The organism is Eubacterium sp. An3 (assembly GCF_002159465.1).
Classification (GTDB): Bacteria; Bacillota; Clostridia; order Lachnospirales; family Lachnospiraceae; genus Anaerobutyricum; species Anaerobutyricum stercoris.
Genome location: NZ_NFIR01000001.1, coordinates 460,384 through 511,194 on the forward strand (window position 1 = coordinate 460,384; position 50,811 = coordinate 511,194).

At 47.2% G+C, this 50,811-nt stretch carries 50 protein-coding genes and 1 riboswitch (1 of these 51 only partly in view); of the genes, 35 read left to right on the forward strand and 15 right to left on the reverse strand.

From position 1 onward, the window contains the following. A protein-coding gene (locus B5F87_RS02160) for a trypsin-like peptidase domain-containing protein (RefSeq protein WP_087275992.1) crosses the window boundary here: on the forward strand, window positions 1–1,550 show its 3' portion. 211 nt of this gene lie to the left of the window's left edge; the window shows 1,550 of its 1,761 coding nt (coding positions 212–1,761); its start codon lies beyond the left edge, outside the window; it ends in the stop codon at window positions 1,548–1,550. Between the two features lie 145 nt (window positions 1,551–1,695). On the opposite strand, the gene htpG is transcribed toward B5F87_RS02160, so the two are convergent. Together htpG and B5F87_RS02170 are read right to left on the reverse strand one after the other, a co-directional pair. Next, window positions 1,696–3,699, reverse strand: coding sequence for a molecular chaperone HtpG (gene htpG, locus B5F87_RS02165; RefSeq protein WP_087275995.1), 2,004 nt, complete (start codon window positions 3,697–3,699; stop codon window positions 1,696–1,698). A 233-nt stretch (window positions 3,700–3,932) separates the two neighbouring features. Further along, window positions 3,933–5,354 carry a sodium:alanine symporter family protein gene (locus tag B5F87_RS02170; protein ID WP_087276203.1) on the reverse strand — a complete coding sequence of 474 codons (1,422 nt, stop codon included), beginning with the start codon at window positions 5,352–5,354 and terminating at the stop codon, window positions 3,933–3,935. Between the two features lie 140 nt (window positions 5,355–5,494). Continuing rightward, a riboswitch (glycine riboswitch) is annotated at window positions 5,495–5,602 on the reverse strand. A gap of 43 nt (window positions 5,603–5,645) precedes the next feature. On the opposite strand from B5F87_RS02170, the gene B5F87_RS20890 reads away from it, so the two are divergent. From B5F87_RS20890 to guaA, 13 genes are all read left to right on the forward strand, one after another. After that, window positions 5,646–5,795 (forward strand): hypothetical protein, encoded by a 150-nt coding sequence (locus tag B5F87_RS20890; RefSeq protein ID WP_158096922.1) that lies wholly within the window; start codon window positions 5,646–5,648, stop codon window positions 5,793–5,795. 33 nt (window positions 5,796–5,828) lie between these two features. Continuing rightward, window positions 5,829–7,256: a type I glutamate--ammonia ligase gene (gene glnA, locus B5F87_RS02175; protein ID WP_087275998.1), complete on the forward strand. Its 1,428-nt coding sequence runs from the start codon at window positions 5,829–5,831 to the stop codon at window positions 7,254–7,256. Between the two features lie 329 nt (window positions 7,257–7,585). Next, the gene (locus tag B5F87_RS21645) at window positions 7,586–7,708 is read left to right on the forward strand and encodes a hypothetical protein (RefSeq protein WP_343215712.1); all 123 of its coding nucleotides are present in this window, start codon (window positions 7,586–7,588) and stop codon (window positions 7,706–7,708) included. Then, window positions 7,671–8,171, forward strand: coding sequence for a hypothetical protein (locus B5F87_RS02185; RefSeq protein ID WP_143405176.1), 501 nt, complete (start codon window positions 7,671–7,673; stop codon window positions 8,169–8,171). The genes B5F87_RS21645 and B5F87_RS02185 overlap by 38 nt, the downstream gene beginning before the upstream one ends. Further along, on the forward strand, window positions 8,078–9,100 hold the full coding sequence (locus tag B5F87_RS02190; protein ID WP_343215717.1) for an AAA family ATPase: 1,023 nt from the start codon (window positions 8,078–8,080) through the stop codon (window positions 9,098–9,100). The genes B5F87_RS02185 and B5F87_RS02190 overlap by 94 nt, the downstream gene beginning before the upstream one ends. Window positions 9,101–9,244: 144 nt before the next feature. Then, window positions 9,245–10,228 carry a virulence RhuM family protein gene (locus tag B5F87_RS02195; protein WP_087276009.1) on the forward strand — a complete coding sequence of 328 codons (984 nt, stop codon included), beginning with the start codon at window positions 9,245–9,247 and terminating at the stop codon, window positions 10,226–10,228. Window positions 10,229–10,317: 89 nt separating this feature from the next. Continuing rightward, entirely contained in the window at window positions 10,318–12,309 is a 1,992-nt protein-coding gene (uvrB, locus tag B5F87_RS02200) for an excinuclease ABC subunit UvrB (RefSeq protein WP_087276013.1), read from the forward strand. A 261-nt stretch (window positions 12,310–12,570) separates the two neighbouring features. Beyond that, window positions 12,571–15,402, forward strand: coding sequence for an excinuclease ABC subunit UvrA (gene uvrA, locus B5F87_RS02205; RefSeq protein ID WP_087276016.1), 2,832 nt, complete (start codon window positions 12,571–12,573; stop codon window positions 15,400–15,402). A gap of 265 nt (window positions 15,403–15,667) precedes the next feature. Further along, window positions 15,668–16,930 (forward strand): GTPase HflX, encoded by a 1,263-nt coding sequence (gene hflX / locus B5F87_RS02210; RefSeq protein WP_087276019.1) that lies wholly within the window; start codon window positions 15,668–15,670, stop codon window positions 16,928–16,930. Between the two features lie 67 nt (window positions 16,931–16,997). After that, entirely contained in the window at window positions 16,998–17,258 is a 261-nt protein-coding gene (locus B5F87_RS02215; RefSeq protein WP_087276022.1) for a YhdT family protein, read from the forward strand. After that, on the forward strand, window positions 17,248–18,735 hold the full coding sequence (gene panF, locus B5F87_RS02220; RefSeq protein WP_204246030.1) for a sodium/pantothenate symporter: 1,488 nt from the start codon (window positions 17,248–17,250) through the stop codon (window positions 18,733–18,735). The genes B5F87_RS02215 and panF overlap by 11 nt, the downstream gene beginning before the upstream one ends. A gap of 153 nt (window positions 18,736–18,888) precedes the next feature. Then, complete coding sequence (locus tag B5F87_RS02225) at window positions 18,889–20,490, forward strand: nitrite/sulfite reductase (protein ID WP_087276205.1); 1,602 nt, start codon at window positions 18,889–18,891, stop codon at window positions 20,488–20,490. Between the two features lie 123 nt (window positions 20,491–20,613). Next, window positions 20,614–22,158, forward strand: coding sequence for a glutamine-hydrolyzing GMP synthase (guaA, locus tag B5F87_RS02230; protein WP_087276027.1), 1,545 nt, complete (start codon window positions 20,614–20,616; stop codon window positions 22,156–22,158). Between the two features lie 77 nt (window positions 22,159–22,235). Here the strand turns inward: guaA and B5F87_RS02235 are convergent, their stop codons facing one another. The 3 genes from B5F87_RS02235 to B5F87_RS02250 form a co-directional block, all read right to left on the reverse strand. Further along, window positions 22,236–23,417, reverse strand: coding sequence for a site-specific integrase (locus B5F87_RS02235; RefSeq protein WP_015573092.1), 1,182 nt, complete (start codon window positions 23,415–23,417; stop codon window positions 22,236–22,238). Between the two features lie 37 nt (window positions 23,418–23,454). Beyond that, complete coding sequence (locus tag B5F87_RS02240; protein WP_015573093.1) at window positions 23,455–23,646, reverse strand: DUF3173 domain-containing protein; 192 nt, start codon at window positions 23,644–23,646, stop codon at window positions 23,455–23,457. 377 nt (window positions 23,647–24,023) lie between these two features. After that, window positions 24,024–24,341 carry a helix-turn-helix transcriptional regulator gene (locus B5F87_RS02250; protein ID WP_015573094.1) on the reverse strand — a complete coding sequence of 106 codons (318 nt, stop codon included), beginning with the start codon at window positions 24,339–24,341 and terminating at the stop codon, window positions 24,024–24,026. 197 nt (window positions 24,342–24,538) lie between these two features. On the opposite strand from B5F87_RS02250, the gene B5F87_RS02255 reads away from it, so the two are divergent. The 10 genes from B5F87_RS02255 (at window position 24,539) to B5F87_RS02305 (ending at window position 33,780) form a co-directional block, all read left to right on the forward strand. After that, entirely contained in the window at window positions 24,539–24,745 is a 207-nt protein-coding gene (locus B5F87_RS02255) for a hypothetical protein (protein WP_087162152.1), read from the forward strand. 430 nt (window positions 24,746–25,175) lie between these two features. After that, window positions 25,176–26,315: a transposase gene (locus B5F87_RS02265; protein ID WP_087162150.1), complete on the forward strand. Its 1,140-nt coding sequence runs from the start codon at window positions 25,176–25,178 to the stop codon at window positions 26,313–26,315. Window positions 26,316–26,325: 10 nt separating this feature from the next. Beyond that, the gene (locus tag B5F87_RS02270; protein ID WP_087162149.1) at window positions 26,326–27,369 is read left to right on the forward strand and encodes a lambda-exonuclease family protein; all 1,044 of its coding nucleotides are present in this window, start codon (window positions 26,326–26,328) and stop codon (window positions 27,367–27,369) included. Further along, a complete protein-coding gene (locus B5F87_RS02275; protein ID WP_087162148.1) occupies window positions 27,369–27,785 on the forward strand; it encodes a DUF4406 domain-containing protein in 417 nt (138 codons plus the stop codon). The genes B5F87_RS02270 and B5F87_RS02275 overlap by 1 nt, the downstream gene beginning before the upstream one ends. Then, on the forward strand, window positions 27,748–29,982 hold the full coding sequence (locus B5F87_RS02280) for an ATP-dependent RecD-like DNA helicase (RefSeq protein WP_087162147.1): 2,235 nt from the start codon (window positions 27,748–27,750) through the stop codon (window positions 29,980–29,982). The genes B5F87_RS02275 and B5F87_RS02280 overlap by 38 nt, the downstream gene beginning before the upstream one ends. Window positions 29,983–30,065: 83 nt before the next feature. Further along, window positions 30,066–30,998, forward strand: coding sequence for a hypothetical protein (locus B5F87_RS02285; protein ID WP_087162146.1), 933 nt, complete (start codon window positions 30,066–30,068; stop codon window positions 30,996–30,998). 61 nt (window positions 30,999–31,059) lie between these two features. Further along, window positions 31,060–32,274, forward strand: coding sequence for a CHC2 zinc finger domain-containing protein (locus B5F87_RS02290; RefSeq protein ID WP_204246031.1), 1,215 nt, complete (start codon window positions 31,060–31,062; stop codon window positions 32,272–32,274). Beyond that, window positions 32,271–33,038, forward strand: a complete 768-nt coding sequence (gene srtB, locus B5F87_RS02295) for a class B sortase (RefSeq protein WP_087162145.1) — start codon at window positions 32,271–32,273, stop codon at window positions 33,036–33,038. Before B5F87_RS02290 ends, srtB begins: the two co-directional genes overlap by 4 nt. After that, window positions 33,035–33,559 carry a hypothetical protein gene (locus B5F87_RS02300; protein WP_087276030.1) on the forward strand — a complete coding sequence of 175 codons (525 nt, stop codon included), beginning with the start codon at window positions 33,035–33,037 and terminating at the stop codon, window positions 33,557–33,559. Before srtB ends, B5F87_RS02300 begins: the two co-directional genes overlap by 4 nt. Before the next feature lie 23 nt (window positions 33,560–33,582). Beyond that, a complete protein-coding gene (locus B5F87_RS02305) occupies window positions 33,583–33,780 on the forward strand; it encodes a hypothetical protein (protein WP_015573104.1) in 198 nt (65 codons plus the stop codon). A gap of 449 nt (window positions 33,781–34,229) precedes the next feature. Here B5F87_RS02305 and B5F87_RS02310 read toward each other — a convergent pair whose 3' ends face one another. The 6 genes from B5F87_RS02310 to B5F87_RS02335 form a co-directional block, all read right to left on the reverse strand. After that, window positions 34,230–34,466, reverse strand: coding sequence for a helix-turn-helix domain-containing protein (locus B5F87_RS02310; protein ID WP_087276033.1), 237 nt, complete (start codon window positions 34,464–34,466; stop codon window positions 34,230–34,232). A 1-nt stretch (window position 34,467) separates the two neighbouring features. Next, a complete protein-coding gene (locus B5F87_RS02315; RefSeq protein ID WP_275532327.1) occupies window positions 34,468–34,911 on the reverse strand; it encodes a sigma-70 family RNA polymerase sigma factor in 444 nt (147 codons plus the stop codon). A 405-nt stretch (window positions 34,912–35,316) separates the two neighbouring features. Then, on the reverse strand, window positions 35,317–37,797 hold the full coding sequence (locus B5F87_RS02320; RefSeq protein ID WP_087276038.1) for an ABC transporter permease: 2,481 nt from the start codon (window positions 37,795–37,797) through the stop codon (window positions 35,317–35,319). Continuing rightward, window positions 37,794–38,468, reverse strand: a complete 675-nt coding sequence (locus B5F87_RS02325; RefSeq protein ID WP_087276040.1) for an ABC transporter ATP-binding protein — start codon at window positions 38,466–38,468, stop codon at window positions 37,794–37,796. The genes B5F87_RS02320 and B5F87_RS02325 overlap by 4 nt, the downstream gene beginning before the upstream one ends. A gap of 62 nt (window positions 38,469–38,530) precedes the next feature. After that, complete coding sequence (locus tag B5F87_RS02330; RefSeq protein WP_343215669.1) at window positions 38,531–39,640, reverse strand: HAMP domain-containing sensor histidine kinase; 1,110 nt, start codon at window positions 39,638–39,640, stop codon at window positions 38,531–38,533. Beyond that, window positions 39,628–40,299, reverse strand: coding sequence for a response regulator transcription factor (locus tag B5F87_RS02335; RefSeq protein ID WP_087276043.1), 672 nt, complete (start codon window positions 40,297–40,299; stop codon window positions 39,628–39,630). Before B5F87_RS02335 ends, B5F87_RS02330 begins: the two co-directional genes overlap by 13 nt. 360 nt (window positions 40,300–40,659) lie before the next feature. Here B5F87_RS02335 and B5F87_RS02340 point away from each other — a divergent pair, with 360 nt between their 5' ends. From B5F87_RS02340 to B5F87_RS21655, 3 genes are read left to right on the forward strand one after another with little or no spacing between them, the layout of a single operon-like run. Further along, the gene (locus tag B5F87_RS02340; protein WP_087276046.1) at window positions 40,660–40,917 is read left to right on the forward strand and encodes a hypothetical protein; all 258 of its coding nucleotides are present in this window, start codon (window positions 40,660–40,662) and stop codon (window positions 40,915–40,917) included. A 3-nt stretch (window positions 40,918–40,920) separates the two neighbouring features. After that, window positions 40,921–41,739, forward strand: a complete 819-nt coding sequence (locus tag B5F87_RS21650) for a recombinase family protein (RefSeq protein WP_343215670.1) — start codon at window positions 40,921–40,923, stop codon at window positions 41,737–41,739. Continuing rightward, the gene (locus B5F87_RS21655) at window positions 41,657–42,571 is read left to right on the forward strand and encodes a DUF4368 domain-containing protein (RefSeq protein WP_343215713.1); all 915 of its coding nucleotides are present in this window, start codon (window positions 41,657–41,659) and stop codon (window positions 42,569–42,571) included. Before B5F87_RS21650 ends, B5F87_RS21655 begins: the two co-directional genes overlap by 83 nt. A gap of 27 nt (window positions 42,572–42,598) precedes the next feature. Here B5F87_RS21655 and B5F87_RS02350 read toward each other — a convergent pair whose 3' ends face one another. Further along, complete coding sequence (locus B5F87_RS02350) at window positions 42,599–43,036, reverse strand: DUF3788 domain-containing protein (RefSeq protein ID WP_087276048.1); 438 nt, start codon at window positions 43,034–43,036, stop codon at window positions 42,599–42,601. A 170-nt stretch (window positions 43,037–43,206) separates the two neighbouring features. Between B5F87_RS02350 and B5F87_RS02355 the strand changes: the two genes are divergently transcribed. Further along, window positions 43,207–44,139, forward strand: coding sequence for a ParM/StbA family protein (locus B5F87_RS02355; RefSeq protein ID WP_087276051.1), 933 nt, complete (start codon window positions 43,207–43,209; stop codon window positions 44,137–44,139). Between the two features lie 4 nt (window positions 44,140–44,143). After that, window positions 44,144–44,545, forward strand: coding sequence for a hypothetical protein (locus B5F87_RS02360; protein WP_087276054.1), 402 nt, complete (start codon window positions 44,144–44,146; stop codon window positions 44,543–44,545). A gap of 131 nt (window positions 44,546–44,676) precedes the next feature. Here the strand turns inward: B5F87_RS02360 and B5F87_RS02365 are convergent, their stop codons facing one another. Further along, window positions 44,677–45,021 (reverse strand): helix-turn-helix transcriptional regulator, encoded by a 345-nt coding sequence (locus B5F87_RS02365; protein WP_087200826.1) that lies wholly within the window; start codon window positions 45,019–45,021, stop codon window positions 44,677–44,679. Window positions 45,022–45,432: 411 nt separating this feature from the next. Between B5F87_RS02365 and B5F87_RS02370 the strand changes: the two genes are divergently transcribed. Together B5F87_RS02370 and B5F87_RS02375 are read left to right on the forward strand one after the other, a co-directional pair. Then, the gene (locus B5F87_RS02370) at window positions 45,433–45,873 is read left to right on the forward strand and encodes a sigma factor-like helix-turn-helix DNA-binding protein (RefSeq protein WP_087276057.1); all 441 of its coding nucleotides are present in this window, start codon (window positions 45,433–45,435) and stop codon (window positions 45,871–45,873) included. A gap of 1 nt (window position 45,874) precedes the next feature. Next, complete coding sequence (locus B5F87_RS02375) at window positions 45,875–46,063, forward strand: helix-turn-helix domain-containing protein (protein ID WP_054353185.1); 189 nt, start codon at window positions 45,875–45,877, stop codon at window positions 46,061–46,063. A gap of 120 nt (window positions 46,064–46,183) precedes the next feature. Here the strand turns inward: B5F87_RS02375 and B5F87_RS20625 are convergent, their stop codons facing one another. Then, window positions 46,184–46,318 (reverse strand): AraC family transcriptional regulator, encoded by a 135-nt coding sequence (locus tag B5F87_RS20625; protein WP_343215678.1) that lies wholly within the window; start codon window positions 46,316–46,318, stop codon window positions 46,184–46,186. A gap of 128 nt (window positions 46,319–46,446) precedes the next feature. After that, window positions 46,447–46,746 carry a helix-turn-helix transcriptional regulator gene (locus tag B5F87_RS02380; protein ID WP_204245539.1) on the reverse strand — a complete coding sequence of 100 codons (300 nt, stop codon included), beginning with the start codon at window positions 46,744–46,746 and terminating at the stop codon, window positions 46,447–46,449. A 558-nt stretch (window positions 46,747–47,304) separates the two neighbouring features. Here B5F87_RS02380 and B5F87_RS21130 point away from each other — a divergent pair. From B5F87_RS21130 to B5F87_RS02395, 4 genes are all read left to right on the forward strand, one after another. Beyond that, window positions 47,305–47,715 carry an RNA-directed DNA polymerase gene (locus B5F87_RS21130; RefSeq protein ID WP_204246032.1) on the forward strand — a complete coding sequence of 137 codons (411 nt, stop codon included), beginning with the start codon at window positions 47,305–47,307 and terminating at the stop codon, window positions 47,713–47,715. Continuing rightward, the gene (locus B5F87_RS21135; RefSeq protein ID WP_242963799.1) at window positions 47,716–48,678 is read left to right on the forward strand and encodes a reverse transcriptase domain-containing protein; all 963 of its coding nucleotides are present in this window, start codon (window positions 47,716–47,718) and stop codon (window positions 48,676–48,678) included. A gap of 183 nt (window positions 48,679–48,861) precedes the next feature. Next, a complete protein-coding gene (locus tag B5F87_RS02390; RefSeq protein ID WP_087276060.1) occupies window positions 48,862–49,107 on the forward strand; it encodes a hypothetical protein in 246 nt (81 codons plus the stop codon). A 169-nt stretch (window positions 49,108–49,276) separates the two neighbouring features. Next, window positions 49,277–50,491, forward strand: coding sequence for an IS256 family transposase (locus B5F87_RS02395; RefSeq protein WP_087175595.1), 1,215 nt, complete (start codon window positions 49,277–49,279; stop codon window positions 50,489–50,491). Window positions 50,492–50,811 lie beyond the last annotated feature (320 nt).

A 50,811-nucleotide genomic window follows, 5' to 3' on the forward strand; every position in this document is an offset into this window, starting at 1 on the left:
CGTATCATTATGTGGGAGATCCTTACAGAGAGGAATCCGGTACTGCGTCCGAAGATGGAAGAAATCCAAGATACCGTTATCAGGGCCAGCAGAACGCACAGTATAATAATTCCTTTTCGGAGGGAAGCTGGCAGGGTGACGGAACTTCGGCGGACAGCCAGCAGGATGCACAATATAACGGCGGCGCTTATAATGAAAGTAGCCAGCAGTATTACAGCAGCATTCCGGATGAACCAGATAAAAAAAGAGGTGGGATGGGAATGAGAATAGCAAAAATTGCAGGAGCTGCTCTGTTGTTTGGTATAGTGGCAGGTGTAGGTTTTGCGGGAGTTTCCATTGCAAGAGACCGGCTGATTCCATCAGCGACAGAGAGAGTGCAGACAACAACAGTGCAGAACAATGGTTCCGATGACAGTTCCAGTTCTTCTGCATCTGCGCAGGATATTTCCAATGTGGTTGATGCGGTAATGCCTTCTGTGGTGTCCATTACCAGTACAACACAGGTTTCCAATTATTTCTTTGGAACTCAGGAATCTGAGGGCGCCGGTTCCGGATTTATTCTGGCAAAGACCGATGACGCACTGATGATTGCCACCAACAACCATGTGGTGGAAGGAGCCAATGCATTGACTGTCGGTTTCTCAGACGGAACGACAGCGGACGCCACCATTGTGGGAACGGATTCTGACGCCGACTTGGCAGTGATTTCCGTACAGGCCAGCGGGCTTTCCGAAGACACATTATCCACCATCAAGGTTGCGGTACTGGGAAGCTCTGATGACCTGAAAGTAGGAGAAACTGTGATCGCCATCGGAAATGCGCTGGGTTACGGACAGTCCGTGACAACGGGCGTTGTCAGCGCCAAGGACAGAGAGGTTTCCTTCACAGACGGAACCATGACTCTGCTGCAGACAGACGCAGCCATCAATCCTGGAAACAGCGGCGGCGTTCTTGTGAATCTGAACGGCGAGGTCGTAGGTATCAATAACGCGAAACTGGAAGATACTTCCGTAGAAGGTATGGGTTATGCGATTCCGATATCCACAGCGCAGGGAACCCTGGAGACTTTGATGAATTCCGGAAGCATACCGGAAGGAGAAGCCGCATATCTGGGTATTCTCGGAAGAACCATCGATTCTACTTATTCTGAGGCGCTGGGTATGCCGAGCGGCGTATATGTTTCACAGGTAGTGGAAGGTTCTCCGGCCGAAACAGCAGGAATTGCTGCCGGTGATGTTATTACCGGATTTGAGGGAAATACAGTTTCTACCATGGACGGACTGAAAGACAGGATTTCCGCACAGCAGGCCGGCACGGAAGTACAGATTACTCTTCAGCGTGCAAATCAGAATGGAACTTATGAGGAACAGACAGTGACGGTAACTCTTGGAAAAGAGAGTGATTATCAGGATGCTGAGACTGCCACGGAAGAATCTGCCGACACTACAGAGCAGGATTCCCAGCAGTATGGAACCGATCCGTACGAATATTATAACGGCGGAAACGGAAACGATTATTACAGCAGTCCGTATGATTACTTCTTTAACTAGACAGATTGTGAATAACCTTCTTGTATATACCAATAAATAAAAGAACCGCTGCTTTACAGATTATCGATTCTGCAGAGCAGCGGTTTTTTATTTGTGTGTTTTCAGATATAAGTTTTCAAAGTGTCTGATCGGTATAAGAACACATTTATTTGGTCAGGATACCAAGGATTTTGTTGGAGCGTGCCACGAACTTGGTCATTTCCTCCGGTTTCAGCGGATGGTTGGCAAGCTGTGCCAGGTCGTAAATCTGCTGGCAGATGAGTTCGGTGTTTTCGTTCTCTTCATTATTTAAGATGAACTGAACCAGTTCGTTGTTGGCGTTTAATATGAGAGTTTCGCCCTGTGCGCCAAGACCGGTCTCACTCTTGCTCATGCCGTACATTTCCATCATTTCCGCCATACGTCTTGTCTGCTCGGAAACAGTGATCATGGAAGATATCTCAGGGTTTTTCAGTTTTTCCACCTTGAGAATCAGGTTCTCCTGTCCGGTTGCTTTCTTGAATAACTCTGCCAGCTTCTCGGTGGTCTCTTTCATCTCATCCTCGGAAACTTCTTCTTTGAAGTTGTCGGTCAGATCGGAGTCGATACGCAGGAAGCGGACGTCCGGGTTCGCCTGTTCCAGATGAGTGATGAAAGTATTGTCGATCGGATGGGTCAGATAAACGGCATCCATGTTGTTTTCTTTGAACATGTTAATGTACTGGGACTGTGCCACATCATCAGTGATATAGAAGACTTTGTTTTCATAGGAGTCTTTGCCTGCTTCCAGATATTCCGGAAGAGTGATATATTTGCCTTCCATATTTTTAAAGATGATGTAGTCGCGCATCTTCTCGTTGAACTTCATGTCACGGATACAGCCGTATTTGATGAACGGGCTAATGTCATCCCAGTATTTCTCATAGGCTTCCCGATCTGTTTTGCACATGCCGGATAACTTCTCCGCTACCTTTTTCGTGATGTAGTTGGAGATCTTCTTTACAAACCCATCATTCTGCAGAGCGCTTCTGGATACGTTCAGCGGCAGATCCGGACAGTCGATGCATCCCTTCAGAAGAAGAAGGTATTCCGGAATGACTTCCTTGATGTTGTCGGCGATAAATACCTGGTTGTTGTATAATTTGATGGTTCCCTCAATGCTCTCATACTGAGAGTTGATCTTCGGGAAGTAGAGAATACCTTTTAAGTTGAACGGGTAATCCATGTTCAGATGAATCCAGAATAAAGGCTCTCTGTAGTCATGGAAGGTATCCCGGTAGAATTCTTTGTATTCTTCCTCAGTACAGTCATTCGGATGTTTGGTCCAGAGAGGATGTATGGTGTTGATCGGCTTCGGACCTTCGTCCTCTTCCTCTTCATCATCATCGTCCAGAGTGACTTCATGATCTTCGCTGTCTGCGCCTTCGCTGCCGTCATCGGTATCGTCGGCATTCTCTGTTGCTGCGTCCGCATCAGAGGCATCTTCTTTGGCGTCAACGTCCACCACATCCGGGATGTCTTCTTTCTCCGGTTCTTCTGCGTCTTCATTGGTGAAATAAATCTCCACCGGCATGAAGGAACAGTATTTCTCCAGAACCTCGCGAACACGGTATTCGTTGGAAAATTCATAGCTGTCTTCGTTGAGATAGAGGGTGATCTCCGTACCACGCTCTGTTCTCTCGCCGTCCTCCATGGAGAACTCTGTGCCGCCGTCACATTCCCAGTGAACCGGTCTGGCACCTTCTTTATAAGAAAGAGTATCGATGGTCACACGGTCGGCAACCATAAATGCGGAGTAGAAGCCCAGACCGAAATGACCGATAATCTGTTCTTCGTTGGTCTTGTCTTTGTATTGTGCCAGGAAGGCTTCCGCGCCGGAGAAGGCGATCTGGTTGATATATTCATCAACTTCGCTCTCGGTCATACCGATACCGTTATCAATGAATTTTATCGTCTTATCTTCCGGGCTGACAAGAACGTCTACTTTGTATTTGTTGCCTTCCGGCTCTTCATATTCGCCGATGACAGATAATTTTTTTAATTTGGTTACAGCGTCGCAGCCGTTGCTGACCAGCTCACGAATGAAGATATCGTGATCAGAGTACAGCCATTTTTTAATAATAGGAAAAATGTTTTCGCTGTTGATTGATAAACTTCCCTGCTTAGCCATAATAGCATCTCCTTTTTGATTTGGTAATAAATCCGCGCCGCAGCGGCGAGGAATTGTTGGAATACGGTTACTGGTCACGGTGTGAACAGTAACGGCATATGCTGCCCGACAAAGTGAAAAAGAGCGGGCTTTGGATAATATAGTAATACCAAAAAAAATGAATGTCAAGAAAAAATTAGCACTCATTTTTGATGAGTGCTAATAATATCAGACATATTTGTGGAGAAGTATCTTTACCTAAATGTATTTTTCTCTTTAAAGTTTTTAAAATATGCTTTGGTTTCTCTCGCCACAATACTGCTTAATGCCAGCAGAGCAATCAGGTTAGGAATCGCCATGAGGCCGTTAAAGATATCGGCGATGGTCCATACGGCGGACACGGTCATGTAAGGGCCGATGAAAACGCAGGCAATGTAAAGCCAGCGGAAGATCTTCACGGCTTTGGCGTTATTGTGAGTCAGGTAGTCAAGGCAGCGTTCACTGTAGTAGTCCCATCCGAGAATTGTGGTGAAGGCAAAGAATACCAGGCACAGCATTAATATAAAGGAAGAAACCTGTGCCGGGAACGGCAGGCCAACCTGGAAAGCTCTCGTTGTAACGTCAACGCCGTCCAGTCCCACATTCCAGGAACCGGTGATGACGATGGAAAGACCAGTCATGGTACAGATGATGATCGTGTCGATGACAGTACCCAGCATGGAGATAAGACCCTGCCGAACCGGTTCGTTGGACTTAGCAGCGGCGGCGGCGATCGGCGCGCTGCCGAGGCCGGATTCATTGGAGAAAATACCGCGGGCAATACCTTTCTGCATAGCGACGATCATGGCTCCCAGAGCACCGCCGGCAGCGGCGCGGAGACCGAAGGCTCCCTGTACAATCTCCACAATGGCGCCAGGGATTCTTTCATAGTTAAGAATGAGGATCAACAGAGCGGTTGCTACGTAAGCAATAGCCATAAATGGAACTATGACCTGTGATACGGTAGATATTCTCTGAATACCGCCGATGATAACAAAAGCGACAATGACGGTAAGAATAATGCCGGCGATCACTACTGCCCAGGAATAGTCCCTGCCAAACAATGAAACAGTATTTACGTTTCCCGGGTCAAAAAAGTTTTTGACCGCGCTGGTGATACCGTTGATCTGTGTGAAAGTACCGATGCCCATCAGACCGACGCAGAGTCCGAAAAAGGCAAAAATCTTAGCCAGCCAGCGCCACTGTTTTCCCATACCATTTTCAATGTAATAAAACGGTCCGCCGACCACATGTCCGTCCTCAGCGATAGTCCGGTACTTGATGGCCAGAAAACCTTCTGTATATTTTGTAGCCGTACCAACAATGGCGGCCATGACCATCCAGAACAGAGCGCCCGGTCCCCCGGCAACAATAGCGGTGGCGACGCCTACGATATTACCAGTGCCGATGGTGGCAGAAAGCGCCGTACAAAGGGCTGCAAAACTGGAAATCTCGCCGTCTCCGTCATGTTCTTCATTGGCGAACATGTATTTTACGGCGAGAATGAGTCTGCGGACCTGAAGCCCCCGCAGACGGATGGTCAGATAGATGCCTGTCGCCATGATCATAACGATCAGGGGTACGCCCCAGACCACATTATCAATGGACGTCAGCACATTGTTGATAGTTTCAAACATTTTTTCATACTTCCTTTCCTCTTTACTGTGTAATTCCGCCATCTTCAATTCAGCAAAAAAGGAGGCAGAAGAGTGTAAAGTAGGATGGGAAGAACAAAAAAAGAGCTGCAAAAAATCAGCTCTCCGAAGAAAAACATGCATTTACGTGTTCTGTCCTTTTGCCTGAGAGATTGGCAGAACTATCTGCCGTACACCTTCGGCGCTTCACCGTATGCCGAAGCCGGTGAAGACTCTCCAGAGTAATGCTGTATGTATAGCGAACGATAACAGACTATCATAAACGGAAGAGTAATGCAAGATGATTTTGCAGATATTTTAATTTTCATGGAGAATCGGGGAAAAAGCGGGGGACCAGAGGGCTATTTTGAAGTTTTTCAGTATAAAAATTCAAATAATAAATTAAATAAGAAAAATATCGTAAAAAAATTAACAATATGTTAGAATATACTTAATAAAATAATGTGGGAGGTTATTATGGAAAGAGTAGAAGAATTAAGAAAAATGTGCGCGGAGCAGGGTATCCGCATGATTGATTTTAAGATGACAGACCTGGATGGACGGTGGCGTCATATTACCATTCCGGTGGAGCGGTTCAACGAGGATATCTTTACCTACGGTATCGGATTCGACGGCTCCAACTATGGCTACGCTCCGGTGGAGAAGAGCGACATGGTATTCATCCCGGATCCATCCACCGCGGTCATCGACCCGTTCGTGGAGATACCGACCCTGACCATGTGCGGCAACGTATGCGTCATCGGCGAGGAGAACCGGCCGTTTGACCAGTACCCGAGAAATGTAAGTCTGCGCGCCATGGAGTACATGAAAGAACAGGGCGTCGCCGATGAGATGCTCATCGGACCGGAATTTGAATTTCATCTTTTTGACAACGTAAGCTACACGGTATCCCCGCAGAAGACTTCTTTTACCATTGACACGGCGCAGGCTGCCTGGAACAGCGGAAAGGAGAGTCTGTACAATAACGGCTTTCAGGTTCCTGCTGGCGGCGGTTATCACGTGGCGGCACCGCAGGACATCGCCTATAATCTGAGAAGCCAGATGTGCATCCTCCTGGAAAACTGGGGCGTGGACGTAAAATACCACCATCACGAGGTGGGCGGCTCCGGTCAGATGGAGATCGAGGTGGAACTGGGCGACATGGTGGACATGGCGGACAAGACCATGATCATCAAATATGTCATCCGCAACGCAGCCGTTAAGGCAGGCAAAACCGCCACCTTCATGCCAAAGCCGATTCACCATGAGGCCGGTAACGGCATGCACGTTCACATGCTCCTGAAAAAAGACGGAAAACCGGTCTTTTACGACAAGGACGGATACTCGGGCTTAAGTCAGACCGCCCACTACTTCATCGGCGGCCTGCTGAAGCACATCGCGTCCCTGTGCGCTTTCACCAACCCGTCCACCAACTCCTTCAAACGTCTGGTGCCAGGCTTTGAGGCTCCTGTGACGGTGGGCTACGCCACCTCCAACCGAAGCGCAGTCATCCGTATTCCGGCCTACGCCAAATCCCCGGAGACCAAGCGTTTTGAACTGCGCAACCCGGACGCCACCGCCAACCCGTATTACGCCTACGCGGCCATCCTCATGGCAGGCATCGACGGCGTCATCAACAAAATCGACCCGTCCGCCTGCGGCTGGGGACCTTACGACTTCAACCTCTACGACCTGTCCGACGAGGAAAAGGCCAAAGTAGAATCCCTGCCGAAGACTCTCGAGGAAGCCCTCGACGCTCTGGAAGCCGACCACGACTACCTGACCGCCGGCGGCGTCTTCCCGGAACGCCTCATCGAGATCTGGCTTGACCGCAAACGCCAGGAAGCCCTGGAGCTGTCCCAGATACCGAACCCGGCAGAATTTAAGAAGTATTATGATCTGTAATATTGCCTGACACGAGCCGGATGTCCTGCATCCGGCTCAAAATTTACGCCTCAAAAAGAACAGATGTTCTAAAAAATGTATACATTTGGGGGAGGGTGTGGTATACTAAAAAAAATTTCAACTACAATCAGGGAGTGCGATAGCAGGTATTCAGGTTATTTCTATAGAAGCGGGTTATAAGGAAACTTTCAGGATAAAGCGGGGGTGGCAAGTTGATGTCTTATGACTTTTATCATGCATTTTCACCGACAGAATTTCAAAATTTTGCAAGAGATATCATACAAATAAAAGAACACATTATTCTGGAGTCTTTTGCAGAAGGCCGAGATATGGGAATCGACGGGCGATATGTGGCCAAAGATGGATATACAATCATCTTTCAGGCAAAGAAAAAAAAATGCTGGCGACAGTATCATGAAGATAATGCGCACAGAGAGAACAAAACAGGATAAACTCCTGGCAAAGGGGAAAAGGGTAGATCGGTACATTCTGGCGATAGCAGATAACATTACTGTGAGGAAAAAAGATGAGATATATCAGCTGATGTCTCCGTATATTGTTAGTACAGACGATATATTGATGAAAGAGGATTTGAATAATCTGCTCAGCCAAAAAGAATACCGGGAAGTGGAAGATAAATATTATCAATTGTGGATTCCCAGCGCCAATATATTGCGCAAACAATTATTTCGAATGGTAAACAGTGCGCTGGTGCAAAAATCAATTACCTGTTATGAAGAGATATTAAAAAGAGAGAGGTTTTTGTTGAAACGTCCGTTTTTAAAGATGCAGTCATGCAGCTGCGAAAGAACAGGGTTATTATTATTTCCGGAGAGCCGGGTGTCGGTAAAACCACTTTGGCACAGCAGCTTTCCTTATACTATTATGTCAAATATCACTTTCAGGCGTTTTTAAGTGTGTCGTCCGTGGACGAACTATATATTGCCCTGGAGATCGAAGGGAAAAAAGTTATATTCTATGATGATTTTTGGGGAAGCAATGGTTTTGACAAATTTGGAAGCGGAAAGCAGGCAGGAGAATTAGTAACATTTATTGATCGTATTCGCAGACATAAAGATTGTCTGCTTGTTATGACCACGCGAGAATATATTTTGGAGCAGGGACTGGAACAGAATGAAGAACTGCGTCGTATGGTGAAAGACTATGAACTTGAATGCAGGGTGGAGCAGTATTCAGACGAAGAAAAGCTGCAGATTTATTATGGACATCTGAAAAGTTCCTGTTTGACGTGGGAACAGACCAGGGAATTGCAGAGTCATTATCGCAGAGTGATCTATTCGCCTAATTATAATCCGCGGGTAATAGAATTATTTACAAAGCATATTAAACCGGATATGTCGGCAGAAAAATGTGTGGTAGAGTTTGATAAATATATCCGGTGTCCCCAGGAATTTTGGAAAAAGATTTTTCATGATTTATCAGAGGAAGCCAAAATATTATACATGTTGACACTCATCTTTCCGATGCCGATAGAAATGCAATATCTGGAGAAAAGTTATAATGATGAGATGAAAGCACAGACAAATACCCCTGAGTGGAAAAATTTTTCCGATGCTGTCATTGAACTGGAAAAGACTGTGATCCGAACGGACAGGTATAAAAGAGGTGAAGAAGGGTTGTTGACGATCACCTATCAAAATCCGTCTGCAAGAGATTTCCTCATTGCTCTGGTCAAAGAAAACTTTGAGAAATATCACACGATTTTGATCAGAAATTGTCAATATTATTCACAGTATGTGGAATATCTGAAGGTTCTCGATGAAATCAATGCGTCGGAAGAAATATATGGCGAGATATACCAAAGCGCTGTGAATAAATTCTGATTCGATTTTATTTTATGATAAATACAAAATGATTTTGCGGTATCATAAGGAGATACATAAGCTGTCTGAGCGATATGAGACAGAGCAAAATTACAGGGATATTGGTTTTGGCAGAATATTTCAGCAGATAGAGAGGTGAGACAGATGAAGGAATCTAATTTTCTGATGTATACTACAGAAGATGGATTAACAAAGATTGAGGCAACTTTTGTAGATGATACGGTATGGCTTTCTGTAGAACAGATGGCAGAGTTGTTTCAAAGAGACAGAAGTGTTATAGGAAAACATATACGCAATATTTTTAAAGAGGGAGAATTGAAAAAAGAATCAGTATGGGCAAAATTTGCCCATACTGCTGATGATAGAAAAACCTATCAAGTGGATTATTATAATCTGGATGTGATTATATCTGTGGGATATAGAGTAAAATCTTTGCGTGGTACTCAGTTTAGAATATGGGCAACGAATATTTTAAAGGAATATATGCAAAAAGGTTTTGCTTTAGATGACGATCGTTTAAAACGCTTAGGGGGCGGAAACTATTTTGATGAATTATTAGAACGTATTCGTGATATCAGGTCATCAGAAAAGGTTTTTTGGAGAAAAGTATTGGAAATTTATGCAACTAGCATTGATTATGATCCAAGAGCAGAAAGTTCAATTCTTTTCTTTAAACAGGTACAGAATAAAATGCATTGGGCAGCACATAAGCATACAGCTGCAGAAGTGATATATCAAAGAGCGGATGCAGAAAAAGAACATATGGGATTAACTTCCTGGCAGGGGAAATCCATAAAAAAGACAGACGTAGAAGTAGCAAAAAACTATTTGAATAAAGACGAAATGGATGCATTAAATAAAATTGTTACCGCCTATTTGGATATTGCGGAGGTACATGCATTAAATCATGAGCCTATGTATATGAAAGACTGGTTGGAAACCATAGATGACTATTTGAAAATGACAAGAAGGGATATACTTAAGACTAAAGGGACTGTTACACATAAGCAAGCGCTTGAAAAAGCTCATAGTGAGTATGAAAGATATAAAAAACTGGAAAGAAACAGAGTATCCTTAGTAGAAGAACATTTTTTGGGGAGCATTAATAAGTTAGAAGAGTTAGAATAAAAGGATTAACCTAAATTTATAAGAGAGAAAAATGATTTTTGAGTATAGCTGATATCGAACATATCAAAATCAACAAAGGAGAATCTATCATGGACCATTTCGAATTAGTATCAGAATTCGCTCCCACCGGCGATCAGCCGCAGGCTATCGAGAAGCTGGTGAAGGGCTTTAAAGAGGGTAATCAGTTTGAAACACTGCTGGGTGTTACCGGGTCGGGTAAGACTTTTACCATGGCCAATGTTATCCAGCAGTTGAATAAGCCGACGTTGATTCTGGCGCATAACAAGACGCTGGCGGCGCAGCTGTACAGCGAGTTTAAGGCGTTTTTTCCGCACAATGCGGTGGAATATTTTGTCTCCTACTATGATTACTACCAGCCGGAGGCTTACGTGCCGTCCACGGACACCTACATTGAGAAGGACTCGTCAATCAATGACGAGATCGATAAGCTGCGGCACAGCGCCACGGCGGCGCTCATTGAGCGGAAGGATGTCATCGTGGTCTCCTCGGTGTCGTGTATCTACGGTATCGGAAGCAAGAAGGACTACGCGGAGATGATGATTTCGCTCCGGCCGGGCATGGAGATCGACCGGGATGAGGTCGTGCGCAGACTGATTGACATTCAATATGTAAGAAATGAACTGGATTTTAAGAGGGGAACCTTCCGGGTGCGGGGAGACGTGCTGGAGATTCTGCCGGTGTCCACCTTTGAGGACGCCATCCGGGTGGAGTTCTTCGGCGATGAGATTGACCGGATCGTGCAGGTGGACATTCTGACCGGGGAGATTAAGGCGAGTCTCAACTTTGCGGCTATTTTCCCGGCGTCCCACTATGTGGTGCCGCAGGAGCAGATTGAGAAGGCGGTGGTATCCATCAAGGAGGAACTGGAAGAACGGGTGGCATGGTTCAAGGAACATGACCAGCTCCTGGAAGCGCAGCGGATTGCGGAGCGGACCAATTTTGATATAGAGATGCTGAAGGAGACGGGATTCTGCTCCGGCATCGAGAACTATTCACGACATCTGACGGGCCTTGCGCCGGGACAGGCGCCATATACGCTTATCGACTTCTTCGGGGATGATTTTCTTATGATCGTGGACGAGTCCCACATTACTGTGCCGCAGGTGCGGGGCATGTACGCCGGAGACCGTTCCAGGAAACAGACTCTGGTGGATTACGGGTTCCGCCTGCCGTCTGCTCTTGACAACCGGCCGTTGAATTTCTCCGAGTTTGAGGAACACATTGACCAGATGCTCTTTGTGTCTGCTACGCCAAATGTGTATGAGGATGAGCATGAGATGCTCCGGGCGGAGCAGATCATCCGGCCGACCGGTCTTCTGGATCCGCTCATTGATGTGCGTCCGGTGGAGGGGCAGATCGACGATCTGATCAGCGAGATCAATAAAGAGGTGGAAAAAAAGCACAAGATTCTTGTGACCACTCTGACCAAACGGATGGCGGAGGATCTGACTTCTTATATGAAGGAACTGGATATCCGGGTGAAATATCTGCACTCCGATATCGATACCCTGGAGCGAATTGAAATCGTGCGGGATCTGCGTATGGACGTCTTTGACGTGCTGGTGGGTATCAACCTGCTGCGAGAGGGACTGGATATTCCGGAGGTGACACTCATCGCCATACTGGATGCTGACAAAGAAGGATTCCTCCGTTCGGAGACTTCGCTGGTGCAGACCATCGGGAGAGCGGCCCGGAACGCGGAAGGCCACGTAATCATGTATGCCGATACCATCACCGATTCCATGCGGGCGGCCATCAGCGAGACAGAGCGGCGCCGGAAGATTCAGATGGAGTACAACGAAGAGCACGGCATTACGCCGCAGACCATTCAGAAGGCCATCCGGGACGTGATTTCCATTACCAGCGAGGAAGAAAAAGAGGAAGCTGGGCGGGGACTGAAGAAGGATATCGAGTCCATGGACAAGAAAGAATTAAAAGAAATGATTGCTCAGCTCACCAAGAAAATGAACCGCGCGGCCGCGGAGCTGAACTTCGAGGAGGCGGCAGAGCTGCGTGACGAGCTGAAGAAATACAAGATTGCCCTGCGGGATTTTGACTGACCGGCAGGTAAAGGGTCAAAACCGGCAGACGAAGGGTCAAAAAAGCAGAATATCTCTTGCAAAATATTTTATAAGAAGGTAAGATACCAAAAGCAGTTATAACAAGAACACAGAGCTTAGTGTACTGGCACATTCGTTGGAAAATGAACATGTCAGTACACTAATACATTTTCGGGGATGAACTGCCCGCAGTAGATTTTCCCGGGAAATGTACCGGGCTTATACAGTGGTCAGAAGTCTGACAGACAAAGGGAGATATACATGAGTGAAAAGAAAGAATATATTCGTATTCGGGGTGCCAGGGAGCACAACCTGAAGAATATTGATGTAAATATACCGAGAAATGAATTTGTGGTGCTGACGGGACTGAGCGGTTCCGGAAAGTCCTCTCTTGCTTTTGACACCATTTATGCGGAGGGACAGCGCAGATACATGGAGTCCCTGTCTTCGTATGCGAGACAGTTCCTGGGACAGATGGAGAAGCCGGACGTGGACGACATTCAGGGACTGTCCCCGGCCATTTCCATTGACCAGAAATCCACCAACCGGAACCCGCGTTCCACCGTGGGAACAGTGACGGAGATCTATGACTATCTCCGTCTGCTCTATGCCCGGGTGGGGATTCCACACTGCCCGAAATGCGGCAAGGTCATTGAGAAGCAGACGGTGGATCAGATCGTGGACACGCTGATGGGACTGCCGGAGCGGACGAAGATCCAGCTGCTGGCGCCTATCGTCCGGGGAAGAAAGGGCGAGCATGTGAAGATTCTCGACAACGCAAGGCGCAGCGGTTACGTCCGGGTGCGGATCGACGGGCATCTTTATGATCTGTCCGAGGAGATCAAACTGGAAAAAAATAAAAAACATACCATAGAGATCGTGGTGGATCGTCTGGTGATAAAAGAAGGCATTGAGCAGCGTCTGGCCGATTCCGTGGAGACCGTCATGGCTCTGACCGGCGGTCTGCTGCTGGTGGATGTGCCGGGAGGAGAGCCGATGAATTTCAGTCAGAGCTTCTCCTGTCCAGACTGTGGCGTCAGCATCGATGAGATTGAGCCGCGGAGTTTTTCCTTCAATAATCCGTTCGGCGCCTGCCCGGTCTGCCATGGCCTTGGCTTCAAGATGGAGTTTGACGTGGATCTGATGATTCCGGACAAGCGGATGAGCATTGCGGAGGGCGCCATCACCGTTCTCGGCTGGCAGTCCTGCACCGACCCGAAAAGCTACACGAGAGCCATCCTGGACGCTCTGGCAGAGGAATATGATTTTGACCTGAACACGCCGTTTCAGGATCTTCGGCCGGAAGTGCAGGATATGCTGATTTACGGCACGAACGGCAAAGAGGTGACCGTACATTACAAGGGAAAACGTGGCGAAGGATACTACGACGTTGCCTTTGAAGGGCTCATAAGAAATGTACAGAGAAGATACAGAGAGAATCATTCGGAACGTTTGAAGGCAGAATATGAGAACTTCATGACGGTGACGCCGTGTGATTCCTGCCACGGACAGCGACTGAAGGAAGAGTCTCTGGCGGTGACTGTGGGAGATTACAATATCGCAGAACTCACGAATCTTTCTGTAAAACGGCTGGTGGAGTTTTTCAAAAATGTACAGCTCAACGACCGTCAGCTCATGATTGGAAAACAGATTCTCCGGGAGATTCGGGGAAGGATTGGTTTCCTGAACGATGTGGGGCTGGATTATCTGAGTCTTTCTCAGGCCACAGGGACCCTTTCCGGAGGAGAAGCGCAGCGAATCCGTCTCGCCACCCAGATCGGCTCCGGCCTGGTGGGCGTTGCCTACATTCTCGACGAGCCGAGCATCGGTCTGCATCAGCGGGACAATGACAAGCTGATTCACGCTCTGAAAAGTCTGCGGGATCTGGGCAATTCCCTCATTGTGGTGGAACACGACGAAGATACCATGCTGGCGGCGGATTATATCGTAGATATCGGTCCGGAGGCCGGCGAGTACGGCGGCGAGGTAGTCGCCACGGGAACGGCGGAAGAGCTGATGCGTAATCCGAACTCCATCACCGGAGAATACCTAAGCGGCAAACGGAGGATTCCTGTGCCGGGGGTAAGCAGAAAGCCGACCGGCTGGCTGACCGTGAAAGGCGCTGCAGAAAATAATCTGAAAAATGTTACCGTAAAGTTTCCTCTGGGCGTGCTGACCTGCGTAACCGGCGTGTCAGGCTCCGGCAAGAGTTCTCTGATCAATGAGATTCTATACAAAAAGCTTGCCTGCCTGCTGAACCGGGCGCGCATCAAGCCGGGAAAACATAAGGATATTCTGGGCGTGGAGCAGCTGGATAAGATCATCAACATCGATCAGTCCCCGATCGGACGGACGCCGCGCTCCAACCCGGCTACCTACACCGGAGTTTTCGACCACATCAGGGAGCTTTTTGCCATGACCAAGGACGCCAAGGCGAGAGGATATGACAAGGGGCGTTTCAGTTTTAATAAGAAAGGCGGGCGCTGCGAGGCCTGCGCCGGCGACGGTATCATCAAGATTGAGATGAATTTCCTGCCGGACGTATACGTTCCGTGCGAAGTCTGCCACGGCCATCGGTATAACCGGGAGACATTGGAAGTAAAATATAAAGGCAAAAACATTTACGAGGTGCTGGATATGACGGTGGAAGAAGCCTGCCGGTTCTTCGACAGCCTGCCGTCCATCCGCAGAAAAATCGAGACACTGCGTGACGTGGGACTTGGCTATATTAAACTGGGCCAGCCGTCCACGACCTTATCCGGCGGCGAGGCGCAGAGGGTGAAGCTTGCCACGGAACTTTCCCGCCAGAGCACAGGAAAGACCATCTACGTGCTGGATGAGCCGACCACCGGTCTGCATTTTGCAGACGTTCAGAAACTGACGGAGATTCTGCAGCGGCTCACCGAGGGCGGCAACACCGTGGTGGTCATTGAACATAATCTGGAAGTCATCAAGACCGCCGATTATATCATTGACATGGGACCGGAAGGCGGCGACGGCGGCGGAACCGTCGTTACAACAGGAACGCCGGAGGAAGTGGCGGCAGTGCCGGAATCCTACACGGGGCAGTATTTGAAAAAATATCTGGCATAACGGCCGCTTCCCGGATCATACGGTGGGATATAAAGATAGCGAAAAGATAAAAAAACTCTCAGGAAGCCTGCGTTATGCGGTTTTTAAAAAGCAAGATTGCGCATAAAGGTTGATTATTTTACCGGAAACCTGTATATTTGAAAAAGAAATATTTATTAATGTATTTCCTTTAAAATATTTACCATACATTTGCTGGTATCAATGTTTTGTTTATGTTTTCGGTATTAAGTGAAAGAATATATTATTTTAAGAAGATGGAGATGGAATGGACGAAAAAATAAAAGCCTTATTAGTTGGCGTGAACCTCAATGACGACCCTGATTTTGAAAATGCTTTGAAAGAACTGGAAAGTCTGGCGGAAGCCTGTGATATGGAAGTTGTCGGCGTAGAGACACAGAATGTAAGTCAGATCAATACCGGAGTCTATGTGGGAACCGGAAAGGTGGATGAGATTAAGGCCGTGGCGCACATGCTGAACGCGGATGTGGTCATTTTTGACAACACTCTTTCTCCTATGCAGCTGCGGAATCTGAAGGATATTATCGAGAGACCGATTCTGGACCGGACGAATCTGATTCTGCAGATTTTTTCTTCCAGAGCGCAGACAAGGGAGGCGAAAATCCAGGTGGAAACCGCCAGGCTGCAGTACGAACTTCCGAGACTGACCGGCATGGGCGAGGTGCTGAGCCGTCAGGGTGGAACCAGCGGCGGCATGTCAAACCGGGGTGCCGGAGAGACGAAGCTGGAGCTGGATAAGCGGAAGATTCGTCATCGCATTTCCGAATTGAAAAAGGAATTGAAAGTAGTAGAGAAAAACCGGGAAACACAGAGAAAGCGCCGTCTGATTCAGGGAATACCGCAGGTTGCTTTGGTAGGATATACCAACGCCGGCAAATCTACTTTGATGAATGCGCTTCTGGATAAATACGAGCAGAAGGATGAGAAAAAGGTGCTGGCGGAGGATATGTTGTTTGCCACGCTGGATACGACCATCAGGAGTATTCACCTGCCGGACAAAAAAGAGTTTCTCATATCGGACACCGTTGGATTCATCAACAAGCTTCCCCACAATCTGGTTCAGGCGTTTCATTCTACTTTGGAGGAGGTCAAGTATGCGGACCTGCTGCTGGAAATTGTAGATTATTCCGACGAGAACCATAAGGATCAGATGAAAGTGACGGAAGATACCCTTAGGGAGCTGGGAGCGGAACAGATTCCGTGTATTCATGTTTACAATAAATGTGACGGTATTATTGAACCTCTGCCTCAGATCAGAGGAGATGACATATATATGGCTGCCAAAAGAGGTATTGGTCTGGAGGAGCTGGTCGAGATGATTTCCAGTCACATTTACCAGAATTACGTGGACTGCGTGATGCTGATTCCTTATACGGAGGGAGCCCTGGTCTCTTACTTCAGTGAGAATGCAACCGTAAAGGAAACGGAATATCTGGCGGAAGGAACGAAGCTGACCATGAATTGTCTACTGAAAGATTTGAAAAAATATAAGCAGTATGTGGTAATATAAAACCAAGGGTTCCGGAACAGACTTATGAGAAAGCTGTTTTGGGACAGAAGAGAAAAGAGGGAAAAGTATGAAACTGAAAGAAAAGTACCGGCAGATAAAAAAAGAAGCCGGAGCCTGCGTCGCCGCCCTCCTCGTCCTGATCGTATTTTGGGCAATCGCGGGATTTGGTGTCAGCCATCTGAACATAACCGTGTGCCATACACCGCTCTGGGCCATCACCGGGTGTATCGGTACGTGGATTTTTTCCATTATAATGGTTGTCTGGATGGTAAAAAAAGTATTTAAAGATTTTGATCTGGAAGATGAGGATGAGAAACATGAACGGTAATATATGGGGATTGCTGCCGGTATTTATATTTATGATGGCCATGCTGGCAGTGAGTATTTATTTGCGAAATGCAGCGGCAAAAAAGAGTTCCGGTAATTTCCTCAATGAGTATTTTACCGGTTCCAGAAGTCTTGGAGGTTTTGTTCTCGCCATGACTACTGTGGCCACCTACAGCTCCGTAAGCTCTTTTGTGGGCGGACCGGGACAGGCGTGGGACATAGGCTTCGGGTGGATATACATGTCTGTGGTTCAGGTGACGGCATTGTTTCTTGTATTGGGGATTCTTGGCAAAAAAATGGCCATAGTATCCCGTAAGATTGACGCCGTAACAGTCATTGATGTGATTCGTCACCGCTATCAGTCCGATCTGCTGGCCAATCTGTCTGCCATTATCATCGTGCTGTTTTTCTCGGCGACGATGGTAGCCCAGTTTGTGGGCGGCGCCAAGCTGTTTGAGGCAGTGACCGGGTATTCTTATGTGGTCGGCCTTGTGGTATTCGGTCTGGTAGTAGTCGTCTATACTGCCGTGGGCGGTTTCCGCGGTGTGGCGGTAACCGACGCGCTCTGCGCCATTGCCATGCTGGTGGGCATGTTCATTCTGCTCGTGGGAATCCTTCAGGCCGGAGGCGGCTACGAAGCCATCATGGAGCAGATCACTGTGCGCCGTCCGGAACTGCTGGAACCGCTGTCCGGAGGAAATATGCCGTACACACTGTACATTTCCCAGTGGATGTTAGTGGGTATCTTCACAGTGGGACTGCCGCAGTCAGTGGTTCGCTGTATCACATACAAGGATACGAAATCGTTGCATCGCGCTATTATCATCGGTACCGTTGTCATCGGCGCCATGAACATCGGCATGAACTTTATCGGCGTGCTCTCCCAGGGGATCCTGACGGAAGACCTGGCAGCCTATGGAAACAGTGTGGATAACATTATGCCGCTGGCAATCGTCCGCTCCCTGTCGCCTCTGGTGGCGGGAATTACCATCATCGGACCGATCGCAGCGTCCATATCCACCATATCCTCCCTGCTTCTGACGGCAACTTCTTCCATTATAAAGGATGTCTATATGTATGAAAAAGAAAAGAGCCAGCAGAAAATTTCGGAGAAGAAGACGAGCATGCTCAGTCAGCTCTGCACCCTTGTGCTGGGCCTGATTATTTTCTTTATATCAATTAACCCGCCGGATGTTATCTGGAAAATCAATATGTTCGCTTTCGGCGGGCTGGAAACCGCATTTTTCTGGGTGTTTATACTCGGTATGTTCTGGAAAAAAGCCAACAAAACCGGAGCCATCTGGGCCATGGCAGGAGGAACAGTCGTGTATTGTCTGACTATGCTTATGGGCATAAAAATCATGGAAATTCATCAGATTTTGATTGGTATTGTGGTTTCACTGCTCTGTATGATCATTGGTTCTTATGTGGGTAAAGATGTGGACAAGGAAACTCTTGGAACATATTTTTGTGAATAAAGACAGCGCCGCCCTTTTCAGGTCGTTTCCAGGCGGCAAAAGAAGATAGATTTATTAATCCAAAACCAGAGGGAGAAGATGGATCTATGAATTGAACGTGACATGAAGAGATGGTACATTTATGTATCAATGCAGCATGAAAAGGAGAAAAATATGAATATTGAGAACTGGAAAAAAGATTACGAAGAGTTTGAAAAAGTAACCCGCGATTTTTATGACGGCAAGATTTCTGTTCCCGAATACAAAGGCTTTTCCGGCGGCTTCGGCAGCTATGCCCAGAGAGGCGGAAAAGCCAGCATGCTGCGCCTGCGTCTGCCGGGCGGCAGAGTCACAAAAGACAAATTAAAGTTTATCACGGACAGCATCCGCAGATACCACATCAACAAGGTACATTTCACCACCTGCCAGACCATCCAGCTTCATAACCTGAATGCGGACGCCGTCTGCAGCATCGCTGTGGAGGCGCTGGAACACGGTATCGTCACCCGCGGCGGCGGAGGAGATTTTCCAAGAAATGTAATGGTATCCCCGTTGTCCGGTGTGGAACAGGGTGAATATTTCGATGTGAGCCTGTACGCGGAAGCGGCAGCAGAGTACCTGATGACTCTGATCAAAACCGTAAAACTGCCGCGCAAGCTAAAAGTTGCATTTTCCAACTCACCGGCCAACCGTACCCATGCTACCTTCCGGGATCTGGGATTCGTGGCAAGAGAGGACGGAACCTTTGACGTATACAGCGCCGGAGGTCTGGGCAACAATGCCAAAATGGGCGTGCTGGTGGCGGAAGGTGTGGAAGGCAGCAAGATTCTTTACTATATCCGCGCCATGGTGGATCTGTTTACCACCTACGGCAATTATGAAAACCGGGCAAAAGCAAGAACCCGCTATATGCAGGACGTTTTAGGCGAGAAATACACAGAAGAATTCCGGAAGAAACTGGACGCCGTCTTTGCCAGCGGAGTCGATATGGATATTCCGGAGGAAAAGATTACGAAAGCTGGCGGTCATGACCTGGCAAGTGCCGGTACAGAGGCCGACGGAACAGGCGCTGCCGCAGCGGTACAGTCGGCAGGAAAAACCGGCGACGGCAGCACAGTGGAAGGCAGCCGGATTATCCCGCAAAAACAGGACGGCCTGTATGCCGTGGAATATCACCCGATCGGCGGATGTCCTGCCCCGGAGAAACTGATAGAGATTTATGACGCCATCAAGGACATGGACCAGGTGGAGCTTCGGGTGGCGCCGGACGAAACGGTCTATATTATCAACTGTACCGGAACAGAGGCAGAAAAACTGCTGACAGTCACCGGTGACGGTGCCGCCAACCTGTTTGAGACCTCCGTTGCCTGTATCGGCTCATCCATCTGTCAGGTAGGCGTGCGTGACTCCCAGAAACTGCTGGCAGCCCTGGTGGCAGCGGCAAGAGAATGGAACTTCCCGGAAGGAACCCTGCCGCGCATCCACATTTCCGGATGTCCGTCATCCTGTGGTACCCATCAGATTGGCCGTATCGGCTTCCGCGGCGGCATGAAGAAAGTGGACGGCAAACCGGTATCTGCATTTGTGCTCTATGTCAATGGTAAGGAAGGCGAACCGGCACAGTTCGGAGAACAGCTGGGAACCATTCTGGAAGAAGAAATCCCGGCATTCATGAAAGCTCTGGGAGAAAAAGTGTCAGCCAGCGGCAAAGACTTTGAGACCTGGTACGCAGAGAATCCGGAACAGCTGAGAGAGATTGCAGCTCCGTATTTATAAAAGTAAATAAATGTGGAAATCTCAGCAAAAAAATGTTACACTTCATAGATAAAATGATTATGATTGCCGGATATTCAGGCAATTTCAGATAAAGAAATTACAGATAAACAGGAGGAAAGCCCATTGAAAAGAGAAACAGTCATTGTTATCGATTTCGGCGGACAGTACAATCAGCTGGTGGCAAGACGTGTACGGGAATGTAACGTATACTGCGAAATCTATTCTTACAAAACGGACATTGAGACCATCAAAAAAATGAATCCAAAGGGAATCATTCTGACCGGCGGCCCGAACAGCTGCTACGAGGCAGATTCCCCAACCTATACAAAAGAATTATTTGAACTTGGCATCCCTGTGCTTGGCCTCTGCTACGGCGCACAGCTTATGATGCACATTTTAGGCGGTAAAGTTGAGTCAGCCAAAGTGCGCGAATACGGCAAGACAGAAGTGTTTGTCAACACAGAATCACCGTTATTCACCGACGTGGAGCCGACCACCGTCTGCTGGATGAGTCACTTCGATTACATCTCCCAGCCGGCGCCGGGCTTTGAAATCTGCGCTCACACCAAAGACTGCCCGGTGGCAGCCGCAGAAGATCGCAGCCGTAAGCTCTATGCCATCCAGTTCCACCCGGAGGTGCTGCATACCGTCCGCGGCAAGGAAATATTAAGCAACTTCGTATACAACGTCTGTAACTGCGCCGGTGACTGGAAAATGGACTCCTTCGTACAGGACTCCATCAAAGCCATTCGTGAAAAAGTCGGCGACGGAAAAGTCCTGCTCGCCTTATCCGGCGGCGTAGACTCCTCCGTGGCAGCCGGCCTCCTTTCCCGCGCCATCGGTAAACAGCTGACCTGCGTATTCGTGGATCACGGCCTTCTCCGCAAAAACGAAGGCGACGAAGTAGAAAGCGTATTCGGTCTGGAAGGCGACTTTGACCTGAACTTCATCCGCGTCAACGCTCAGGAACGCTATTACGGCAAACTGGCAGGCGTCACAGAGCCGGAACAGAAACGTAAGATCATCGGCGAAGAATTTATCCGCGTCTTCGAAGAAGAAGCCAAAAAAATCGGTGCCGTGGACTTCCTCGCCCAGGGAACCATCTACCCGGACGTCGTTGAAAGCGGCCTCGGCGGAGAATCCGCCGTCATCAAATCCCACCACAACGTGGGCGGCCTCCCTGACTACGTAGACTTCAAAGAAATCATCGAACCGCTCCGCGACCTCTTCAAAGACGAGGTCCGCAAAGCCGGCCTCGAACTGGGCCTCCCGGAAGCCCTCGTCTTCCGTCAGCCATTCCCGGGTCCGGGTCTCGGCATCCGCATCATCGGTGAAGTCACCGCCGAAAAAGTCCGTATCGTTCAGGACGCCGACGCCATCTACCGCGAAGAAATCGCCAACGCCGGTCTCGACAAAACCATCGGTCAGTACTTCGCCGCCCTCACTAACATGCGCTCTGTCGGCGTCATGGGAGACGAACGTACCTACGACTACGCTGTAGCGCTCCGCGCCGTCAACACCGTCGACTTCATGACCGCAGAAGCCGCAGAGATTCCGTTCGAAGTCCTGCAGAAAGTCATGAGCCGGATTATCAATGAGGTGAAAGGCGTCAATCGTGTATTCTACGATTTGACCAGTAAACCGCCGGGAACGATAGAATTTGAATAGTCGGCGGTGGGCCAGAAAGCCTTTATTTACGGGCTTTTCCGGCACCGGTGCCTCTGGATTGCATTATCATTGCATTTTTACATTTGCCTGTGATAAGAAGCGGTGAACTGATTGTGTGTGTAATCAGCCACGCTTTCCGTAGCAGGTGTGAAGTTAATAACTCCGCCTAACATTTTAGCAACCTCAAAGTTGCTGTTAGGATATAGATGTCCATAGGTCCCTAAAGTCGTCTGGATTTTTTCGTGGCCGAGACGGTCTTTAATGATCAATGGATTCACCCCCATGCTGATTAAGAGTGCAACATGAGAATGACGTAAAGCATGGATTTTAATTCGGTGAACGCCGGCAAGCCCTGCCAGCTTTTCCAGGGCTCTTGGCAGGGTATGCTTGCTGGTGGGAATCCCATTGTAGCTTAGTACAAAGTTACAGTCTTTCAAAACTTTTTTCTGTACTTCTTTCCACTCTTTTAATTCCCTGATAGTATCATCATCAAGCACAACTGTTCGGACACTGGCAGATGTTTTGGGTTCCACAAATTTGTATTCCGTCATTGATTTGTAATACAGCGTTTTGGTTACACTGATTATTCCGCTTTCAAAATCAATGTCATCCCACTGTAATGCAGCAGCCTCTCCGATCCGCAGTCCTGTTGTGAACAGGAGCCAGAAGCAGATGAACAAATAATGTTCATAGTAGTCACCCTTGTATAAAAGGGAAATGACTTTCTGAAATTCATCCAGCGTCCAGAAATCTATCTTCACTTTTTTTGACTTAATATTGCCGACCATACGTGACGGATTTTTTGAAGCAAGACCAAGGATAATTGCACGGTCAAAAGCGAGCGACAACATGCCCTGGATAATCCGTACATAATTTGGACTGTACTCTTTTGCCAGCTTCAGCTGCCATGCCTGTACATGAATCGGCTCTATTTCAGCAACCTTTTTCCTGTAAAAAAATTTAAAGTGCTTTTCAATAGTATTTAATCGGTTTTTATAGGTACTTTCTTTGACCTGCGTTTTATACCATGGAAGATAAATTTCCTCAATGTACTGCTTAAACGAGGGCTGTTTCTTTTCCATAGCCAGTCCTTCTTCTGCCGCCAGCACCAATCGGGAATACTCTGTACGAGCCTCCTTTTTTGTAGAAAAGCCGCTGCGGTATTTCTGGATCTGCTTTCCGGTTACAGAATCATAGCCCAGGTTTGCCCTGAAATAATAGGTTCCGTTTTCCGCTTTTTTAATTGGATCTTTTGCCATAAAGTTTACTCCTTACATTTCTGCAAGAAGTGTGTCATTACTGCTCATCTGGAAGTTTGATACCGAGCAGTTCTTCTACGGCCTCTTTTGGAACTCTGTCCAGCTTTCTTGACTGATAGTAGGTATGTCCTTTTTCCACCATTAACTTTTTAGCCTCACGTATAATGTCAGCAGCAAAAGAAGGACCATATCCAAGTGCAATTAAATCTGATTTCGTTACAGTAACCATAACCCTCCTTTCCATGAACAGAGTACCATTCTCAATACCTGTTCATTATTATACCAGAATTTGAGTAAAAGGTCTTTAGGTTCAGATACCTCTTGCAAAAATAAATTATAGTTATGTTTAAGATACCGTTTTTCTCTATCTCCCTGGAAGCCAGTTCCTGCGCCTTCCCAAGCCGCGTCTTCGGCGTTGCTATGCAATCTTAAAGCCTGCAGGCACGCATCATGCTGCACTATCTGCAGGCACCCGTATCCCTCTTCCGGGAGGGTGTGAAATTTTCAAGGTACTCTATTTTGCCATTTGTAAGGGAAATAGGGGAGAAAATGCAGAATGTGTAAAAAAATAGAAAAAAAGCTGCCCGTGTGGACAGCCTCTGAAAATTATTTATGTCTGGCAGCGAGCCGATGTAGTATACTGATTACAGCGATCATATCCTCATCGTCGAGCTGCTTTAATAAGTCAGCCGCTTTTTCGTATAGAGGAAGATTGTGAAGAGCTGTATCGAAGAACTGGCAGGGAGTGACTTCCAGATATTCGCAGATTTCCAGGAAGTTCTCCATGGTAGGCAGGGAGCGCCCGGAAGAAATGGACTGGATGTAACTTTTGTTTTTGCCGAGATCCAGGCTCATCTGATATTCGGATACATTCTTTTTTATCCGCAGTTCGGTAATCCTGTCACCGATAAATTTTTTCTCCATGTCATCCACCTCTCTTCCTACATCTTCCTTCGATTTTAAACTATTTACTTCCGGCAAATTACGGAATAAAATAGAGTTATTCACTATGTAAATGCTCATATTACGGAATATAACCGGAATTTACTGCTATATACCTGATTGCAAAAAAATGTGATAGAACTGCTGTTTTAGGGTATGATGTTAATGAGGTGTTTTTAATGAAAATCATAGGTACGCAGGAAGAATTGAAATGGGTCCGCAGGGCGCTGGCAAACAACTGTGAGGGATGTATCTTTGAAGAACGATGTAATCAAAATGCCAGTGAGGAGCAGAAGAAGCATGGAAAAACTCTGACAAGCTGTGAGGAATTTATGGCAAGACAGATCACGTTTGTCAGCGAGGAGGAAACAAAAACCACAAAATAGGATATTTATACCGTTATTGCATTCCATATATAGTATAAAACAAATTGACAGCACCTATATCCTGTGCTACTATACTGATATAGTTCTTTTTTATGCGTTCCCCGGCGGGGGATCATGTTTTGGGATTTTGAGAAATCCCGTACATGAAGAGGAAAAGCAGGAGCTTTTCCCGGCATAAGTTGTTTATGTTTGTAGTGAAGTGTCACCGTATGCCTGAAATGGCTGTGTGGCACTTTTTTTGTTTTATCGGTGAAGAACCAGATTGGAAAAGGATGAATGGAGAAAACAAGAGGTTTCTCTGCTCATCCTTTTTTATTGCCGTTTATCCGGAAGAAAATGTTTCTGCCGGATTTTTGTGTATGTGTGTGGCCTGCCACAATCAGCTTCGGCTGTTTATGGAAAAATATTTTAAAGAAAGGTGGAAGAAACAATGAATGAAACAATGGTTTACGCAGATGGTTTTGAAAAGACATTTGCCACGGCGGAGGAGATGCTTGATTTTCTTTCAAGAAGAGGGAAAGCCTCAGAGTGGATCCGCAAGCCCATCCGTGCCCTCCGGCTGGTGCCGCTTGAAAAAGAGGCGGGCAACCTGGAGAACGGAGATGAAGAGATGGAGGAGATCCTGAAGGATACGGAAAAGCACACCCGGCTTGTACTGAAGGTACGAGGCGAGGCATATCCGGTCCGGAACTGTGCGATCCAGACAATCTTAGGACGTGCCGGTATTGGCGGGGACGGCCTGCGAAAGCTGGATCTGGCAACCTATGCAAAGGTTGTGAATTGCTGCCTGAAAGCAGCGAAAGGGGAATGCCTTATCAAGATTGCGGATGGAAAAGTCTCTGCAGTCCACGGGGGAGACGCCCATGATTACAGCGTACTGGACATGAAAGCAATCTTTGAGATGACCAGTGAATATCTGCACACGAATTTCAAGGGAAGCGCTTATCTGGAAGGCTCCGGAACCTATGACCATTCCGTCATGAGTGCCATGTGGACGCTTTCCGGGAACCAGGAGCTTCTGGATACCTACAGGGATGCACTGGACCGGTACGGAGTAAGCAGGAAGAATCTTACGCCGGCGCTGCGCCTGACCACTTCTGATGTTGCAGCCAGCGGTGTCAATCTGTATCCTATGCTGCTGACAGACGGGAACAACCGTACGCTCAGCCTGGGAAGCCCGATCACTCTGGCGCACAGGAACCACAGCACGATCCTGGATTACCGCAACAATTTGAAAGAAGTGTATGCAAGATACAAGGATGCCACAGAGCGTCTGGCAGCGCTTCTGGAAATTGAGATCCATAACCCGGTGAACTGCTTAAGGTTACTGATGAAAAAGCTGAAAATCAAGGCGGCGATCCGTAATGAAGTGGTGGAGATGTATGTGGCACAGAACGGGGAACAGGCCTGCACGGCCCATGACCTTTACTATGCCATGAACGAGGCACCCTTCTATGCCGCTTGCCAGGGATTTACCGGCAGCCAGCTTTTGCGGATGGAGGAAAACCTGACCAGGGCCCTTGCCATGGACTGGAAGGAATTTGATGTATATGGCGCCGTTAAGTGTTAAGGAGGAGCTTATGAAACAGACGTTACAAATGGATTATGAACCGGAACAGGTCGTGGATATCAGTACCCTCTCCAGAGAGCAATGGCTCGCATTCCGCCGTTTGGGTATCGGAGGCAGTGATGTGGCCGCTATCATGGGAATCTCGCCTTTTGTTACCAGCCGTGATCTTTACTATGACAAGATCGGCGTTACCCCGGTGATTGAGGAACCTGAAGCCAACTGGGTTGCCAAGGAATTTGGACACAGACTGGAGGATCTGGTAGCGGAGATTTTCTCTAAGAAAACCGGCCTGGAGGTGTTTCCCGTGCGGATTATGTTCCGGCATCCGCTTTACCCGTTTATGCTTGCCGATATTGATTTTTTTGTGCGTATGCCGGATGGCAGCTTTGCCATACTGGAGTGCAAAACCTGTAATTATAACGCCAAAGAGAAGTGGGATGACGGGAAAATCCCGGAGCACTATGTCTATCAGGTGCGGCACTATATGTCGGTGGTGAACATCAGTCATGCATTTATTGCGTGTCTGTGGGGAAATAACGAGAACGACTTTGTATACCGTTCTCTGGAGCGTGATCTCATGGAAGAGCAGGATATCATCGAGCAGGAAGGATATTTCTGGCGTGAATTTGTGGAGAAGAAGGTGGAACCGCCGTTGGTGGGGAAACCGGATCTGGTGCTTGCCAGCATCCGCCGTTACAGCGGCTATGCTGATAAGTCGATCCCGGAAATCCCGATCACAACGCTGGATTCCAGAAGCCTGGAAAAGTATCTTGCTTTATCAGATGAAAAATCTCGTTTGGAGAAGCGCAAGAAGGAAATTGACGCAGAACAGCGTGCGATCAGTGTTCCCTTTGTGGAGCTGATGGGACAGGGATGCAAGGCCTTTCTGGAAGACGGAACCAACCGTTACAAGATTACCTTTAACCCGACACGCAGGACGATGATCGGGAAAGAAAATCTTGAAAAGCTGAAAATGCAGCATCCGGATATTTTCAAAGAGTATGCTACAGAAACAGAAAACCGGATCTTCCGGTTAAAGAAGGAGGCGGCGTGATGTTAAAAGGAAAAAGAGCGTATATCTGCTCTCCGTTGTCTGCAAAAACCCGGGAAGAACGAATGTTTAACATGGGGCTTGCGAAGGCGTATCTGGATACGGTCAGAGAGGTATTCCACTGCCGCACGTATGCCTCCCATGCCTATCTGCCGCTGATGCTGGATGACACCATACCAGAGGAACGGAAGCTGGCGCTTTCCATTGGAAAACAGCTTTTAGACTTCTGTGATGTGCTGATTATCTGTGGCGGCAGGATTTCTTCCGGCATGGAAGGAGAAATCCGTTATGCCCATGATACCGGGAAGGAGGTGTACTGGCTCGAAGGAGGCCGGGATCCGTTTCAGTTACGGAAGATAAAAAATTGGAAGGAGATCGAATATGCGGTGCAGATACCGGAAAACCATATTTCTGAATGAGGAGAATGGATACACCATTGCGGTGTTTACGACGAAGGATGCTTCTGTACCGCTTGCTGCCAGAGACAAATACTTACAGGGCCAGAAAGTGATCGGGTTTACCGCCATAGGCTTTGACCTGCCCCAGTCTGACCAGATCGAGATTGAGATGGAAGGACAGTGGGAAAAGTCCAGCCACGGCCTGCAGTATCAGGTGGAAAATTTCATGGAGATCGTGCCGCGCACGAAGGAGGGGATCTTAGGCTACCTCTCCTGCGGTTCTGTAAAGGGTGTGGGGCCAAAAGTTGCAGAGGCCATTTACAAAGAATTTGGCCTTAATACGCTGGAAATCATGGAAGAACATCCCCAGGAGCTTCTGAAGGTGAAAGGAATTTCCCAGAAAAAGCTGAAGGGGATTGTGGAGTCCTACGGGAAAAATAAGGTGTTCCGGGAACTCATGACATTCCTGGCACCCTATAAGGTAACGCCTAAAAAGGTGAACCTGATCCTCCAGCGGTTTCGCAATGAGTCCGTGGAGATTGTCCGTCACAGGCCTTATCAGCTCTGTGCTGTGAAAGGGTTTGGCTTTTTAACAGTGGATGCCATTGGACGGCAGAACTGCCAGGCGCTCAATGACCCCATGCGGATTTCAGGCTGCCTCTCCCATCTCATGGAATCAGCTATGAAGGAGGAGGGGCATCTGTACCTGGAGCGCCCGGAGCTGATCCAGCGGGCATATACCATGCTGAACCAGGATCTTCCGCATCAGGCAGTGACAGAAACAGACATCCAGCGGGTACTCTACCGGCTGGTGATGCAGGAAAGTATTGTGGTAGACGGCGAGCGGGTGTATGTGAAGAAGCAGTATGAGGAAGAAAACCAGACCGCTTCCATGATCGCCCGGCGTTTGTTGGATCAGGGCGAGGCGTATGACATCGAAAAGGAATTGGCGCAGGCCCAGACTGCCCTGGCGATTACCCTGTCAGAGAGGCAGAAACAGGCAGTGCGTATGGTGTTCCAAAACCAGATCAGTATTATTACCGGTGGGCCTGGGACTGGGAAGACCACTGTGTTAAAGGTCATCCTTTATATCCATGCTATTGTCTGCAGGTCACAAGTGCAGCTCATGGCTCCTACGGGGCGTGCGGCACGCCGGATGGCGGAAAGCACCGGGCATGAAGACGCCTCAACGATGCACATGGCTCTGGGACTTCTGGGTGACTCTGCCGATTATGAAGACGCAGTAGAATATCTGGAGGCCGGTTTCTTAAATCTGGATGAAGTATCCATGGTAGATATGCATTTGGGATATGAATTTTTCCGCAGGGTAAAGCCTGCCTCCCGTATCCTGCTGGTAGGCGACGTAGATCAGCTCCCTTCTGTGGGAGCTGGTGATGTGTTCCGGCAATTGATCGGCTGCGGGCTGATCCCTGTGACGGTGCTGGATCTGGTATTCCGCCAGGGAAAGACCAGCAACATCCACTTAAATGCCCGTAAAATGTTGGCAAACCGGACGGATTTTGGCTTTGGAGATGATTTTCAGTTTGTCTCCTGCAATTCGGCAGATGAGACAGCAGCCATGGTACGTCAGCTCTATCAGGAAGAGGTCGCAAGGAACGGGCTGGATCATGTACAGATTTTGACACCCTATCGGGTAAAGACGGTAAATGGCGCTAACGATCTGAACCGGAGTCTGGAGGATCTGATCAATCCCCCTAGTCCTGGGAAAAAGGAACTGTCCGCAGGAGGGCAGACCTATCGGGAAGGGGATAAGGTACTGCAGAACAAGAATACGTTGATGGCCAGCAATGGTGACCTGGGAAGGATTACGGATTTTTATACGGATGAGGAAGGAACCGCAAAAACGGTGATCGAATTTCCGGATGGACGTATCGTGACCTACGAGACGGAGGATCTGGAGATGATCGAACACGCCAATGCCATTACCATACACAAGTCCCAGGGATCCGAGTGCGATATTGTCATCATCCCCTGGGTGAGAGCCTTTTATATGATGCTGAAGCGGAATATCCTGTACACAGGCATTACCCGTGCAAAGAAAAAGGTGTATCTGGTGGGGCAATGGAACGCAGTCTGCCAGGCAATCCACACGGATGATGCCGGCAGGCGCAATACAGCACTTGGAGAGCGGATCACCCGTTACTATTATCAGTATCTTCAGGAGCGTGAGCCGGAACAGCTTCGGCTTGCAGTATAAAAAATAATTTCCACTTATAAAGAAAGGCAGGCTATTCCTTATGTAGAGGGATATCCTGCCCTGTTTGCGAAAGGAGCAGATTTATGAACGAATTACTGTATCAGAAAAATCAGGCAGTGGCGGCTTTGAACCGGGTAGAGGGATTTGAGCCTCTGGAATTTGCCCGCACAATCAAACAGGAGGATCAGGAAGACCAGCTTTACCTTGATGTGAAGTACCGGAAACTCTGGTTCCGTCTGGCCTATCCTCTGGGGCGGATCGCCAGTACCATTGTTCGGTTTAACGAAAATATGGCGCTGGCAGAGGCAAGGATCTATCTGAACCATGAAGATGCACCGGAGAACTATATTGCCAATGCTTTTTCTATGAAATTCCGCTCAGAGGATCCGAAGTTTGGAGACAAGTTCCTAGAGATGGCAGAGACTGCCGCCGTGGGAAGGGCACTCTCCGATGCGGGCTTTGGTGTCCAGTTTGCGGACGTAGGAGAAAGCAATGATCCGGCGCAGGTGGATGCGGGGATTCCCGTACCAATGCAGTATCCGGAAGCAGGGATCTCTCCATATGGAGGAGAGCCGGTTTCTACCGGACAGCCTGGCTACAATAGCCAGAATCACTATGCAGGGAATACGCCTGCAGGAAATATGGTGTATCCGGGAAGTACGGCAGAATCCAGCCCCAGCCAGAGCATGATGAACCAATTCTATCATCAGGCACAGGCGCAGGGAAATATGATGGGAGCGTCTGTACAGCCGATGCGACAGCCTGCACCTGTGAAGAACACTCCTCTGGATGGAAACCTTCCTGTGGAGGAGCTGGTGAAGCGCATGACCTATGAACAGGCGAAAGCCGTGGTCATCGGCGGAAAAGGGAAATTCGGCGGGAAATCTATGGGTGAAGTGGCGGTGGAAAGCCCTTCCAGCCTGGATTATTTCGCTTCCAGCTACCGGGGGCATAACAATCTGATCCCGGCGGCAGCCAGGGTCCTTTTGAGCCAGGCACTTCCAAAGGCCGGTTAATCATTAAATACAACTTTCCGCAGTCTTCTTTAGGCTGCGGAAGAAAGGAGGTCGGACCTGGATGTATGATATGACCGGGTTTGATTATGACATCACGGATGTTGCCAACCTTCTGCGGCTGCATAAGCGCCGTGGAAATTACTACGACTGCCCGTTCTGTGGCGACACCAAAGGGCGGCTGAATATCAATCCGGCAAAAAACGTCTTTCGCTGTAACCGCTGTGACAAATCCGGCGGGATGCTGCAGCTTTATGCGGACTTGCATAACCTGACCTACCGGGAAGCAAATGAGGAAATCCGGGAGGCTTTGAATAAAGGGGAATACCGGCAGGTGCGCCAGGCAAAGGTACAGGAAGAAAAGGAAGAGCCTGTGCAGTCGAAGCTGGCGCCACTGGATGAACGGCACCGTACCTATACGGAATTACTGGACCGGCTTCCCCTTTACAGTGTACATAGAGAAAACCTGAGATCCCGGGGCCTTACAATCGAACAGATAAAAGAGCGGCGCTACCGTAGTGTTCCGATGTACGGGCTGCATAAGATTGCAGAGACACTTCAGGAGAGCGGCTGCGTGCTAGAAGGCGTACCGGGATTTTACCGGGATACGGAAGAACGCTGGACGCTGAATTTTAAAACGAAGAACTCCGGATTCCTGGTTCCTGTGGAGTCCATGGACGGAAAGATCCAGGCGTGTCAGATTCGTCTGGACCATCCCAGGGATAACAACAAATATCTCTGGTTTTCCAGTGCGGGCTATCCACACGGTGTTTCCTCCGGAAGCCCGGTTCATGTGATCGGAGATCTGGATGTGGAAAACGTCTATCTGACAGAGGGCGGGCTGAAAGGCTCGATTGCTCATTACCTGTCCGGTCATACGTTTATCTGTCTGGCAGGCGTGAATATGTACCGGAGCCTTTGCCCGGTGTTGGAGGAATTTCAGCGAAGAAAGATGAAATTTCTCTTTGAGGCGTTTGACATGGACAAGAAGCTGAAAACAGACTGTGATAGGCATTATCATAAATGTGCTGTCTGCAATGAAAGGGGGACGCCGGCAAACTGTCCATACAAGGTGGAAAAGCGCCGGATCATCCAGAACGCCTGTGGAAAAGTCTATGGGATCTGTCAGGAGTTGTCCCTGCCGGTTAGCCGTATGATCTGGGACCAGGATGCAGATGGTAACTGGAATGGAAAAATCAAAGGTATAGATGATTATTATTACGCAAAGCGGGCTGCGACGTCAGCCCCTTTGCAGAAACAGAAGGGAGTGGAAGCATGAGAAAAGGAGAAAAGCTGCTGTTTCTGGCAGGGATCCTGCTTGCCATCGGCGCCCTTGCTTTTTCTGCGTGGAAACTGAGAGGAATCTATGGAGAATACCAGGAGGGCGAAGATACCTACGAAGAGCTTGCCTCATTTGTGGAGGATCCGGAGGATAAGCCGGAACCAGACAAAAGCGATGTGGAACCGGACGGATATTTGCAGATTGATTTTGAGGGACTGCAGGCTGTGAACTCGGACGTGATCGCCTGGATTGATATTCCCGGCCTTTCCATCAGTTATCCGGTGGTACAGGGAACCGATAATGCTTATTATCTGCATCATCTGTTTACCGGGGAGTACAACAGCAGCGGCAGTATCTTTGCGGACTGGCATAACCAGCCGGATTTCACGGATCCAAACACCATTGTATACGGTCACAATATGAAAAACGGCAGTATGTTTGGAACCCTCTCCCATTATCAGGATCGGGCTCTGTGGGAGGCTTCTTCTTATTTTTACCTGTATGTGCCGGGGAAGGTACTGAAATATCAGATTTTCTCCTGTTATGCCGGGTATGTGGGGAGCGAGGCTTACACCTATGCGTTTCCGGAAGAGACAGACTTTCAGGCTTTTCTGAAGCAGATCCGCTCCTATGCGGGATATGATACCGGTGTGGAAGTCGTGGAAACAGACCGGGTGGTGACACTTTCCACCTGTGTCAGCTCTAGACGTGACTATCGGTACATTGTCCACGGGAAATTGACAGAGGAAATAGCAAATTGAAGAAGAAAAGTATAGGAACAGAAAACAGCGCCGGTATGGAAAAGGAAGACACCATGCCGGTCTTTTTTATGGAGGAAAGTATCATGTTGGAAGCTGAATATGAGAAAGCACGGGAGGAAATTGGATGGAAAGGAAACAGTGTGCTTGAAGAAGAGCGGATACAAACACTCCAGTTAATCTTTCAGCGAGCCTGGCGTTATCAGGAGCGAGGGATGCTGGATGAGATTATATTAGGCTTTGTCCGGAAAAAGACAGGAATGATTCAGAAAGCTAAAACAAAAGGAGAGCTGCAGGAAATCAGCAAACCGCCAAGGCCGGTTTATAACGGCAATGGCTTTACACCTGGAAAGTATGACACAGAGGAAGAAGAATTGCTGGTCTGGAGCCTTACTTGTTTGCAAGCACCGCTCAACAACCAGGCATATGAACGGTACAAAGAGCTGTTCTGCCGCCTGTTGCAGGAAAAGGCGAAGATATTATTCCCGGAAATGAATGAGAATAATCAGGCAAAAGTTGCCTGAAGAATGAAGAATGGAGGATGGATATGACGATCAGAGAAGCAGGAAAAGGAATTGTGACAACCGTGGGAGGTACTTACAGGATCGGATTTATCAACATGGATGGTCAGGAAGATGAGACGGAACTCGATGCTTACAACATGACGGAATTGGAAGAATTATACAGGGATTTTTGTAAAGAGAATGGATTTAGACAGAATACCGTCACCTATATGGAACGGTAAATGAAACGCAGGCACCGGGAAACCGGCGCCTGCCTTGATAGAGAAAAATTAGGATTTGTATTTATTCATTTAAGAAAAAATTCATCACTTCTGGTGAACGCCGATAAGGAAGTATCAAAAACGTACTAACTTAACGGCTGACAAACAGGGTTGCTAAAATGAACCGGCGTGTTATTTCGCAATGAAATGGCACGCCGGTTTTCTACGCATTTCAAACCGCATTTTCAATGGTAAGAATGGGAAAATACCTCCGACTATCCAACCACGCCAGAACACCTCGGTAACATCGGGCTTTTCCACCCTCAAATGCGTAGACGCAACACCATAATATCAGCGGGCGCAAGCGGATTTCTGCTTGCGTCCGCTTGGTTACCACACAGCAAAGACGGAGGAAACCGCCAAGGGCGCGGAGCGTTCATCTCGACCCTTGACGACTTCCTTTGGCTTTGTTATTTCTTTACCACGATGGCATCCACCAATTTTGCCTGCAAGCGGTGCTTCATATACTCATCAATATCGACGTGCGGCAAACCATCTTTGTCATAGAGCGTTCGCGTACAAATCTTGTTGATGTAACGGTCGTAGTACCGCAAGACGCGCTCCAACGCCAACGGATCACCAGCACGGGCTGCTTCGATCACATCCATGGGCAAAAGCACTCTGCCGTTAAAAGTTGGTTGCTTCATGTTAGTTTCTCACTCCTTTGGATTTCAAGTTTCTTCTCAGTTCATTCAGTGTCTTTGTTCTGTGTCGTTGGACGGCGCTACGGGACAATCCCACAAAATTGCCCACTTCTCTGTCTGGCAGTTCCAGCACACAATGCAGAATTAAAATCTGCTGTTCGCGATCCGGCAAACCGGCAAAAGCATCTGCCACCAATTCGCTCTTAATATGCAGGACATGGCCAAACGCCGATAATACAAACTTGTCGCTGGGGTATTCGTCTACGGTATAAAGTTCATCCATTTCGTATTGGGACAAAGCGCTGAACTGGATTGCTCGTTCCCGCTGGCGGCTCAGTTCCCGAAAATAGCTGATGGCTTCATGGCGGAGAACGGTTTTACAGAAAGCATCGAACTGGTGCCGTGCTCCATATTCATCAAACACAAACATTAGCTTCTCACCCCCGATCTGCGGGAGAGTGAGAAGTTGAGGTTGGAGCCGCTGCCCCTTGCGCCTATGTTGTTGCGGTAGTTCCGGCCCGCACCGAAAGGCCACAATAACAACTCGGTAAAAGTAAATGTGATATACAGGTTACTTACACTGTATAGTACATCTTTTTGCCCAAACCGCTCCCTTGTTGGGGACAGACTTTTTTTGATGAGCTATACGATTGAAAAACAGGCTGCATCAGCATGGCGGGTTCCTCCATATCCGCCGATTCTATGCAGAGCAAACGAAAACGGCGGCCTTGATTTCTCAAAACCGCCGCTGGGATATGTGGAATGAGCGCACGAAATCAACCTGCCCGGCAACGGTTTTTTCTTTCCCCGTGAGGCGGGGCAGGTTAGTTAGCTTTATATTGAATTCGGAGATTCACTCGATAGTTTCTATCGAATCCACAATATTCATTTTGGAAATATTTCGCAGCGGAATCGCTGTTGCCAACAGGCAAACCAAAATGGAAATGATTGCAGCTTCGGAAATTGCCAAAACAGGGATAGCGATAAGTTGTAATGTATCTGTCTGTGCCGCATTGACAAAAACACAACAGATATAGCCCAACACTGCGCCAATCAATGATGCGAAAATTCCATAATAAGCGCCCTCCCACAGAAATGTTTTATATAGGCTTGTAGCACTCATTCCAATGGCTCGCTGCACACCGATCTCATTGACGCGAGTATGGATATTGCTGTAAACGGTATTAATGATATTCAATATGCCAATCATTCCAATAAAGATAATCAGTACCCAGCAAAGCATTTTGATTTGTTCAAAGCTCTCTGCCATTTCGTTGCTGCTTTCAATATAAGAAAGCCAGTGAGCACCCGGATATTCGCTGCACCAATCATCCAATATGGTTTCAAAAGAATTGACATCTGCACCATCCCGTAATGTCAAATAGATTTCCGAATAAGCGTCATTTTCAAGCAGCGTGCAATATATTTCTTCATTCACAATAAGCTGGACACCGTTGGTGAAACCCTCGTTGTTGATGGTGATGGGAGTATCAATCAGCCCCATTACACGAAGCGTTTTGCCTCCTAACCGAACCGTATCGCCAACAGAGAGTTCCATATACTCCATAGGGGTATCTACGTAAGAAAAAGGAATCGGATTTTTGACAAGGCAGCCTGTTCCATCTTTTAGAGCCTGCTTATCCTGCTCAGAAAGGTCAGGCGCGTAGATTTCTAATAACCCATCATCAATGTTTGCAAGCTGAAAGGTTTCGTAGCTTTGAACAGACAAATCTGTTTCAAAGGGAAGCTCGTCACCAGCGCCCGGCATAAATATGGAAAGTCTGGCAGTGGAAAGGCTTTCTACTGCGTCGTTTGCCTTGAGTGTGTTTACAGCTTCCGCCGGAATACCCGATGCTTCATTTGTAATAGCGTAATCGCTAAAATACATATCCTGAACCGAACTGCTGGCATCAAGCAGATTGGTAAAGCTCTGCAAAGCAACAAAGACGGTAATACTCATAACAAGGGAAAGAATCGTGACAAGCGTTCTGCCACGCCCACGTTTCAAATTCAACCTCGCATAGTAAGCTTCAAAATTGTGTACTTTGTGATTTCTTTTTCCGCGACGTTTGATTTTCACAGAGTGACCAGACATGGCGACTGTCGGGGATACACGGGATGCGTACTGGGCAGCGGGAAAGGCAGCCAGCAGAGCAAATAAAAGTGTGACTGCTACACTCACAATGAGCATGGGAAACTTCACCGTACTGGCGTTGCTGATCGCTACATTCAATTCAGAAACACTATTTGCCATGAATATATCAGGATTAAGAACACCTGTAGCAGCAATCAGCACTCCCTTTGCGGATAATGTACCGAGTATCAGCCCGATTGGAATACCAATTCCACAAAGGATTAGGAGTTGCAAGGAAACAAGACGATAAATTTGTCCACGCTCTCCGCCGATTGCGCGAAGTGTTCCATATTCCCTAATGCGTTTTGTAATGGAAATTTTCAGAATGTTGTAAATAACCAATCCGGCTGCAAACAAGACCAGCAATCCTACCAAAATACACGCCACGGTCATAAATGAAAAACCTGCACCAGTATCACTGCTGGTTGCCTCATCATAAGAAATACCGATGGCATCAAGGAGAATCCAGTTGTACTGGATATACCGATCCTCTACATCCAACTCCTCCGCAAGATCATACATAATGCTCTGAAAGTTTTGCTTGTCATAGGTCTTAAAGTCCGTAGAATAAAGCAGATATTCTTTTGGCAGTAAATTTTCTGCGGTTCCGGTTCCTACAATTCCCGAAACTGTGCCGGTCGTATATCCGATATAGCTGCTTTCAAGAATACCCGTCAATACAAAATTGCCGGAATATTCAAATTCTGGCAGAGAACCATCCATAAGAGACACACGCATATCCAGAGAAACAGTATCCCCAATCGCAACATCTAATCCGAGATATTGGATACTATCTTCTGGTAATGCAATTTCGTTTGCGGCCTCTGGTAAACGTCCCTCTTTAATCGTTCCGATTGACGGATACATAGATAGAGCGTTATCGTGATACTCCCGAAGGTATAAAGATAAGCTGCTGCTGCCTAACGGCGTACTGCCGACAAAGATGGTATCGGCAACATCGTATAGGCGGTCATCTTCGTGCAGTTTTTGGGCCTGTTCTTGATTAAGCTGATGGAAAGTAGCGTAGCGGTTTCCATTCAGACTCGCCGCCTGCTCTATCCGCATAGATTGTAATATCCCAATGGACTGACCGACTACCGTTGTCATGATCGTAGACATGATAACCGCGATCAAAATTAAGATTGCTGTGATTTTTTGTGCTTTTAGTTCTTTCCATGTAAGTGCTAAATAGGATTTCATTTTGCCGTCACCTCCGAAAGAACCCCGTCTACAATCACAAATTGCCGGTCTGCCATTCTTGCAATACGGCTGTCGTGGGTTATGATAACAAGCGTTTTGCCCATCTTCTTCCATATATTTTGCAGCATTTCCATGACCTCGCTGCCGCTTTTGCTATCAAGATTTCCGGTTGGTTCATCGGCAAAGATAATATCGGGTTTTGCAATCAGAGCGCGGGCAATCGCTACACGCTGCTGCTGACCGCCGGAAAGCTCATGAGGTAAATGGGTAAGGCGCTCCCGAATCCCCAGCAATTCCGTAAGCTGCTTTAGATAGGCTTCATCCGGCTGCTTTTTATCCAGCAAAAGAGGCATAATAATATTCTCTTTTGCGGTCAGAACGGGAAGCAGATTGAACTGCTGGAAGATGAAGCCGATCCGCTGGCGGCGAAAAGCAGATAGAGCTTTGTCGTTGAAACTGTATATGTCTTTTCCATCGTATGTAAGGCTGCCAGAAGTCGGCTTATCCAACCCGGATAACAAATGAAGTAAGGTACTTTTTCCGCTGCCAGAAGGCCCCATAATGGAGATGAAGTCGCTGGATGCAATTTCAAGATTGACTTTATCTAATGCGACAACACGGCTTTCGCCGCTGCCGTAGATTTTTGATAGTTCTTTTGCCTCAATATTCATAAAAAAACACTCTCCTTATTTGTGGTATAAGGAGAGTGTAAATTAAAAATCTCAAAAATTGCTCAAGGTTTCCGATTTATTTGAAATGAAGCAATAGCTGTTGCGCCATACTCCTTTCGATTCGTGAGTATCAGTGTTCCTCCATGTTTCAGGCATAATGTCTGGCTGCTATAAAGCCCCATCCCAAAGTGAGCAGAATCACCACTTACTTTTCCAAACGGTCTTGGGCCGTTTTGTACCAGTTCTGCAGGATAGCCTGGGCCATCATCTGTGACCGACAGACACAAGAGATTTTCCCGTTGTTGCAGGCATATTATAATTTCGCTTTTTGCAAAACGAGCAGCATTTCCAATCAAATTTTCCGCAACAGTCAGGAATACCGCATGATCTATTGACGCGGTTCCGTATTCAGGTGCAGAAATGGATAGCCGGAATGTCCCAGCAAGAAGTTTTGCTGTATCTTCTAATTCAGAGCGCAACAGGGAATACGGATATTCACTTACCCGCAAGGGCATTTGCTCCAATCTTTGTATGCTGCTCATAGCTTCCACATACTGTTCAATTCGCTGGGTATAGCTTTCCAATCTGTCAATCGTCTGCTTATCTACTGTACCCTGACGCAGCAATTTCACAGTCCCTTTCAAGACTGTGATCGGATTTCTTAAATCGTGAGAGAACGCGGCATTTAGCCTTTTCCGTTCTTCCATCTGCCGCCATAGTTCCTGATTCGATTTCAAGAGTTCTTCACGCATGGTATCAAAGGCGGCACAGAGCTGTCCCAATTCATCACCGGAACGAACCGGCATAATAAAATCAAGGTCATGGTTCTGAATCCTTGTAATACCATTTCGCAATACAGCAATCGGCTGTTTCAACTTAATATGATAATATAAAACTCCCGACAGAGCCAGCCCACCCACAGGAAGCGCAATACAAGACACAATTTGAAAGATACCTAATGCTGACAATATCTTTTGCTGGGATGCTGTCGGTGCTTCCAGCCTGATTACTGTACCATCTGATAAAACTTCTATTCCACCTGCGGGAAAGGTGCTGCTGATTGAAGTACATACCGCAAAAACAAGTCCCAACAGTAGGAGGGCAAACAACACACAGGAAACAGACAAAACAAGAAAAGATTTTTTTAACCCCATATTTTTTAAGCGTTCCACCGATAACCGCACCCCCAAACTGTTTCAATATAATTGTGCAGCGTATATGCCGCAAACTTAGCCCGTATTTTCCGAATATGTTCCATGATGGTGTCGCTATTCCCGCCCCCATCCAATCCCCACACAAGCTCATAGATTCGTTCCCGATCAAAGACCTGTCCTGCATTGAGGGAAAGAAGCTCCACAATTTCAAACTCCCGTTTCGACAGCAGGATGTTCTGACTATTGATTGCAGCTGTCCGGGCCGAGTAATCCAATGCCAATTCACCAAAGATGCGAACCGCAGAATTATTCTGGCGGCGCTGCTCCCGCCGCAGGTGCGCGGCAATTCGCGCCCCCAATTCGTCCAGATCAAAGGGTTTCACAATATAGTCATCTGCCCCAACCTGAAAACCTACGATCTTATCGCTGGATTCAATGCGGGCCGTCAGAAATAAAATGGGACAAGTGATATAATCCCGTATCTTCTGGCATACGGTCAGCCCGTCTATGTCCGGCATATTGATATCCAACAAAATCAAATCCGGGTTACTTGCGATTTTTTGGAGCGCTTCTTGGCCGCTGTATGCAGTCAAAATATCATATTGAGTTTGAAAGTAACTTTGTATCATATCGACGATACCATGTTCATCATCGACAATCAGTATTTTAGATCTCATAATCCTCACCTCTATTTATTTTATCATATAGTGCAAATCTCAAAAAACGCTCAACTTTTTAGTAACTAATGTATTATGCGCCATTCTCTACCTTCATTCATTTTCTAAATTGGGAAAGATTTTTACTTTATGCCGTCTTGAAGCAGAATGTAAAGAAAAATCTATACAAAGTTTTGATTTAGCGGGTAGTTTCCGTCCTTTCCAGCGTATTATTGGCGAAGCAAAAACAAGGGTTTGGGAAGTTCCCAACAAGCAAAAATCTCCGCCCGTCAACAGGCCGGAAACGGAGATTTTGCGGAAGTGTAGCCACACTTCCTATGCTTGCTCTGTTATGACTTCCCCGGAAAGGACGGGAATGGAATGGAAGAGAAACGAAGCCCCAAAGAGAGCGATTATTTGCCAAAACGGGGAAATCCGCTGCAAGAAACTGTCTGTTACAGGCTCGGCGGGACGGTCTATGAAGTACATACTTCCTGCGGCGGTACAGAACTGCTCTATGACAAGATGGTACGCCTCATTCGCTCGGAAGCTATTGCCGCATCTGCTGACAAAGAGGACAAACCGCAGTATAATAAGGACAGCAACCTGTTTGTCGGGCGTTCATTACAGGAGGAATGAACCATGACAGCAAACACCAATTATCCCGACAACATTACTGCTTTGTACGCCCGCCTGTCCCAAGAGGACGCGCTGGACGGCGAGAGCAACAGCATAGCCAATCAAAAGAAAATCCTTTTAAAGTACGCGACTGACAACGGTTTCCCCAATCCTGCGTTTTTCATCGACGACGGCGTTTCCGGGGTGACCTTTGACCGTCCGGGCTGGAATGAGATGATCCGACTGGCCGAGGCGGGAAAGGTCAGAACCGTTATTGTCAAGGATATGTCCCGTATGGGGCGGGACTATCTGAAAGTGGGCTACTATACCGAGAGTTTCTTTGCCGAGCGCGATATTCGGTATATCGCCATCAATGACGGCGTGGACAGCGACAAAGGGGACAACGATTTTACCCCTTTTCGCAATCTGTTCAACGACTTCTACGCCCGCGATACCAGCAAGAAAATCCGGGCTGTCATGCGTGCCAAAGGAAATGCCGGGGAACACCTCTGCACCAATCCGCCCTACGGGTATCAGAAAGACCCGGCGGATAAAAAGAAATGGATCGTGGACGAGGAAGCCGCCGAGATTGTCAAACGGATTTTTGACCTGTGCATTGCAGGGAAGGGCCCCTTGCAGATTGCCAAGCTGCTGACCGCCCAACACGTCCTGACGGTTAAAGCTCACTACGCCCAGCGGGACGGAAAGCCGCTGCCGGAGAAGCCTTACAAGTGGAGCCCCCAAGTCTGTTGCGGGAATTTTGGAGCGGCCAGAGTACACCGGCTGCACGGTGAACTTCAAGACCTATTCCAAGTCCCACAAGCTGAAAAAGCGGCTGCATAACGCCCCGGAGAACCAGCGAATTTTCCCCAATACCCAGCCCGCCATTATCGAAGAACAAGTCTTTGCACGAGTACAGGAGTTGCGGGAGAACAAGCGTCGCCCCAGCAAGACAGGAAAGCAAGGACTATTCTCTGGCTTGCTCTATTGTGCGGATTGCGGGGACAAACTGTATTTCTGTACGACAAACAGCTTTTCACCCAAGCAAGACCACTATGTTTGCTCCAACTATAAGAGCAACACGGGAACTTGTTCCGCCCACTTTATCCGGGAAGAAACGCTGAAACTGTTTGTGTTGCAGCGGATTTTCGATGTGACGGCACTGTTCTTTGACGATGCCATGGCATTTGAGGAAGCCGCGAAAAAGCAACGGTTCCAAGAAGCCGAAAAAGAGGCCAAGAAACGCAGGCGCGAAATCGCCCAAGCGGAAAAGCGTATTGGCGAACTTGACCGGATTTTCAAACGCATCTATGAGGACGACATCAACGGGGCAATCAGCCATGAACGGTTCTTGAAACTTTCTGCCGACTATGAGGCAGAACAAAAAGAACTGACGGAGCAGGTCAAGGCATGGCGGGACGCAGTAGAAACCTTTGAACAGGATCAAGCCGATTTTGCCAGCTTTGCAGCCATTGTGCGAAAATATGTGGGCATCCGGGAACTGACGCCCACCATCGTCAATGAGTTTGTAAAGAAGATCATCGTCCATGCGCCGGACAAGTCCAGCGGCCACCGCAGGCAGAAGATCGAACTGGTCTGGAATTTCATCGGAGAAGTTAACCTACCGGGCGACAATGAGACTGTGGAACGGCAAGGAAAAGGCAGGACGGCATGACTTTTCAGCCATGCCGCCCTGCGACAATCAAATTACTTCCTTATGGGCGCTCGCCTTCTTGTTTGGTTTTCTTTTTATTCCCAGCAGTTTAACAAAATCATCAAATAAGGCTGTATCTGTTGGCTCAAACATTAACCATTTTCCGTCGTGATAGGTTTTAGTTTCATCATAAATTTTCTGCACTTCTTTTGAATAACTATTTCTATCTGTATCAAATTTTAATTGTTCATCTTTCCCTAAGATAATCATAAATCCTACACAGTTTTCCCTTGCGTACAATGCACAAAGCGTTTTTCCGCCACGACGATATTTATACTCATAAGTCCACGCTTTACCACCTTTGTTCCATAAACATTCCATGTCATACTTTTCATCAATTAAAGCACAAAGTTTATTCCATATATCATATAATGATTGTCCGATTAAAGCAGTCATTTCTTCTGCATTAGGTATTTTATCCAGCATATTCGTTTCTCCTTTATAACTTTCAATTTGTTTCTGCCTACATTCTACCAAAGACACGTCTGGAATACTATCCTAAATAAAAAGTCTCAAAAAATTTTCTCTCCAGAGTTGCTATCTACATATCTCATACGTATGGAATAAGTAGAAATCAATATAAGGAGTGACGCATTATGATAAAAAAACTGACTATCCCCGTGGATCACGGGAACCGGAACATGAAGACCACCCATTTTCTTTTCACTACGGGGCTCTCATCCACTGACCGTAAGCCTGCAGGCCGGGAGGATTTCCTTCAGACTGACGGGAAGTTTTATGTTTTGAGTGACAAGCGGATCCCGTATCAGAGGGACAAGACGCAGGATGAGCGTTTTTCCATCCTGACGAGGTTTGCTATTGCAAAGGAACTGGAGCGTACCGGTCAGGTAACGGAAGAAGATGTGGTGCAGGTATCGCTGCCGATTGGCGTGCCGCCCAAGCATTACGCTGAATTGGCGGAGCGGTATCGGGAGTATTTCCTGGGAGACGGAAAGGTGCAGGATCTGGTGTATAACGGAAGAACCTACCATACCTGCATCCGGGACGTAGCTGTATATCCCCAGGCGTATGCCGCTATGATGATCGAGGGAGAAAAAATCCGGCAGGTCCACAAGGCTGTAGGGATTGACATTGGCGGATTTACATCGGATTTTCTGCTGATGCGGAGTGGAAGCCCATGTCTGGACTATTGCGATTCCATGGAAAAGGGTGTCATCACCATGTATAACGATATCATTTCCAGTGTCAACGGGGATCACGATATGCTGCTGGAGGAAACTGACATTGACAGTATCCTGGAAGGCAAGACGGAATATTATCCGGAAATGGTGGTACATACCGTGGAAGAAATGGCCCGGAATTTTGTGACCGACCTGCTCAGCAGTGTCCGGGAACGGGGCATTGACACGAAATCTACCTATACTATATTCATCGGAGGCGGAGCCATCTTACTCCGGCGGTTCCTGGAAAGTTCCAGCCGTCTGATCAAGTATCAGTTTATGGATGATATTTTTGCAAATGCGAAAGGGTACGGCATCCTGTACCGCAGTTCTTTAGCAGGGAAGTGATGATGTGGGAAAGAAAAATCCATATGTATTTACGATAGGGTTTGACAAGAAAAATCCGGAGCATTTGGAAGTCGTAGAGATCCTGAACGGAACAGAGAAAAAGGCGGCGCTGATTGCGGAAGCAATCCTGCAGTATACAGGGAAGAAGTCCGGAGGAGATACCGGAGTCTCCCAGGAAAGCATCCAAGCGATGGTGCGTCTTCTGGTACGGCAGGAAATGGAACGGATTGCTGACGAGGCTCCTGTTTCAGACTTTGGAACTTCAGGCAGCCAGCAGCTGCAGCCGGAGGCAGATAAGAAACCTGCAGAGGCTGTAATCGAGGATCTGAACGAGGAAGGTCCTCCGATTGATGAACGAACAATGCAGGATATTGCGGATGCCATGGCAGCATTTAGAAATATGTGATACAGGTCTTTAGGGAGAACTCGCAGTGGTTCTCCCGATTTTTCACCGTTTTTTCAGAATTTCCATAGAAAATCCATAGAACTTCTATAAAGATTTCCGAGAAGTGTCTCTTACAATGGCAGAAGAGGTGGTTATGTGGGGTTCTCTGTCCGGGTATGTAGTCCTTTCAAGAGGCCTCGCAGCGTTTGCAGCACAATAACCTGCTCTTCTTCGGAGCAGGACTCCAACTCTATCAGGATCTGCTGCATCGTCGTACTGCCGCTATTGTTCTTACGGTCTTTGATCACCGCATCAATAGAAATGTTCAGATAGGACGCCAGGGAGCAGAGACTGTCAAAACGAGGGTTCGCCTTATAAGTTTCGATATCTGAAATTGTACGAAGGGATACGTGGGACCGTTCCGCAAGCGTATTCTGCGATAATTCCAAATTCATTCTGGCTTCTCTTACAGCATCCCCCAATCGTTGTCTATACATCCAATCACCTCATTTCCTGCATATATTTTACCGCAGACAAGCAGTATATGAAATGCGTTATCCTGCGTATTGACAGGCGATATAACGCATATAAAGAGGGGGAATCTACGGAAGATAAGGTGTGAACAGCCGGATGGATCAGACGCTATCTGAAACAATTTCAAAAAAATCCTGCTTCTTTTTGCAGGTGAAGAAACTCTTTTACACGCAGTATATGTGTTGGTTCCGACCACATATACTGCGTGTTCTCATGTAAAGTTAAATCCGCCGGATAGGATCGGGCTGCCGTTGGCAGCTTTCGGTCTTATTTTTTTGCCGTGGGAACGGAACGAAAGACTGCCAGGGTGCCGCTCGCCGCCGGCCTTCTGAATTTCTTTGGAACTACAGATGAAATTCAGGAGGAATCAACATATGAATGAAAAACATACCTATTCGGGAGATCGGACAAAGAACCATTTTACGGCATACTTACTGGAGTTTATCAAAGGGCGCAGGAGCAGTTACCTGGATAAAAAGATCCGGACGGAGAAGGACTCCTTCTTAATGGAGGAAATTACGGAGATTGAAGAACGGATCACGTTTGAAGAAATGAGGGAGAACCAGGAACGGGAACGGATTCTGCTCAAAGAGGCTGCAGGTGAGTTCCCGGAGTGGGACGAACTCTCAGATGAAAAACTTGTGAAATCGATGCTGTTGCTCAATGAGAAAGAACGGAAGCTGATCTATCTTCATGTATTTGAGGAGCGCTCATTTAAAAAGATTGGCGAGATGACCGGGATGACAGCAGAGCGATGCAAGGATGCGTACTTCTATGCAATCCGTAAAATACGCAAAAGATTGGGGGATAAATAAGATGAGCTTTGATGAATTATTATTCCGGGCAAAAGCTGGGGACATGGATGCGAAGGCAGAAATCTTTGCAATGTACAGGCCGCTGTTGATTAAGTATTCATTGGTGAACAGAAGATTTGATGAAGATCTGTACCAGGAGCTGGCAGTGGAGCTGATGAAGTGCATCCGGTATTTCCGGGATGTGGAGTAATTAAGAAGGGACCGGACGGCGTAAGCTGCCCGGTCTTCATAATAATGAAGAAAATGCGATCAAAAACGATACATTTTTTCGAGCTATTTTACGATGACTTAATCTTTAGAACAGGTGGTACTAACTCTTTTCTAAATTTCTCAGTCGCCGGTATTCTAGCGGCGACAATCCATACTGTTTTTTGAATACAGCTGCAAATTTCCCTTGATTGGAGTAGCCAACCTGGCTTGCGTACCATAAATTGATACAATGCACCCAAATTGCGTGAATGGGTGCATTTCAAATTTACCTATAAAGTTCTTGTTTTCGCTCCTGCGGTTGGCAGGGGCCTTTTTTAATGGCAAAAGAAAAGCACATCTTTCCCGTTGTGGGAGCGATGTGCTTCAAATGGCATCCATCAGTTCAAGAAGGATTTGCTTTTGCCTATCTGTCAGGGTACTCCATTTTGAAAAGAGTTTCTGTTGCTCTTCGGTCAATTGCGCTTCTTCACCCTCGGCAAAGAACTGAGTCAGAGTGATACCAAATGCCCTGCAAACTGCCTCCAGAGTTGGCAGCGTTGGTGCGTTATTTCTATTGAACATATTTGTGACAGTAGAATGGGAAAGCTTGGCTTCCTTTGCCAGACGGTAGTCTGTCCATTTCCGTTCTTCCATCAATTCTCTGATTCGTTTCTGCGTATCCATATCACCACCTACCTATCTGTATCTATTCTAAGTCCCAGAATGGTGGTATAATAGTCACAATCGTGCGAGCTGTGAAATCAGCGTAGCTGATTTCCCCTGGCGAGCGGAGAAAACTCTGCAAGCCTTGGTAAGCTGATAACAATACAGTAGGAAAATCCTATCAGGTAAGGTCTAGCCAACCGCCTGTACCGAGTCCTTGGAGCCGAAGCGGTAACGTCAGGCTTAAGCGTAGGACAGGGAGCAGCAGAGCCGAAACGAAAGTGAAGTGATTGAGCTGGGAAATTATTATGAGGTTGGATATGGTCGATGTGATGATTGACACAGCAGACAACACTGCCAAGACCGGTATGGCGAGGTCATGGCGGCATCCCCCAGTCTGAGAGCTTGGCGAGGCTGATGATAAGTATGTTATCGGAACAGCTGAGATCCTGTCATTTCCTCTGAAAGAGGTATGGAAACCAAAACAAAGAAATGCGTCAGGAATCCAAAGGAATGGCAGGAAGTCCGACACAGCCATAGTATCGTAGAAGTCTGTGAAAGCAGATGGAGAAAAGGGCTGTGCACTTTATAGCTTCAAGTGATAAGAACTGTGCAGACGAAAGAGAGCTGATGAACATGGTGAACGAGTTGCTTGGAATACAGTACAATATCGCGAAAGCGAACAGAACTGACAGAAAGGTTCAAAATCTTGCGTCATATATCAATGAGGACACTTTGAAAGCAATCCATAAAACGATGGATAAAAGAAAAGCGTATGGAATTGATAAAGTGACAAAAGAAGATTATGAACGGAGTCTGGAGGAAAATCTGGCGAATCTTGTAAAGCGGATGAAAAGCGGAAGCTACCGTCCGAAACCAATAAGACGAGTCTATATTCCGAAAGAAACAAAAGGCAAAATGAGACCGCTGGGAATTTCCTGCTATGAGGATAAGCTGGTGGAAAATGCGATTGCACAGATACTGGAGTAGATTTATGAACCGAAGTTTTATAATGAGAGCTTTGGGTTTCGCCCAAACAGGAACTGTCATCAGGCAGTAAGGGAAATCATAGAGATGGTACAGTATCGGAAGACGAATTATGTGGTAGAAGCAGATATCAGAGGGTTCTTTGATAATGTAGACCACGGATGGCTGATGAAGATGCTGTCACATGACATAGCTGACAAGAGATTTCCTGAGATAATCGAGAAATTCCTGAAAGCGGGAATCATGGAAAACGGCAAATTTCTGGACAGCGAACGGGGAACCCCACAGGGAAACGGAGCCAGTCCAATACTTGCAAATGTCTATCTGCATTATGTACTGGATAACTGGTTTGATGTAATCGTAAAGAGACAGTGCAAGGGCGAATGCTATCTAATTCGTTATTGTGATGATTTTGTCTGCTGTTTTCAGAGTCAATATGAAGCGGAAGTATTCAAGCAGAGGCTAGAAGAACGCTTCAGGAAATATGGACTGGAACTGGCGGAAGAAAAGACGAAGATTTTAGAATTCGGGAGGTTTGCCAGGCGGAACCGAAAAACAAGAGGGGAAAGAAAACCAGATACCTTTGACTTTCTTGGTTTCACGTTTTATTGCGGAATGGACGGAAAGAAGGAGTTTTTCCGTTGTAGGGTAAAGACCAGCAAGAAGAAATTCCGCAGCAAGATTAAGGCGATAAAAGAATGGATCAAGACCCATAGAACAATGGCATTGGAACAGATATTTAAAACGGTCAATGCAAAACTACGAGGACACTATCAGTATTATGGGGTGACCGACAATACGAGGGAAGTGAAAAAATTCTTGATGCAGACAAAATGGCTATTGTTCAAGTGGCTCAATCGGAGAAGCCAGAGAAGAAGTTATACTCTGGATACGTTCTTTAATGGGTTACTCAGGACATTTCCATTGCTTGAACCAAGTATTAAGGTGAGTTTGTTTTATAGATAGAGTACGAAATATAGAGTGAAAAGCCGTATGCGTTAATAGCGCACGTACGGTTTTGTGTAGGGATATGGGGAGTAATCCCCATATCTACTAAAGGGTAGCTATCATACTTCCTAAAAGGGACTTATACAGTTATAGTATTGTAGATGATGGAAATGCTATTCACAAAAGACTGGAGGTAGAATAATGCAGGAGCATATTTTTGAAAGAATGGCAAGAGAGCGAAACATTTCAGTTGAGGAAATGCGGGCAATAATTTCCGATAGAATTGAAAAGGGGTGGAATGATAAAGATCCGGTCAAACGGGAGCAATGGAGAAAAATTCCCTGTGCTGGAGAGATACCAACACCGGATGAATGGTTGAGCTATGTGATAAAGAAGATAAAAGATGATGGTCAAGGGAACTTATTAAGGAAATACTTAGTTTGGTAGTTACATTTGAATGCCATACACCAGATTGGAGAGGTGGGACAGCTCATGCAGAGCGTGGCTGTCAGCGGAAGCGTAGGTAGTGTAAAAAACTTTGTGGCTTTGGTAAAAAATGGCTCCTTTTTGGTAAGAATTACAGATATGACAATTCTTATCGAAAAGGAGTTTATTTATGGCAGTAGCAAAAGACCAAATCCGACAGATTATTACAGAAAACAACATTACCAGTGTGGCTGATGTTTACTCCCTTCTCAAAGACAGCTTCAAAGATATATTGCAGGAGCTTCTGGAAGCCGAGATGGATGCAACTCTGGGCTATGAAAAAAATTGTAAAGGTGATCTCAAGAGCGATAATAAGAGGAATGGCCACTCTCCCAAAACACTCAAAAGCCAGTACGGGGAATTCCAGATCGATGTTCCCCGTGACCGCAATGGTGAGTTTGAACCAAAGCTGATCCCTAAATATCAGCGGGATATTTCCGGGATTGAGGAGAAAGTAATCTCTCTCTATGCCCGCGGAATGAGTACAAGGGATATTCATGACCAGCTCCAGGAACTTTATGGGATTGAACTTTCCGCCGAAATGGTCAGCAAAATCACGGACAAAATCCTTCCGGAAGTGAAAGAGTGGCAGTCTCGTCCACTGAACCCTGTATATCCTTTTGTTTTTATGGACTGTATCCATTACAAAGTCCGGGAAGACGGCAGGATCCTCAGCCGCGCTGCTTATATTGTACTGGGAGTTACCGTGGAAGGATACAAGGATATTCTCAGTATTACCGTAGGAGCGAATGAGACCAGTAAATTCTGGCTCGGAATGCTCAACGACCTGAAAAACCGTGGCGTGCAGGATGTCCTGTTCTTCTGCGTAGACGGTCTCCCCGGATTTAAAGACGCAATTCAGGCCGTTTTCCCACAGGCACAGATCCAGCGCTGTGTCATCCATATGCTGCGCAATTCTTTTAAATATGTGAATTATAACGATCTGAAGAAGTTTTCCGCAGACTTCAAGGCTGTCTATAACGCGCCCAATGAATCCGCAGCTCTTTCGGAATTGGAAACGATCAAGGAGAAATGGGGAAAGAAATATCCCTATGCGATCAGTAACTGGGAAAACAACTGGGAAGATGTGAGTTCTTTCTTCCAGTTTTCCGGAGATATCCGCAGAATTATGTATACCACAAACATCATAGAAGGGCTGAACCGTCAATACAGGAAAGTCACAAAGACAAAGAGTGTGTTCCCAAGCGATACCGCTCTTGAAAAGATGCTGTTTCTTGCGAGCAGAAATGTAACAAAGAAGTGGACGCAGCGTTATCGGAACTGGGATCAAGTGTTGAACCAACTGATTCTTTTATACGATGAGAGACTGACAGCATACCTGTAAAAGGAAAACAGGAGTGGATGAAAAACTATTCCGCTCCTGTCTTCCCCTTATTCCTTCGGCATTTATAGTATTCCCAGAAAATCCCAGCTTATTCCTGAGGCCGGGTGTGGGCAGAGCCCACGAAAAAGGGATTACAGATGCCGTTATTTGTGCTGCAAAAAATCTTAAAATTCATGTATAACATGAGTCAAATGGGTAATACTATAAACAGATAAGTAATTCGACAGCCAAAAAGCAGAAGTTCCGACAAGGCAATTATACATATCTGTTTCTTATCAAAGAAGAATTTTTCCCATAGACACAGAAAATTTTACGCCCTC

What these genes read in the sequence shown, in the direction of transcription:
- B5F87_RS02275 (WP_087162148.1), top strand. Translation starts at nt 27,369, where the DNA reads ATGTTAAAAGGAAAAAGAGCGTATATCTGCTCTCCGTTGTCTGCAAAA.
- B5F87_RS02335 (WP_087276043.1), bottom strand. Translation starts at nt 40,299, where the DNA reads ATGAGATCTAAAATACTGATTGTCGATGATGAACATGGTATCGTCGAT.
- B5F87_RS02215 (WP_087276022.1), top strand. Translation starts at nt 16,998, where the DNA reads ATGAAACTGAAAGAAAAGTACCGGCAGATAAAAAAAGAAGCCGGAGCC.
- B5F87_RS02390 (WP_087276060.1), top strand. Translation starts at nt 48,862, where the DNA reads ATGCAGGAGCATATTTTTGAAAGAATGGCAAGAGAGCGAAACATTTCA.
- B5F87_RS20890 (WP_158096922.1), top strand. Translation starts at nt 5,646, where the DNA reads ATGCAAGATGATTTTGCAGATATTTTAATTTTCATGGAGAATCGGGGA.
- uvrA (WP_087276016.1), top strand. Translation starts at nt 12,571, where the DNA reads ATGAGTGAAAAGAAAGAATATATTCGTATTCGGGGTGCCAGGGAGCAC.
- B5F87_RS02250 (WP_015573094.1), bottom strand. Translation starts at nt 24,341, where the DNA reads ATGGAGAAAAAATTTATCGGTGACAGGATTACCGAACTGCGGATAAAA.
- B5F87_RS02270 (WP_087162149.1), top strand. Translation starts at nt 26,326, where the DNA reads ATGAAACAGACGTTACAAATGGATTATGAACCGGAACAGGTCGTGGAT.
- B5F87_RS02255 (WP_087162152.1), top strand. Translation starts at nt 24,539, where the DNA reads ATGAAAATCATAGGTACGCAGGAAGAATTGAAATGGGTCCGCAGGGCG.
- B5F87_RS02370 (WP_087276057.1), top strand. Translation starts at nt 45,433, where the DNA reads ATGAATGAAAAACATACCTATTCGGGAGATCGGACAAAGAACCATTTT.
- B5F87_RS02290 (WP_204246031.1), top strand. Translation starts at nt 31,060, where the DNA reads ATGTATGATATGACCGGGTTTGATTATGACATCACGGATGTTGCCAAC.
- hflX (WP_087276019.1), top strand. Translation starts at nt 15,668, where the DNA reads ATGGACGAAAAAATAAAAGCCTTATTAGTTGGCGTGAACCTCAATGAC.
- panF (WP_204246030.1), top strand. Translation starts at nt 17,248, where the DNA reads ATGAACGGTAATATATGGGGATTGCTGCCGGTATTTATATTTATGATG.
- B5F87_RS02305 (WP_015573104.1), top strand. Translation starts at nt 33,583, where the DNA reads ATGACGATCAGAGAAGCAGGAAAAGGAATTGTGACAACCGTGGGAGGT.
- B5F87_RS02280 (WP_087162147.1), top strand. Translation starts at nt 27,748, where the DNA reads ATGCGGTGCAGATACCGGAAAACCATATTTCTGAATGAGGAGAATGGA.
- B5F87_RS02185 (WP_143405176.1), top strand. Translation starts at nt 7,671, where the DNA reads ATGAAGATAATGCGCACAGAGAGAACAAAACAGGATAAACTCCTGGCA.
- srtB (WP_087162145.1), top strand. Translation starts at nt 32,271, where the DNA reads ATGAGAAAAGGAGAAAAGCTGCTGTTTCTGGCAGGGATCCTGCTTGCC.
- B5F87_RS02265 (WP_087162150.1), top strand. Translation starts at nt 25,176, where the DNA reads ATGAATGAAACAATGGTTTACGCAGATGGTTTTGAAAAGACATTTGCC.
- B5F87_RS02240 (WP_015573093.1), bottom strand. Translation starts at nt 23,646, where the DNA reads ATGGTTACTGTAACGAAATCAGATTTAATTGCACTTGGATATGGTCCT.
- B5F87_RS02380 (WP_204245539.1), bottom strand. Translation starts at nt 46,746, where the DNA reads ATGGATACGCAGAAACGAATCAGAGAATTGATGGAAGAACGGAAATGG.
- B5F87_RS21645 (WP_343215712.1), top strand. Translation starts at nt 7,586, where the DNA reads ATGGGAATCGACGGGCGATATGTGGCCAAAGATGGATATACAATCATC.
- B5F87_RS02395 (WP_087175595.1), top strand. Translation starts at nt 49,277, where the DNA reads ATGGCAGTAGCAAAAGACCAAATCCGACAGATTATTACAGAAAACAAC.
- B5F87_RS02235 (WP_015573092.1), bottom strand. Translation starts at nt 23,417, where the DNA reads ATGGCAAAAGATCCAATTAAAAAAGCGGAAAACGGAACCTATTATTTC.
- B5F87_RS02285 (WP_087162146.1), top strand. Translation starts at nt 30,066, where the DNA reads ATGAACGAATTACTGTATCAGAAAAATCAGGCAGTGGCGGCTTTGAAC.
- B5F87_RS02375 (WP_054353185.1), top strand. Translation starts at nt 45,875, where the DNA reads ATGAGCTTTGATGAATTATTATTCCGGGCAAAAGCTGGGGACATGGAT.
- B5F87_RS02195 (WP_087276009.1), top strand. Translation starts at nt 9,245, where the DNA reads ATGAAGGAATCTAATTTTCTGATGTATACTACAGAAGATGGATTAACA.
- B5F87_RS02325 (WP_087276040.1), bottom strand. Translation starts at nt 38,468, where the DNA reads ATGAATATTGAGGCAAAAGAACTATCAAAAATCTACGGCAGCGGCGAA.
- B5F87_RS02170 (WP_087276203.1), bottom strand. Translation starts at nt 5,354, where the DNA reads ATGTTTGAAACTATCAACAATGTGCTGACGTCCATTGATAATGTGGTC.
- B5F87_RS02310 (WP_087276033.1), bottom strand. Translation starts at nt 34,466, where the DNA reads ATGAAGCAACCAACTTTTAACGGCAGAGTGCTTTTGCCCATGGATGTG.
- B5F87_RS02225 (WP_087276205.1), top strand. Translation starts at nt 18,889, where the DNA reads ATGAATATTGAGAACTGGAAAAAAGATTACGAAGAGTTTGAAAAAGTA.
- htpG (WP_087275995.1), bottom strand. Translation starts at nt 3,699, where the DNA reads ATGGCTAAGCAGGGAAGTTTATCAATCAACAGCGAAAACATTTTTCCT.
- B5F87_RS02365 (WP_087200826.1), bottom strand. Translation starts at nt 45,021, where the DNA reads ATGTATAGACAACGATTGGGGGATGCTGTAAGAGAAGCCAGAATGAAT.
- B5F87_RS02355 (WP_087276051.1), top strand. Translation starts at nt 43,207, where the DNA reads ATGATAAAAAAACTGACTATCCCCGTGGATCACGGGAACCGGAACATG.
- B5F87_RS02320 (WP_087276038.1), bottom strand. Translation starts at nt 37,797, where the DNA reads ATGAAATCCTATTTAGCACTTACATGGAAAGAACTAAAAGCACAAAAA.
- glnA (WP_087275998.1), top strand. Translation starts at nt 5,829, where the DNA reads ATGGAAAGAGTAGAAGAATTAAGAAAAATGTGCGCGGAGCAGGGTATC.
- uvrB (WP_087276013.1), top strand. Translation starts at nt 10,318, where the DNA reads ATGGACCATTTCGAATTAGTATCAGAATTCGCTCCCACCGGCGATCAG.
- B5F87_RS02350 (WP_087276048.1), bottom strand. Translation starts at nt 43,036, where the DNA reads ATGCTGGATAAAATACCTAATGCAGAAGAAATGACTGCTTTAATCGGA.
- B5F87_RS02340 (WP_087276046.1), top strand. Translation starts at nt 40,660, where the DNA reads ATGGAAGAGAAACGAAGCCCCAAAGAGAGCGATTATTTGCCAAAACGG.
- B5F87_RS21650 (WP_343215670.1), top strand. Translation starts at nt 40,921, where the DNA reads ATGACAGCAAACACCAATTATCCCGACAACATTACTGCTTTGTACGCC.